Source organism: Halopenitus sp. POP-27, from assembly GCF_029889855.1.
Classification (GTDB): Archaea; Halobacteriota; Halobacteria; order Halobacteriales; family Haloferacaceae; genus Halopenitus; species Halopenitus malekzadehii.
Genome location: NZ_JARANU010000011.1, coordinates 1 through 56807 on the forward strand (window position 1 = coordinate 1; position 56807 = coordinate 56807).

The window sequence follows — 56807 nt, forward strand, 5'->3', positions numbered from 1 at the left end:
AAGGACGGGAGGGCACAGGAGGGGAGGGGATGGGACGGGACACCAACGCTCAGCCGGACCGTCGATGCACCGGTCACGTCCGTTCCCGTCCCGCCATCCAACAACACTTATGCCGATCCTCCGGCTTCGCGGAAGTATGAGCGAGACCGACGCGCAGGCCGACGTCACGGTCGTCCTTCCGGACGGATCATCCCTTACCGTACCGGCCGGGTCGACAGTCGAGGACGTCGCCTACGAGATCGGCCCCGGGCTCGGTCGCGACACCGTCGCCGGGAAGATCGACGGCGACCTCGTGAGCAAACACGACGCCGTCCACGACGGGGCCGAGATCGAGATCGTGACCGAGGACTCCGACGCGTACCTCACGGTCCTCCGTCACTCCGCGGCCCACGTGTTTGCCCAGGCGCTGCAGCGACTCCACCCGGAGGCGAAGCTGACGATCGGCCCGCCGACAGACGACGGGTTCTACTACGACGTCACCGGCGTCGACCTCGACGAGGACGATCTCGCCGAGATCGAGACGGAGATGGAGGCGATCCTCGAGGCCGATTACGACATCGAGCGCGTCGAGCGATCCCGCGAGGAGGCGCTCGACGCCTACGCGGACAACGAGTTCAAACGCGACATCCTCGAGACCGAGGCGGCCGGCGAGGACCCGGTCAGCTTCTACGTCCAGGACGACTGGCAGGACCTCTGTCAGGGGCCACACGTCGACTCGACCGGCGAGATCGGCGCCGTCACGCTGCTCAACATCTCCTCGGCCTACTGGCGCGGCGAGGAGGACAACGAGAGCCTCACTCGCGTGTACGGGACGGCCTTCGGGTCCGAAGACGACCTCGAGGAGTTCCTCGAGATGCGCGAGGAGGCTGCCGAACGCGACCACCGGAAGATCGGCCGCGAGATGGACCTCTTCTCCATCCCGGACCACTCGCCCGGCTGTGCCCACTACCACCCGAACGGGATGCGGATCCGCCGCGAGCTCGAGGAGTACATCCGCGAGAAGAACGACGAACTCGGCTACGAGGAGGTCTGGACGCCCGAGTTGAACAAGGCCGAGCTCTGGAAGCCCACCGGCCACTACGACGCGTTCAAGGAGGCCGGCGAGATGTTCGCCTGGGAGCAGGACGACACCGAGTACGGGCTCAAGCCGATGAACTGCGCGAACCACGCGCACATCTTCGACGACGACCAGCACTCCTACCGGGACCTCCCGCTGCGCTACTCCGAGTTCGGCACCGTCTACCGCAACGAACAGTCCGGCGAGCTGTCCGGGCTCCTGCGCGTCCGCGGGCTGACCCAGGACGACGGTCACGCCTTCGTCCGCCCGGACCAGATCGAGGACGAGATCCGCCGAACGATCGGCGTCATCGAGGACATCTACGACCAGTTCGGTCTGGAGATCATCTACAAGATCGAGACGCAGGGCGACAACTCCGTCGGGAGCGACGACATCTGGGAGACCGCCACCGACGCCCTGCGGAACGCCCTGGAGTCGAAGGGGCTCGAGTACGACGTCGAGGCCGGCGAGGCCGCCTTCTACGGCCCGAAGATCGGCCTGGACGCGCGGGACGCGATCGGCCGCGAGTGGACGATCGGCACCGTGCAGGTCGACTTCAACATCCCCGAGCGGCTCGAGTTGACCTACACCGGCGAGGACAACGACGAGCACCATCCCGTGATGATCCACCGCGCCCTGCTCGGCAGCATCGAGCGGTTCATGGGCGTGACGATCGAGCACTTCAAGGGGAACTTCCCGCTGTGGCTGGCTCCCGAACAGGTCCGCGTCCTGCCTGTCTCCGACGACACGCTGGGCTACGCCCACCGCGTGAAGAACGCGCTCGACGACGCCGGACTCCGGGTCGAGGTGGAGGACCGCGACTGGACTGTCGGCCGCAAGATCCGCCAGGCGCACGACGATCGCCTGCCGTACATGGTGATCGTCGGCGGCGACGAGGAGGAATCGGACACGATCTCGGTCCGGGACCGCTTCGAGAACGAGGCCGACGACGTCGACGTCGAGACGTTCGTCGACCACCTCGTCGCCGAACGCGACGAGAAACGGGCCGAGCCGGACTTCATCGACGTCTAGGGAGCGTCCACCGGCACCGTCGACGTCCGGAGCGAAGACTCCTCGGAGACCCACCATTCGAACCGGAACACCCCGAAGCCGCCAAACCGGAACACCCCGAAGCCGCCGAACTGGGGGTAGCCTGAAGCCGCTGAACCGGAGGTAGCCTGAAGGCGCTGGGGATCGAACCCCGACATATGGGCGATCGACCGTGTGACCGCGTGTTCTGTCCGACCTGTGACGCCCCGGCGACGACGAGCGATGAGACGTGTCCCGATTGCGGGACCCCGCTGTCTGACGCGTCTGCGGGACCGTGAGGCCAACCTGACCATCGCGACACCGACGATGCGACCCGGGGCCAGCATATATATCGGCCGTCCGCCTATGGGATCGTACCCAACCGATGGACGACGCCACTGCCCAGCTGATCCACGAGATTCGCCAGGACGACGCACGCACACGCGTCGTGGAACTCCTCGAAGAGGGGCCCCGAACGCCGGCGGAGTTGCGGTCAGAGACCGGCCTGGGCCGCGAGGAACTGTCCGGGATCCTCGAGACGGCGATCGAACAGGAGCTCCTCGAACGAACGGACGACGACCGGGTGGCACTCACCGACTGGGGCGAACGGGCGGCCGAGTTCGTCCTCGTCGAGGACTGGAACCCCTCCTCGATGACCACCAAGAAGGGCCGGACCTTCGACGTGCTCGCCGACGGCGAGTGGCATTGTTCGGAGTGTGAGCTCTCGGGGTCACAGCCCGCCGCCTACATCCGCGACTTCCGCGACGAGGGGTTCGAGTTCGTGAGCACGACCGACGGCCGCGGCGAGTACGACCGCCGCTACTGCCGGACCTGTGACGACGAGACGACCCACCGGCGGATGAAGTACGCCTTCCCGAGCGCGAAGCCGATCACCCGCCAGGAGATGCCCGAGTCGTTCAAAAAGCGGGTCCGCGAGCTCTACGACGGCCGCGACGCGTTCGATCTCTCGACGCCGGGCGGCACGCCGGAGGTCGACCACCGAAAGCCACGGATCCGGTGGGACGAGCCCGAGGACTTCGACTACGAGTCGATGAGCGACGCGGCGGTCCGCGAACACTTCCAGATCCTCTCGGGAAAGCACAACCTCCTCAAGAGTCGCAAGTGCGAGCGATGCGTCGAGACCGGTGAGCGGCCGCCCTTCCTCGGGATCGAGTTCTACTACGAGGGCGGCCGGGAGTACGAGGACGACGTCGGGTGTGCGGGTTGCGGCTGGTACAATCCCCACCGATGGCGAGAGGCGGTCACCGATCGGCTCGAACGGGCTGCAGCCTGTGACGGTTCCGAGTGACCGAGCCGAGTGACCGCCCCCCGTGTGACCACCTCCCGCGGAGTCGATGACGGTATGTACGAGGCACCCGATCGACGGGTTATGGCCACGGACTTCCCGCTGCCGGACGACCTGCCGGTACCGGAGGATGACGGCGCCGCCGACCACCTCGAGGGAACCTCGCTCCCGGACGTCCCGCTGTCGGCGACGGACGGATCGACGATCGACCTTCGTGAGCGTCCGCCGCGGACGGTCGTCTACGTGTATCCGCTCACTGGACGGCCGGGCGCCGACACCATCCCCGAGGGATGGGAAGAGATCCCCGGCGCTCGTGGTTGTACGCCGGAATCCTGCGGGTTCCGCTACCACTACGCAGAGCTTCGGGACGCGGGCGCTGGAGAGGTGTACGGCCTGTCCACGCAGTCGACCGCTTACCAGCGGGAGGCGCGCGATCGCCTCGATCTCCCGTTCGAACTGCTCAGCGACGCCGACTGGGACCTCGCCGACGCGCTCGACCTCCCGCGGTTCCACATCGAAGGCGACGACTACCTGCACCGGCTCACGATGGTGGTCACGGACGGACGTATCGACGACGTCTTTTACCCGATCTTCCCACCCGACGCACACGCCGGCGAGGTGCTCGAGTGGCTTCGGGAGACCCGGAACGAGGATCGATGAGATGAAACACTTTGGAAACAAAGAGGTGCGGTTTATACGTTATCGATGACACGTTCAACGCTGTTTCGGTTTCCGTGACGTTCGTAGTGGATATCGAGGCCGTGGTGTTGGAGAGCCGTATGAAGTCACTCAGCATCATCGACGAGAAACGGTGCAGCAGCCACATCGTCTTTCTCAGGAGATTCTCGAAGCAGTATTTCAGTTATTGTGGTTATATCCGTCGAAAACGATCGACTATGGTGGCCGTGCTCCGTTTCCGGATTGGCTCCCACGTCGAGCCAGAACTGCTGATCGGTGATTCGAACCGCGCTCTCATCGACGACGACCCGATCTGAACTGGCAGCTCAGTCGGTATCGATCGACGTTCCGTACCCACTAATGAACGACCGCTTGACTGCGTTATATCCAGATATATAAGAAGTATATGTACTATTTTGAAATGATACTTCTGTAACGGAGAACTGCAACTCGAAACCCACCGTTGACGGGAATACCGCCGACGCCGAGAACGTCCAGATCAATCATCAATGGATGGATCCGGGTCGAACGGGGCTCAACGTCCCGAGCGGAGGGATCGATCACCCGCTCGTCCGATTAAACTTACAAATATATAGTTGTGATTCAACGCGAGAGACGTAGCTGCCGGTCGCTCCCTCTCAAGCTTCGGGCACACGCGTCAGTGTCAGTCGCGTTCGGCGGGCGACTCCGGGAAAACATTTTTAATAGAAATCGGAGACAAGACGGTATGGAGACCGTGGTAATCGTCGGCGGTGGCATCATCGGCACCAGCATCGCGTACCAGCTCCGAACGACCGACTTGGACGTCCGCCTGTTCGAGAAGGACATGATCGGAGCCGGAACGACGGCGAAATCTGCGTCGATGTTCACCCACCACCAGGACGAACCCGAACGGGAGACGTACGATCTTCGCGAGCGCGCCTGGCAGTGGTACGACGAGAAGAGCGGCGACGGCGAGATCGAGTTCGAGCGCATCGGGACGCTCCATCTGGCGAAAAGCGACGCCGAGTACGAGACCGTTCGGGAGATGCAAGCGTCGTTCGCCGATTTCGGCCTGGACCTGGACGTCCTCTCGCCCGACGAGATCGCCGCACACGGCCTCGCGAGCGACGACCTCCGCGGTGGCCTGTGGTTTCCCGACGACGGCGTCCTCGACTCGGGTGAGATCGTCGGCTTCTTCGCCGAGGAGGCGCGCGAGACGGGCGTCGACGTCGAAACCGGTGTCGAAGTGACCGACGTCGCCACCGACGACGGCGCGGTGACCGGCGTCGAGACGAGCGACGGCTTCCAGGCGGCCGACGTCGTCATCAACGCGGCCGGTCCCTGGGCACCGCGGGTGAACCAGTTGGTCGACGTCAGCGTTCCACTCCGACACACGCAGGGACCGATCGTCGTGCTGGAGGCCGGCCAGCCCTTCTCGCTCCCGTTCGTCTTTTTCGAGGAGGGCGTGTATCTCCGCGAGGAGGGACTTTCGCAGGCGTTCGCCGGGAGTCTCGCGACCGACTACGAGAACGCGCGGGCCGAGAACCCGACCCACACGCGGGGAATCGACGAGTCGATGTATCTCCACGTGGCCGACGTCGTCGAGACGTACCTGACGGACGTGTCGGGTTTCGACGTCATCAACGAGTGGAACGGGCTTCGCACGGTCACGCCCGACGGGCGGGCCATCGTCGACGAGACCGACGTCGAGGGGTACGTCCTCGCCTGCGGGATGAGCGGATACGGCGTCACCATCGCTCCCGCCATCGGCGAACTCGTCGCCGAGTGGCTCACCACCGACCGCAAACCCGACCTCCTGGAGTCGCTCGCGCTCGACCGGTTCCCGAACCAGTAACACGCACACCACCAAACCACTTATTAGCTCGCGGAAACGGATCGAGGTACGTATGAGTGACATTACCGAGGGTGTGTTCCCACCCATCGTGACGCCGTTCGATGATGACGGCGAGGTCGACTACGAATCGCTTGCGGACAACGTCGACCGTCTGGAGCGAAACGGCGTCTCCGGAATCACCTCCTGTGGGTCGACCGGCGAGCGGTCCACGCTCCGTCCTCAGGAACACCGCGACGTCATCGAGTTCACGGCCGAACACGCCTCGACGCCGGTCATCGCGGGGACCGGGTCGTCCTCGACGTGGGAGGCCATCGAGCTGACACAGCACGCCGCCGACGTCGGTGCGGACGCGGCGATGGTCCACGCGCCCTACTACAGCGCCCCGAGCGACGACGACATCGTCCACCACTACAGGGAGGTCGCCAATGCGGCCGAGATCCCGGTCCTGTTGTACAACTATCCCGCGGCGTTCGGGTTCAACCTGGATCCCGACGTCGTGGTCGAGCTGGCCGCCCATCCCAACGTGGTCGGCATCAAGGACTCGCTGGGGGACCTGCGACAGATTCACGAACTGATTCGCCGCACCGAGGAGACGGACTTCGACGTCATCTCTGGATGGGACTCGTTAGCCTGGCCCGCGATAAACGCCGGGGCGACCGGTCTCATCGGCATCTCCGGGAACGTCTTCCCGGGCGCGCTGGCGGAACTGGTCGCGGCGGCCAGAGACGGCGACCGCGAGGTCGCATCGGCGATCCATCGCGACGTCATCGCGCTTGAGGACGCCCTCGTCGTCAAGAACCCCCAGATAACCGTCAAGGCCGCGCTGGCGTATCTGGGCCACGCGCCCGCGAACGTCCGTGCGCCGCAGTACGAACTCGATGCCGACCAACGGAAGCAGGTCGTGGCCGCCGTCGACGCGTTCCGGAACGGATAGGCTACAGTGGCCTGCCCTGACGTACCAAACATTCATACTGCTACTCCCCGGACACAGAACGATGCACACGGAACTCCTCATCGAGGCTGTGGACACGCACACCGGCGGGGAGCCGACGCGGATCGTGACCGGCGGATTGAACACGGACCGGTTCGCCGGCGGCAGCGTCGAGGAACAGCGTGATCGCTTCCGCGAGGAAGCCGACGACGTGCGGACGCTCCTGATGAAGGAGCCACGCGGCCACGACGATATGTACGGCGCGATACTCGTCCCGCCGGCGGCCGAGAAGGCCGACCTCGGAGTCTTCTTCGTGGACAACGGCGGGTACAAGGACATGTGTGGACATGGGACGATGGGTGTGGTGACCGCACTCATCGAGACCGGCTACCTGGATCCTGACGGCCCGGTCACGCTCGAAACGCCGGCGGGACTGGTGACCGCCGACCCCGAACTGTCGACCGACGGCGGGGTGGAGCACGTGACCGTCGAGAACGTCTCCTCGTACGTCCTCGACTCGATGACGCTCTCGATGGACGTCGACGGCGACCCCGTGGACGTCCCGGTCGACGTCGTCTACGCCGGGAACGTCTTCGCGATGGTGCCGGCCTCGGCGTTCGGTATGGACGTTATCCCCGACAACACGGCGACGTTCGTCGACTACGGCGTCGAGGTTCGTGAGCGCGTGAACGAAGCCGCCGACTTCGAGGACCCGTTCTCGGGCGATCGGCTGGTCGTCGACCACACGGAGTTCTACGAACCGCGCTCGGGGGTCGATCGAAACGTCGTCGTCTTCTCCGCGGGGTCCGTCGACCGGTCGCCGTGTGGCACCGGTACCTGCGGCAAGATGGCGCTGTTGCACTCGACGGGCGAACTGGACGTGGGCGAACCGTACCGCCACGAGAGCGTCATCGGCACGCGTTTCGAGGGTCGACTTCGCGACGCACGACGGCGGGACGGCTACGCCGTGGTCGATCCCGAGATAACCGGGTCGGCCTACGTCGTCGCAAAACACACGTTCCTGCTGGACCCGGACGACCCCGTCCACAGTTTCGACGTCTCAACCTGACCGCGTGGTCCCTCCGTCCCCGACATCGGGAACGGTTGCCAGCAGTTGTCGTCGGTCTCGGGATGTGTGGTGACGATGAACCGTCCGGTGATCGTCTCGCCGGGATCGTACGTCGTCGTGCTCCGGCCCTAGGCGATCGATTCGTGGGGAAGAACGGTCGGCTCCCACCAGCCGCCGTCAGTTCGTTCGAGGAAGGGTCGGCGTCGTTCCCAGGAGCGTTGACGCCGCCGAGACAGCCGGTCAACGGCGAGGGCGAACCCGAAGCCAGCCAGTCCGTTCGTCATTCCGGCGATCTGAATAACGAGCGTCATCAGCGCGACTGTCATCCCGCCGACACCCGAGATCATTTGTCAACGTTCGTGAGTTGTTCGTACAGGACGGGAAGTGTGCCGTAGCTGATGGCGTTTCGAATCAGGATCTCGATCGTCGTGTCTTCGTCAGTTCCGTGCACCGTCTGGGTGCCGAAGCCGAACTCGATGGACGGGACCCCCTCTCCGTCTTTGGTGAGACAGGTCAGATCGTCAGTGAGCCCCGATTCTCGGGAAAAGCGGTTGGGAAACCCGTCCGTCGTTCTGAAGACACTCTTCGACAGCGAGTCTCTCGATCGGCATTGCCTCTCGATTCGGCATCGAACCCGGTCGATGCGGCCGCGATACGATCAACAGAGCCGTCATCAGTGCGAATGGCTGTGACTGTGCTCTCTATCACCCCGAGAAAACTGTCCGGAGAACGCGCGCTGGACGACTTCGGAGAGCGCCGGATGGATGTGGACCGACTCCCGAACGTCTTGTACCGTCCCCGAGCCTGCCTTCATCGCCACGACGACCTCCTGAATGAGGTCGGACGCTTCGGGGCCGATGATGTGACAGCCGAGGATCTCGCCGTCGAGGTCGATGAGGACCTTCACGAACCCGTTTGCCTTCATTGCATCACCGCGTGCGGTGTCTTCGTAGCGATACGTGTTGACTGCGTACTCTCGACCCTCCTCTTGGAGCTCTTCCTCGCGGACGCCGACGCCGGCGACTTCCGGGGAGGCGAAGACGGCGGACGGCATCGCCGTGTAGTCGACGGGCCGTAATTCGTCTCCAAACATGTTGCGTGCGACTGCCTGCGCCTCGTGGTTCGCGCTGTGTTTCAGGAGGTACTCGCCGACGATGTCGCCGAGCGCCCACACGCCGTCGGCAGTGGTTCGGAGGTAGTCGTCCGTTTCGACGAACCCCTGGTCGTCCGTTTCGACTCCCGCCGCATCGAGAGTGAGCAGATCCGTGTTCGGCCTGCGACCTGCGGCAACGAGCAGTTCATCCCCGGTTACGGTCACGGACTCTTCGTCAGTGACGCCGCCGTCGGGGCCGTATTCGTACGGATGCGCCTCGACGGTGACTGTTCCACCGGTCTCCGAAACTGCGGTGGCTGTGTGACCGGTGTGGACGGTGAATCTCTCGGCGTAGCGCTCGGTGAACGCTTTTGCGACCTCCTCATCGGCTTCCGGCAGTAGATTCGGACGCCGTCCGATGATCGTCACGTCGCTCCCGAACGTCCCGAAGAAGTGCCCGAGTTCGGCAGCGATATACCCCCCGCCAACGATGACCAGATGATCAGGGAGCGTCTCGATCTGGAGAGCCTCAGTGCTCGTGAGGTAGTTCACGCCCTCGATCCCGTCGATATTCGGGATCGACGGCCGGGTACCAGCCGCGATGAGGACCGTCTTTGCTCGAAGCTGTACTCCTTCGTCGTCGCCGTCGACGAGTTCGACCGTCCGTTCGTCCACGAACCGCCCTGTGCCCTCGAACAGCGTATGCTGGGAGGACGACCGCAGACCGCGACGAATCGACTCCGCATCTGCGGTCACCTCTTCGGTCACCTCCCTGATGATGTCGTCGAACGCAACGTCGGATACGGTTGCGTCGATGTGGAACTCGTCGGCGCGTTCGATCGTTTCGAGGACGTCGGCGTGATACAGCAGCATCTTTGAGGGAATGCAACCCCGGTTGAGACACGTCCCACCGAGTGGGCCCTGTTCGACGATGGCGACGGACTGCCCCTGACTCGCCGCGACGTTCGCGACATCGAGCCCGGATCCCGACCCGATCACTAAAAAGTCAAACTCGTCCATACGGGTACTATTCGGCCCCGTCTTATGAAATCTCAGTTACTGGGGCATCCGAGAGGTCACGCGATCGACGAGCTCCTGTCGTCCGATTCCGTGATGTGTTCTACCCCCCAATCTCGCATAGCGTAGATGACTGGTTCGAGTGATTCACCGTGATCGGTGAGCGAATACCGGACGCGGACCGGCTTCTCGCTGATGATCTCGCGGTCAACGAGCTGTTTCTCGCCGAGATCGTCCAAACTGTCGGAGAGCACTTTACTCGAGATTCCATCCACGTTCTCTTTGAGTTCGTTGAAGCCGCTTGGACCATGTTCGAGGAGTCGATGAACGATAACGGGATGCCACTTCTTGCCGATGAGTGTTGCGGTAGTCGTAACCGGACACCACTCTTCGCCAGCACACCACACCTCGAGTTCCTCGATCGCGTCGGTTTGCTCGGTGCTGTCGGACATGATCGACTATTGAGTATCTAACACTATAACAGTTACTAAGGGAAACTAGATTATGGATGGTAACCGTATTATGAAACGTGCTGTGATGGAACGTGATACACCGCGGAGATGGGTCCCTGGTGGTGATTCTCCCGTCGTCCTGGGCTGATCCGATCCCCCTACCGCGAACGTGGCCCTCCTCCGCCGTCGCCAGACGCTTCACGACGTCGTCGGTCGGTGAGTACTTCGAAGCCGTTCTCAACGGCGTCGCGGAGCCGGCGGAGCGTGTCGACGACGGCGTTCTCTTCAACGGTCACTCTCACCGTGTCCCACACAACGCTCTCAGGGTTCAGGAAGTCGATCTGTGGGTCGGTGATCAGTCCTCGGCCGGCGCCGCGTCGCCGACGGCGGTCGCCCCGTCGGCCCAGACGCCGGTCGTGAAGTCGATCGCGTCGTTCCACTTGCCAACGACCGTCGCCACCGCCAGGTCGCCCGTGACGTTGTTCATCGTGGCGATGCGACCGAGGATCGGGTCGACGCCGGCCACGAACCCGACCACGGTGAGCGGGAGGCCGACCTGGGTCAACACGACCGTGAGCATCACGATCCCGGCACCCGGAACGCCGGCGGTGCCGATGCTGATGAGCACGGCGACGATCAACACGAGGACCTGCTCGGTCAGCGCGAGCGGCTGGCCGACCACGTTGGCGGCAAAGACGACCGTGATCGACTGGCGGATCGCCGCGCCGTCCATGTTCGCGGTCGCGCCCACCGGCAGCGCGAACGAGTAGACGCGCTCGTCGATCCGGAGGTCCTCCTCGGCGTTCGTCATCGTCACCGGGAGCGTCCCGCTCGAGGACCGGGTTGCGAAGGCGGTCACCATCGCGTCCTTGGCGCCCCGCAGGAAGGCGACCGGCGAGACGTCCGAGACGACCGTCATCAACAGCCCGAGGTAGGTGACCACGATGTGGATGAGGACCGCGAGCCCGACCGCGAGCACGAGTTCGCCCAGCGAGGAGAAGACGCCGACGCCCTCGGTGCCGATCCCGGCCGCCATCAGCGCGAAGACGCCGATGACGCCGTACTCGAGCACGCCGCGAACGACGACGAACATCGCCTCCGCACCGACCTCGAACGCCTCGAACAGCGAATCGACGCTCTCGGCGTACTCGGGTTTGTTCGCGCGAACGTACGTCAACGCGATCCCGAAGACGATGGCGAAGAAGACCGTGCCGAGCAGGTTCCCCTCGGCCATCGCCGTCACGGGGTTGTTCGGTACGATTCCGAGGACGACCTCGGTCAGCGACGGCGGCGCCTGTGACTCGGCCTCGCCGGCGACGAACTCCACCCCGCGACCGGGCTGGAGGACGTTCGCGACCGCGAGCCCGATCACGCCGGCGACCGTCGTCGTGACCGCGTACAGCGCGACCGTCGCGCCGCCGATCCGGCCCAGCCGTGCCGGCGAAAGCTGCCGGATCCCCGTCAGCAGGGTGAAGACGATGATCGGGACCACGAGCATATTGAGCAGTCGGAGGAACAGGTCGCCGAGCGGCTGGACGACGGCCATCCGTTCGCCGAAGGCGATCCCCGCGGCTGACCCGATCACGAACGCGATCGCGATCCGATAGATCAATCCAACCGATCGATACCGCTTCCACAGTGAGGCGAGCGTCCCGGCCATATCCGATCGGTGCGGACTCCGGCTTAAAGGGACACGCATCTCGTCAGATCGTGCGGCTATCGCCGACGCCGACTCCGCTGTGGACCGTGTCTCAGGCGGTTTTCCGCCGGTCAGGGTTCTCCCCGGTCGATCAGGGTGCCACCAGATCGACCACGGTCCCGTCGTCGACGACGAGGTTGTACGCCTCCTCGTCGTCGTTCCAGAGCACGAGCACGTTTTCGACCGCCAGGACGGCGCCGTAGCCGGCCGTAAGCAGCGTGTCGTTCAGCGAGGTCTCGCGCGTACACACCGCGTAGTGGTCGACGGTTTCGGAGCCGTCGCTCACCTTGAACAGGGGGTTGCCGCCGTCGGCGAGGTCGTGGCTCAGCTTGACACACAGCAGGTCGACCCGGTCGGTGACGTGTGTCTCGCTGTCGGCCATCCGGAGGTGTCGCTCGGGATCCGCGCGGACGTCGACGCGGCGCGTGCCGTCGGTACGGAGGATCGCGTCGGCGAACTGAACGTCGACGTTGATGAACTCACCCGGCTCGTCCGTGGGGCCGCGGTCGGCTGCCTCGTCGAGGCGGGCCTGGAACGGCGGAACCGCCAGGTCGGGCCGAACGTCGAAGGACCAGCCGCGGTCGTCCGGCTCGGCGTCCGGCCAGAGGCGGAGCGTCGGGCTGTAGACCGTCACGTCCCGGTTCGGGGACGCGTCGGCGCCGCCCTCATCCCCCGCCGACTCGTCGACGACGGCGCGTTCGATCTCCCGAAGCCCGGTGGCGGTGTTCCGGTCGGCCGGCGCGAGTGCGACGATCGACCCGTCGTCCGCCAGGACGTCGAGAGCGGCCGTCACGACGGCAACCGGGTCCGCAAGCTCCGAGAGGACGTTCCCGAACAGGACGAGGTCATAGGTGTCCCCGTTCGCGTGCTGGTCCGTGTCCGCTCGGTCCGTCTCGTCTCCGTTCCTGTCCTTCGCGTTCTTCTTCTTCCCACTCTCGAGCCCGAGGAATGACTCGGCGGTCTCACGCCGGATCGTCGACCGGAAGCTCGGACGCGTTTCTCCGAGCATCGTCTCCAGCACGTCGGCGGCCGGGCTCGGCTCGATCGCGGTGTACTCCACGACGGCGTCCGCCGGAAGGACGTCGTGGAGCCCCAGCGCCGGGCCGCCCACGCCCGCGCCGACGTCGAGGACGCGCAGACGCCGGTCGAGCAGGCCGTTCTCGATCAGGTCCGCCATGACGTACCCGATCACGGCGTAGTAATCCGGGAGGTGATAGATCGCGTACCCGAGCGCCGCGGTCCGGTCGTACTCGACCGGGTTCTCGTGGTAGTAGTCGCGTTTGAGCCGCCGGATCGCCGCCCGGAGCTCGTCGCCGGAATCCCCGACGTGCCAGTTCGCGCCGTACTCGCCGACCAGCTCGTCCTCGAGGGCACGGGCGTACGGCTCCGGAAACGCCTCGGGACCCCATTCCGGATCCGGAACCGGATCCGAATCGACCGGGACGAACGTCCCGTCCTCGCGCTCGCGGAGCCCGAGGTCGTAGGACGCCTCCCGCAGCGTTTGCCGAACCACTGCCGGATGTGCGCCGCCCGAGACGTAGTCGGCGACCTCCTCGGGGTCGATCGGGCGCACGTTTCGGAGGTACTTCGCACTATCCCTGACGGCCTGCTCGTCGATCATCGGTATCGTGTTCTTCTCATCACTCGTGTCGCTCCCGTTCGGTTCCCTCACCGCGGGCGTGCTCGTACAACTCGGCGAACGCCGACGCGTCAGCCTCGGCGATCTCCCGCGCCGCATCGGCGACGTCGTCGGCGCCGTCGAAGGCGCGCTGGATCTCGGCGTAGACCTCGGGCGCGCCCTCGGTGACGGTGTCGGCGAGGTCCTCGAGGCCGGCCGAGACCGGGGTGTGGAACTCCTCGCGGACATCCGCGCCCGCCAGCCGCCACGCCAGGATGGCGGCGTGGGCGCCCGCCTGTACGGTCTCCATCGCCTCGTCGTGTTCGGCCGCGGTCGTCTCGAAGACGTCGTTCCCGCCGGCCTCGATCGCCTCGAGTACGGCTGCCACGCGCGGTCCGTCCCGATCGACGACGGCCGCCACGTTCCCCGGCACGCGGGGCGGCGCGAACAGCGGGTGGAGGCTGGCGCGCTCGACGTCCGAGTCGAGTTCGTCGCGCATCGCCGCGATCGGTTCCGCCATCGCGCCGGAGACGTCGATCATCGCCCCCTCGGCCACGTCGGCGTAGGCCGCCACGGCGTCCGGGACCGCGGAGATCGGTACGGCCAGACAGACGACCTCGAAGCCGTCCACCGTCGCCGTCACCGTGGACGCCTTGAGGGCTTGCGCGTCACGGCCTGCCGCGGCGTCACGCGCGCGTTCGACGTCGAGGTCGGTGAAGGAGACGGCGGGCTCCGTGATCGCCTCAGCGGACGCCACCGTATCGGCGATCCATCGCCCCATCTCCCCGGCGCCGACGACGAGCAGTTCCATCGGTTACCACCGGTTTCGGCGGCAACGGTTAAAGCAGTTCGCTCGACCGGCGGGTCGGTGGTGCGAGGGCGTCCACATTTCAGGATGGAAACCCACGGCCAAAGCCGTGGGAGGAAGCTGATCGAATGGCTGGAACACCTCCACATTGTGCACAGGATCACTCAATACAGTACAGTGGATATATCGACGGTATGCGCTCGACTTACCCTGCAGCGAAGATCGCGTAGTTGAGAACGAGTGCGAAGGAAACCCACCCGAGATACGGGACCAGCAGTGCGGCCGCAGTACGGCTGACGCGAGAAAACGTGCCGATGGTGGCGACGATTGCGACCCAGAGGGTGACGATCACGAGGAGCCCCAGATCAGCCCGTTGGAGTCCGAAGAACACCGGCGTCCAGGCGAGATTCAGAGCAAACTGGACGGCAAATGTACCGAGAGCGATCCGGACGGCCCGGCGATCCGTTCCTCGCCGCCAGACGACGAACAGCGACAGCCCCATTAACGTGAACAGGAGCGTCCAGGCGATCGGAAAGAGAATTTCCGGCGGATAGAACCACGGCCGATCGATCCAGCCGGTATCCCCACGGATAAACACCGCCGGTAATGCCCCTAGAGCGTTCACTCCCAGTATCGCACCGAGAGCACCGAGGCCATCCCGAATTTTCGGTCCGTGATGTTCAAACACATCTATCGTACTCGATGGACGCAGGTAGTGGTTATGTCTGCGCGATTCGACTGGAAGGGTTCAAAGCCTACCGACTGGCTTAAAATAGCTGCACGATACGCACGCGCCCTCTATTGGCCTATGCGTCGTGACTGTCTGTGAAATCAAGGTCGGGATATCGCTCAATACAGAGCAGCTACTGTGCGTTGAGTTCTTCGTAGAAGGTTCGTGGACCAACGATATCGATCCCACGGAATGACTCCATATCGAGGAGATGGGAGTCTCCAGAAACGAGGGAGTCAACATCACCGGCAACAGCCGCTTCGAGGAACTTGTCGTCGTCAGGGTCCGGTCGGACTGCGGTGATTTCTTCGTCCGGGTCGACGAATTCCGCAAAATATCGGATCGTTTCGACTTCCTGCTGTACCTCGGTTTCGCTCATTCGAAATCGTTCGGGGTACTTAAGCAGCGTTTCGCGGGATTCCGTGAGCGTCTCCACGGAGACGACGATCTAGTACTCGTGATCGAATCCCTTGACGAGGAGTTCGTGCGGAACGCCGGTCGCTATGACGCCCGAGATGAGGACGTTCGTATCCAGAACCGCTCTCATTCCGTCGTGCTCCGTGCCTCGTGGACGAGTCGTGTCACCTCGTCTTCCGACAGGTCGATCGTCTCCGCACGCTCCTCGACGCGCTGCTGGAATTCCGCAACCGATGGCAGATCAACCTTCTTCAACACGAGACCGTATTCCGTTGGGACGACCATCAGTTTCGTTCCCTGTTCGAGACCGAATTGATCTCTGAGTTTGCTTGGAATCGTAATCTGTCCTTTCGAGGTTACCGTCGTTACTTCTGGTTCGTCAGAAGCCATCCTATACGTAAGAATTCCTTACACAACGTCTTGAATCTAGCGGTTAGTACGCAGATACATTCTCACGGCTAATTCGTCGTAACAACGAGAGACCAAGGTTGGGAGATCGCTCAATACAGGGCAAGCAGATATCGGATCACATCGGGGATACGCTATTGTATCTGGACTGTGTTGGTCGGCCGTATGAGCATCGTACGCTGGATCAAATCCGACCTGTTCAAGGAACCGACAGGCGGTCGAAGGCCGTGGTTAACCACGGCATTTGGATTACTGATGATTGGACTCGTAATCGGGGGTACGGTTGTCTCAGGGTCTTGGCTTGAACCAAAGTTCGTATTCCTCGGCTTCGCCTTCGTTGCACTAGGAACAGCTGAGACGTTGCCAGCTGACCGCGTTCGTTTAGCTGGTATACTGCGGATCTCCGCTATCTGTATGTTCTTCTCGTTCGGCGGTATCACCATCGCCTCCACACTTCGAAACAGTGAGGGGCAGGCCCAGCTAATGATGGCCTTCTATTTCGTCGTCAGTATCCTCGTTGTGATCACGTTGTACGTCGCGTGGGAATTCTGGAAAGCAGGACGCGACCAGTGATCGGCTGCCGTCAAGACGGTATAGTCCGTCCACCTCTTACTGCTGTTCACGTTTTTGATAGACACAGAGTCGTTTCGCAGGTCGTTCAAACGGGTGGTCCGGCTAGAAAAGGATGAAATAAACGTCGTGGAGCGTTCCACGTTCACAAATAATATGAATATGATATTATATACCTAAAATTCAGTATATGAATGTCCAGAGTTCACGAGTGCGCCAGATTCAACTCGAACTCGTTGACGACGCTCCGGAGGAGGTCCGGGATCTCGGTTTCGAACCGGTCGCCGCTGATCCGGTGGGTCGGCCCCGCGACCGCGAAGGCGCCGAGGACGTCGCCGTCGGGGTTGCTCACCGGAACCGCGACGGCGCGGAGGCCTTCGGTGCTCTCCTCGCTGTTGAGCGCGACGCCGCGCTCGCGGGTCGCGCGGATCTCCTCGAACAGCTCCTCGCGGTCGGTGATCGTGTGGGGCGTCGCCGCCGGCAGTCCCTGGCGGTCGATCAGCTCCGCGATCCACTGGTCGGACCGGCGCGCGAGGATCGCCTTCCCGGCGGCAGTCTGGTGGGGGTGGAAGCGGCGTCCGACGCGGCCCCGCGAGTAGACGCCGCCGTGGCTCACCTCGCGGTACACCACCACGGCGTGGCCCCGCTCCTCGACCGCGAACTGCGCGCTCTCGCCGGTCTCGTCGGCAAGTTCGCGGAGTTTGTGTTTGATCCGCGCCGACCCGGGTATTCGTGATCGAACGTGTGCGCCGAGATCGAGGTAGCGAAGCCCGAGCGCGTACTCGTCGCCGTCCTTGGTCACGAAGTCGTGTTTGGCCAACGACCGGAGGTGCTTGTGGACCGAGCTCTTCGAAAGCCCGGTCGCATCGGCCAGCTCCGTGACGCCGGCGCCGTCGAGGTCCTGCAGGGCTGTCACGATGGCGAACGACGTGTCGATGCTCCCGATCGTCGATCCATCGCTTTCGGGCCCTATTCCGCCTGGTTTCCACTCGTTCATCGATATCGAGTATGTCGTCCGGGATCAGTAAAGATTTCGGATCGAGAAACGAAATCCAAGTCCGTTTCTCAAGAGGACACACGATCGAGGGCGGCCGGAATGGATTCTCGCCGAACGGGATGGAATCCCGTTCGCGATTTTCGCCCGGTCATCGGGTCCGTTCGTGGGGTTGAGTATTCGATCAGCTCCCGATTTCGGCGGTTTCACGGCCTCGATCGTCGTTTCTCGATCCCTAATCCGATCCGGGTATAAATGCGTCCCCGCAGACGGATCGATCGATGGCTTCGGCAACACCCGATCAGGTCCGGTCGCTCGACGACCTCGGAACGATCGTCGACACGGACTTTCACCTGACTGAACGGCAGGAGGACATCTTCCCGTACCTCGAGAGCCCGTTCGACGAGATGCTCACGTCCGCTAGTGGCGACGATTACGGCTATCTCGGCCGTGTCTATCCGGCCACCGGAATGGTCTATTCGGTGACGATGGGGAAGGCCGACTCCGAGACGGTTCGGACGCGCGAGGACGTCCTCGCCGGCAAGGAGTTCATCGGCTGGGATGCGGCGATCGCGACGCCGACCCAGAACCTCTATCTGGGGGCGGTCCACCACGACGACCTCGCCGCCGGGCTCGCGACCGCCTACAACAACTGGCTGCTCGACGAGATCGTGGACACGGACGAGGGCATCTACGGGGCGGCGATCGTCGCGCCCCAAAAGCCCGTCAAGGCTGCCGAGGAGGTTGATCGCCGCGCCGACGAGGACGGAATCGCCGCCGTGATGATCCCGAGCGGCTCGGTCGATCCCACGCTCGGGAACGAGCGGTATTACCCCCTCTACGAGGCCTGCGAGCGCGCCGGGCTCCCGATCAAGATGCACAACGCCGGTGGGACGATGATGACCCGGTTCCCGTCGACGTGGAAGTCGATGTCACGGGCACTCCCGGTGCACGCGACCTCGCACAATATGATGCACCAGACGAACCTCGCGGACATGTTGACCCAGGGCGTTCCCGTGCGCTTCCCCGATCTCGAGTTCGTGGTGCAGGAGTCCGGACTCGGGTGGTATCCCTACTTCATGCGCCGGATGGACCACGACTATATGGGCGCGAAGTGGGACGCCCCGATGCTCGAGAAGCTCCCCAGCGAGTACCTCGACGACCAGTTCTACCTCACGAGCCAGCCGGTCGAGGGCGCCGACGACCCGCAGTACCTCAACGCGGTGATGCGGCTCTTCGACGGGGACGAGAACCTCATGTTCTCCTCGGATTATCCCCACTTCGACTTCGACGACACCGACGCGCTGTTGCGCATCCTCCGGTCGGAGTTCGACGGGCAGGCGCTCCGGAACGTCTACGGCGAGACCGCCACCGAGGTCTACGATTTTTGAACTGATGACGGACCACACACCCATTTCGACCGGCACGGACGGACCGATCGAGGCGGATGAGCATAGCGACCGCCATCGCGTGGCGGCCGCGGCGGACCTCCCGCCGGGTGACCGCGTCGTCGTCGACGTCGAGGGACGCGAAGTCGCCGTGTTCAACGTCGACGGCGAGTACCACGCCCTCTCGAACTACTGCCCCCACCAGGGCGGCCCCGCCTGTGAGGGGCTGGTGAGCGGAACGCTCGAGGTCGACGGGGACGACGAGCTGGTCTGGGACCGCGCCGGCGAGATCGTCGCGTGTCCCTGGCACGGCTGGGAGTTCGACGTGACTGACGGCCACCACACCGCAAGCGATCGCTACCGGCTCCCGGTCTACGAGGCCTATGCCGAGGACGGCGACGTCTATCTCGAGCTGTGACGGCGGGTGGTCATTCATATTTGATATCCTTCATATAGTATGATGGAGAATCGACATATCGGGGCGTACGATCCGACCGACGAGGACCCGTATGCGGACGTCGACGTCGAGGAGCTGCCGGCCTGGTGGCGACGCGCGATCGCGGATCACGACCCGGATCACGACCCGGTCGACGGCCCGACCTACCTGCCGGCACGCTTCGCCGACGGAACGATCGTACAGCCGGTCATCGATCGTCTCGAGGCGACGTTCGACGTCGACGTCACGCTCGTCGGGGTCGGCGTTCGCCACGGCGATCCGTGGACGGTTCGGGTCGACGGTCGGGACGTCGCGCCGGTGGATCGCGAGCGAACGCGTGCGGGCGAGACGCGCTACGGTATCACGGCCGATCGGTTCGAGGCGATCGTCGCGGACGCGATCGAGACGGGGTAGCTGCGGCGGTCGGCTGGGCGGGACGATCGCGGCGGTCGGCAAGGCGAGACGATCGCGACGTCCGGGTCGGCGACGACGACCGCCGCGATCGATGAGGGGGAACGGCTGTAGCGGTCAGTCCGCTCGACTAGGCGTCGCGTCTGCTGCGACGTCCTCGATCGCGTCGTCGAGCAGGTCGACCGCGATGTCGAGTTCGCGCTCGCGGACGTCGAGCGGCGGCAGGAGTCGGAGGGTCGTGTGGCCACAGCCCAGCGTGAGCAGTCCGCGTTGGAGCGCCGCGTCGATCACGTCCTCGCGTCGCTGCTTGGTGTCGAACTCGATCGCGGTCATCAGTCCAAGCCCGCGCGCGTTGACGACGGCTTCGGGATGTGCCGCCTGAGTTCGGTGAGCTGATCGTGGAATCGATCGCCCATCCGTTCCGCGTGTGAGACCAGGTCGTGCTCGCGGATCACGCCGAGGGTCACCGCACCCTGGATCGAGGCGATGACGTCGCCGGCGTCCCACGCTCGGTTCGGCCGTCTCTCGTTGCAGACGTCGATCTACTCGGTCACGATATTTAAGAGAGGACTCCGTCACCGTCCGACCGTTCCATCCCTGCTATGATCCCTGCCACGGTCCCCACAGCCCCCGTCGAAACGGTTATGCTGCGAGCTTTGAAACCGCTACCCGATGCGGAACCGCCACGACGACCTGCGCGAGACGATCGAGACGCTCGTGTCGTACCCGAGCGTCCCCGGTGAGGAGGAAGGAGTACAGCGGTGGCTGGCCGGCACGCTGGAGTCGCTCGGGTTCGAGACCTACGAGTGGGAGCCCGACCCCGAGGTCCTGGCGGCCCACGAGTCGTTCCCCGCGATCGAGACGCTGGATCTCGCGGACCGTCCGAGCGTCGCCGGCGTCCTCGAGCTCGGCGATCCGGACGCCGGCCCGACGGTCGTCCTGAACGGCCACGCGGACGTGGTCCCGGTCACCGAGTCCGACTGGACGAGCGACCCGTTCACGGTTCGGGCCGACGGGGACACGCTCTACGGCCGCGGGGTGCTCGACATGAAGAGCGGCCTCGCGCTGAACGTCTTCGCGGCGCGGGCGGTCGCGGACCGCGCCGCCGAGTCCGAGGACCTGGACGGCCGGATCGTGGTCGAGAGCGTGGCCGGCGAGGAGGAGGGTGGCATCGGCGCGGCCGTCGCCGCCCGGCGAAACCCCTACCCCTTCGAGCGTGACGCCGCGATCGTCACCGAGCCGAGCAGCTTCGACGCGGTCGTCGCCGCGGAGGGGTCCCTGATGATGCGGCTGCACATCTTCGGCAAGTCCGCACACGCCGCCCAGACCTGGGAGGGCGAGTCGGTGTTGCCCCACTTCGAGCGCATCCGGCGGGCGTTTCTGGACCTCGAGGCCGAGCGCTGTGACCGGGTCACCCATCCCCTGTATGCGGACTACGAGACGCCGTGGCCGGTCAACTTTGGGACGGTGGAAGCCGGCAACTGGGCCTCCAGCGTGCCGGCCGAGCTCACCGCCGAGATCCGGATCGGCGTCGCGCCTCACGAGACGGTGGCGGCGGTCGAAGCCGAGTTCCGCGACCGGCTGCAGGCGGTCGTCGACGACGACGCGTGGCTGTGCGATCACCCGCCCGAGTTCGAGCGGTTCTCGGTGCAGTTCGAGGGGTCGGAGATCGACCCCGAGGAGCCGATCGTCGACGCCGTCCGGTCGGCCGCAGCCGACCACGGGGTCGAGGCACCGGTCGCGGGGTTCACCGGCGGAACGGACGCGCGACACTTCATCGACGCGGGCATCCCGGCGGTCGTCTTCGGTCCCGGCGATCTCGCGACCGCCCATCAGCCCGACGAGCGGATCGCCTGGAGCGACGTGCAAACCGGACGGTCGATCGTCGCCGACGCCGTGGAACGGTTCCTGCGGGAGTACTGAGGAGGACACGATCGGGTCCTCGGTGACGGGACGTCATTCCCGGCGGAACGAACGTCACGTTCGGCATCGGAGCGTCCCGATCGTACATCCAATGAGTGCGCCCTGATCGTACATCCACAGACCCTTACGTGCCGCCGGCCAGATGCACGTATGGCAGCCACCGAGACGTACACCGTGACCGGACCGGATGGCGACGAGGACACCGTCGAGCTCCCCGCGGGGCTCGTCGATCTGATGGCTGAGCAGGGTGAACAGCCGACGCGCGTCGTGACCGACGTGCTGGTGCAGGTGATGGCCCAGCAGGCCCACGCGTTCGCCCATCACGCCGAGGGCGAGGTTCCCGAGGACATCCGCGAGATCAACGAGACCGCCGAGGAACTGTTCGAGGAGCGGTTCGGGCAGTCCCTCGAGGACGCGCTCGGCCACTCGCACTAACTGGCGATCTCGGACCGACCAGATCGATCCCGGTCGATCGATCCCGGATATATCGACTTCCTTTTACTTTCGAAGTAACCGTAAAATACTCCCGTCTAAGACACCAATGACTGCGATAGCGTATTCCTCAACGAATCTGAGGTTCGCACACGGCAATGAATTCGCTACCAGCGCCCGAAACCACTAAGTCATTATCTGGATAATCATTATCCAGAGTATGACCTTCTATGACCGAGACGACGAACTTGATGCGCTCGCATCCGCGTTTGATTCACCCGGGTACGCGTTCTTTGTCATCTACGGACGCCGTCGTGTCGGGAAAACGGAACTGATCAAAGCGTTCTGCTCTGAGCGGCCGCACATCTATTTCTTGGCAGCACAGGAAGCCGAAGAACGGCAACGCGAAAAGTTCGTTGAGCGGGTTGCTAACTACTTCGGAGATCGGGTTCCGCGCATCGATGGGTGGGACGATGCCTTCGCCTATCTCGGAGAGAAAACCGACACTGAAGACATGATCGTCGCTATCGACGAATTCCCCTACCTCGTCGATGAGAACGACTCGCTGCCATCGTACGTCCAAGGATTCGTCGACGAGCACCTCCAAGAGACGAATTCGATGTTGATTCTCTGTGGGTCGAGCGTGAGTACGATGGAATCAACAGTGCTTGGCCACGAGAGTCCACTATACGGCCGTCGAACCGGACAACTCGACGTGACACCCTTCTCGTTTGGGCAGGCACGAGAGGTCATTTCGTACGACATAGCGGATGCAATTCGCTCGTACGCGATCACCGGCGGCACGCCGATGTATCTCACTCTCTTCGACTATGAGAAATCTCTCCGCGAGAACGTCCAGTCACATATCTTGGCTCCGTCTTCGATGCTGTACAATGAACCAGGATTCCTGCTTCGAACGGAACTGCGAAACCCTGCCCGGTACATAAGTATTCTTGAAGCAGTCGCGCTGGGACACACGACGCCGAATGAGATCGCTGGCGCAACCGGTATTGATTCGGGACCGCTGTCGAAATATCTACAGACACTTCGACAGCTTCGGCTTGTTGACCGGGAAGTACCAGTGACCGCGTCCGCCAAGAAGTCGAAACGCTCGCGGTACCGCGTCGCCGACGAGTTTCTTCGCTTCTGGTTTCGGTACGTTGAGCCGAATCGCTCCAGTATCGAAGAGGCTCCGGATATCGTATACCAAGGTACCATTGAACCGAATCTTCCGGATCACGTCGCAACAACGTTCGAAGATATTTGCCAGGAGGCTGTATGGGAACTTGTCCGCCAGGGTGACTTTGCACCGTACTCCGAAGTCGGGCGCTGGTGGTACGGTGAGGACGAGATCGATATCGTCGGCCTTGCTCCGAATGATGATCGAATCCTGTTCGCTGAATGTAAATGGACGTCAGAACCGGTTGGAGAGTCACTCGCCAATGATCTTCGTCAAAAGGCGGACAACGTCCGGTGGGGCTCCGGTGACCGTGAGGAACAGTTCGCGCTGTTCTCCAAAAGCGGCTTCGTAGATGGGTTATCAGGGGGTCTCGATTCCAACTGGTCGCTCATTGACTTGGATACACCCGATCGGCTCTTTTCGTAGAAGATGAGTGAGAATCCTGCTGTCTCTTGGTCGAACTCGGCACAGCCGCCAGTTCGACCGGCACCCACAACCCCTCGACGGCCACTCACAAGGACTCGACGGCCACTCACGAGTGTACCGACTGCTCACAGAGGGCGGTCGGTCCCGCTCGCGTGAGCGTTCGAAGATGGTCGGCTCCCTCCAGTACCCGGATCTCGGCGGTTGCAAGCGCCTGCGAGAACCGGCGAACGTCGGCGATCGACGCGTTCGTGTCGGCGTCGCCGTGTCGGAACCGTACGTCGATATCCGCCTCGACGAGCCGATCGAGGGGGATCCCCCATTCGGCGGCGGTGGTTCGGAACTCGGTCACGACCCCGGATCGGGAGCGAGCGACCGCCTCGAGCAGGTCCGCTTTCACGATCGCCGCGACGTCGTCGGGGACCGGCTCGTCGACGGCGTCGGACGTGTATCGCGATGTCGCGGCGGCCGGCGATCGGCGCTCGATGACCCACGCGTCCGCTCGGAGGACTGAGCCGAGCACCGACGGTGCCCGCCGCGCCAGTCCCGCGAGCAGCCGGGGTGCGCTCGACCGCGAATCGGAGAACCGAGGGGGAGCGATCCCGGCGATCACGTCCACCCGATCGACCCGATCGGGGTGGGTGGCCGCGGTCGCGAGCGCGTGGGCGCTCCCGCCGGAAAACCCGACGAGTCCCGCGGTCTCGATCCCGACCGCGTCGAGCACCGCGATCGCGTTCGCCCCGGCGTCGCGAACCGTCCGGTCGGGCTGCGGGTCGGACCGACCGTACCCGGGTCTGTCGAACGCGATGAGCCGAATCCCGTGTTCCGTGGCTGCCGGCTCGAGGAGCGTGGCGAGCAGGCGTGACCCCGGCGTCCCGTGGAAGAACAGCACCGGCGTTCCGTCCGGATCGCCGTATTCGGCGTGCGCGATCCGCCGGCTGCCGTCCACGAGAACGGTCCCGGCGTCCGCTTTCGTCGCTGTTCCGGTCGATGGCGTCGACGACGCCGCTGGTACCGTCGCCGATCGCGGTGTGGAGGGCTGCGTCGGCATCGATCCGGAGAGTACGGTCAACCGATTGAAATCGGTGCCGGAACGACTCGGATCCTCCTCCATCCGGCAGGGGCGGAAGCACAACCCCTTTGTCGCTCTCCCGTCGAATTCCGCCGGTATGTCCCCGTCGCGACGTCGCCTCCTCCGACACGCGCTCTCCGGCATCGCACTCGGGGTCGGAACCGCGGGTTGTCTCGACGCCTCCGACCCCGGATCGACGCCGGATCGTCCAAATGGCCCGGATCCAAGCTCCGGAACCGAGGCCGATCCGCCCGTTCGAACGCCCCGAAACCCCGGGGGTCAGTCCGTCCTCCGCGAGGCTTCCGCCACTGAAACCGCGTCGACCGGGAGTCGGGACGAAGATGGAACCAGAACCGAAACCGGGAGCTCCTCGCAGCCCGCCGCTGGCGGCCCACCCGCCGGCGCGGTCCCTGGAGCGATCCGACAGGAACTCATCGTCGACGCCGACCGCGTCGCCGAGATCGCGTTCGCGGATGGCGTGCCCGCCGAGGCCGCCGCGTCGGCGCGGTCGTTCCTCGCGGCCACCGACTTCGAGACGCAGTCGGTGTTCTTCAGGACGCTCGGGATCGAGTCCTGCGAGCGGTATCGGATCCACTCGGTCTCCTGGGAGCAGGACCACGTCGAGTTCGAGTACTGTCGCGAGCTCCGGCCGCCCGACCGGTCGTGTACCGCCGACACGTGGGACGCGGTCGGGCTGTTCATCCGACTCCCGGTCACCTTTCGCTCGCCGACGGCGCTGTCCGGTTCCGGCGCCAGCGGCCGGTCCCCGTGTCGTGACGTCGACACGACGTACGATCGCCTCGACGCGAACGCCACCGTCGAGGGATCCCCGGTCGTCGTCGACTCCGACGCCGACTCGACCGACCGCAGTCCTGCTGGCTCCGACCCGACCGACTCCGCGACCGTGACCGTGGGCACGTCCACCACGACGGACACGCCCGACGCGTCCGAGACGACGGCGCCCGCCGCGTCCAACACGTCCGACGCGTCCGGCACGTCCGATGGGGGTGACGGCTCGTGACCGCTCCGGATCGATCGCGCCGCTCCGTGCTCTCCGGGATCGGATCCGCGGCGATCGGGGCGCTCTGTGCCGCCGGATCGACCTCGGTCGCCGGCTGTACCGAGCGATCGAACCGGTCCGTCTGGGACGACCCGCCGGCGTTCGATCCGGCTGGGCTGGGATCGGTTCGGGAGGCGTCGGCCCCCGATCGTCCCGCGCTCGTGCCGGTCCCCTTCGATCCCGACGTCGCCGACCGGTTTCGAGACCGGACGCGATCGCTTCTGGCCCCGATCCCCGACCCACTGTCCGCCGACACGCTGCCGAACGGCGCGGTTAGGGGCCGGATCCGTGAGAAACGGGCCGCGGCTCGCTCGGCGCTGGCCGACCACGAGCGACTGCGCGAGCGGCGCTCGCCGCCGCCGGCGCTCTCGGTCACGGACCGGCTCGTGGCTGCTCGCGGACACGCTGCGGAGGCGGTGGGCACGTGGGCGGCGGTCACCGAGCACGGCGCGCCAGCGGACGTGACGCGGTCCGTGGACGCGACCCTCGGGACGATCGAGTCGTTCGGCGGGACGCTGCCGGGGCCGGCACGAACCGTCCACGAGGGGGTCGCCGTCTATGGGGCGATCGAACGCTGGCTCGACGTGGCGCGGCGATCGACGCTCGTTCCCGGCACCGACACGGTCGCGGGGGCCGCGAACCCGCTCCGAACCGGGTCGATCGTCGGCGACGTCGAGACCGTCCAAGCGCGGATCGACGCCGGTCGTCACCTCCGGGATCGGTACACCGCGCTCCCCGCCGTGGCCGAGGACGGTTCGTCCGACGGCGTGTCTGCGGACGCGGTCGAAACGGCCATCGTGGACGCCCTCGAGACGCTCGCGCCACGGATCGAGGACCGACTTCTCGAACTCCACGGCGCCGACGCGCCCGAGGAGCTCGAGCATCCGATCCGCTATCCGGACGCGGACGTCTACCGGGAGCGGACCTCGTTGCCGCGGGACGCGCCGAGCGTCCGGCTCCTCTCGCGGCGGATGGGCGAGTTCTTCGACGAGGCACGGTTCGACCCGATCGCGTTGCCGGGCTTCTCGACGACCCATCCCGCGACCCGGCTGCGACGGACCCACCGGACCCTCGCCCATCTCGAGGCGTTCGACGTGCTGGGCGAGCATCTGGCGGCCGGCGAACCGTTCCTGCCGGCGGACGGCGCCAAGATACGGTCGGCACGTGAAGGCGCGATCAACGCGATCGAGTCGATCGCGTCGTCCGAGGCGCCGCTGGACCGGTGGCTGGCTCGTCGCCTGGTTGGAAGCCTCGATCGGGCGGATGAGCGCCTGGCCGACGCGACCGAGGCGCGCGTAGACGCCGATCCCTCCACGGACGATCTCCGGCCGATCGCCGACGTCTACGCGGAGTATCGGTGGATCGGGATCCTCGTGGGAACCGTTCCGGGTGCGACCGCGACCGTCGCGGACGCGCTCGCGTGATCGCCATACACGTGCTTCTACGCGGTACACGTGTGCGTCGTCGACGCCGACCTCGCGGCGATCGGCCGGAGACGACCGCGTCAACCGACACGTCCCGGTGTTATTAACTCCAACCTAGAAAATAATAACTCTCTTAAGCGAAGACGCCGTACCGGGAGGTATGAGACACACACGACGGGACCTCCTGACCGGGGCTGCGGGCGTGCTTGCGGCATCCGCCACCGCCGGATGTACCGGTCAACTCCGTCAGATCGCCGGCGATCGAGAGCTCGAGGAGGGGGGATACGCCGCCTTCTTCACGCTGTCCGACTTCGCGAGTCACGTCGGTGGCGAGACGTTCCCCATCGAGAACCCGATCCCGGCGGGAACGATGGGCCACGCCTACGAGGCCGGCCCGGAGCTGGCGACGGAGGTGGCCTCCCACCGGCTGTTCGTCTACCTCGACATCGATGGGTTTCAGCGATGGGCGCTGGACGCGGCAGCCACCATCGAGCGGGACTACCCCGAGGTCGAACTGGTCGACGCCCTCGACGGGATCGACCTGCTCGCGGCCGACGCGGATCACGCCCACGAGGACGACGAGGATCACGATGCCGACGGTGACCACGATGGATCCGGGACCGCCCACGACGAAACCGACGATCACGACCATACCGAAACCGACGATCACGACCACGGCGCCGCCGATCGGGAGGGCGTGGACCCCCACTACTGGACCGACCCCGTCCGCGCGTCACGGAGCGTCGAGAACGTCCGAGCCGGACTCGAGGCCGCGGATCCGGACACCGCCGACGTCTACGCCGAGAACGCCGAGGCGTACCGAAACCGGCTCGAGGACGTTCACACGACCTTCCAGGAGGGACTGGCCGACCGCGCCCACGAGACGGTCGTCCTCGCGGGGCACAACTCCTACCGGTATCTCGCGGACCGGTACGGCTTCACCGTGCATTCCCCGCAGGGAGTCTCCCCGCACGCGGAGCCGAGCCAGGACGAGATTTCGGCGACGGTCGACCTCGTCGACCGGGAGGGGATCGACGTGATCCTTGCCGACCACTTCGGATCGAACGACCTGGCGGACACGATCGTCCGCGAATCGACCGCCTCGGAGGTGCGGGAGGTCTCGCCGGCGGAGGGGACGACCGCCGAATGGAACGACCGCGGCTGGGGCTACATCGAACAGCTGACCGAGATCACCCTGCCGGCCCTGCAAGCCGGGTTGGGAGTCGACGGATGAGCGCGGTCGCCGCCGCCCGGGACGTCACGTTTCGCTACGGCGACACCGTCGCGATCGAGGACGTCTCCCTCGAGGTCGAGGCGGGCGAGTTCCTCGGGCTCATCGGGCCGAACGGCTCCGGAAAGACGACGCTGTTGCATCTGCTTCTTGGGCTCAAGGAGCCCGATTCGGGCTCGATCGAGCTGTTCGGCGAGCCGGTCGCGGACTTCGAGGACGGCGGCCGGATCGGCTACGTCGCCCAGCAGGCGACCCAGCAGGGGTCGACGATGCCGGTCACCGTCGAGGAGGTCGTCGAGATGGGCCGCTATCCGCACCGCGGTGCCAGCCGGCTCACCGACGAGGACCGGGCGATCGTCCGTGACGCGATGGCCCGAGTCGACGTCGGCGACCTCCGGAACCGGCGGATCAACGCGCTCTCGGGGGGCCAGCGGCAGCGTGCCTACATCGCCCGCGCGCTCGCCTCGAAGGCGGACCTGCTCGCCCTTGACGAGCCGACCGTCGGCGTCGACGCCGAGTCGCGGGACCGGTTTTACGGGCTCCTCGACGAGCTCAACGACGACGGGATCGCGATCATCCTGATCGAACACGACATCGGGGTGGTCACCGACCGGGCCGAGCGGATCGCCTGCGTCAACCGGGAGCTGTACCACCACGGCGATACCGAATCGTTCGTCGAAAGCGACGCGCTCGAGCGCGCCTACGGAGCGACCGGAACGGTCGTCCACCACCATCACTGACGATGCCATCACCACTACTGACGATGGCCGGACACAGCACACGGCGTCGGCTGTTGCAGGCAGCGATCGCCGGCGTCGCCGGCACAACCATCCTCCTCCTGGCGTTTATGGTCAGCGATGGGCTGGCGTCTCTCGGCCTCCCCGGCGGCGGCCTCGCGGCGTACCTCGTCCTGGTCGGGCGGGCGCTCGGAGCGATCACGGGCCTCGAGCTGTTCAGCTTTCGGTTCGTCTGGTACTCGCTTGCCACCGGCGCGCTGATCGGGATCGTCGGCCCGGTCGTGGGGATCTTCATCGTCCACCGGGAGATGGCGCTGATCGGCGAGACGCTTGCACACACCGCCTTCGCGGGCGTCGCCGGCGGGTTGCTGATCGGGAGCGCGACCGGCTGGTCGGCGCCGCTGCTCGCCTCGGCGCTCGTCGCCGCCGTGATCGGTGCCCTCGCGGTCGAGTGGCTCGCCGAGCACGCCGCCGCCTACGGCGACGTGCCGATCGCGATCATGTTGACGGGGTCGTTCGCGCTCGGGACCATCATCATCTCCTGGGGCGGCGGGTTCTCCGGGCTCAACATCGAGGCGTTCCTCTTCGGCAACATCTCGTTCGTCCCGGTCGACGGCGCCTGGCTGATGGTCGTCGTCTCCGCGGTCGTCCTCGCGGCGGTCGGATCGCGGTACAAACAGCTGCTGTACGTCACCTTCGACGAGCAGGCCGCCCGGGTCGCGAGGCTGAACGTCTCCGGATACAACCGGCTGCTCATCGTGCTCACGGCGATGGTCGTCGTGGGATCGATGCAGGTGCTCGGCGTCATCCTCGTCGCGGCGATGCTCGTCGTCCCCACCGCGGCGGCCTCCCAAGTCGCCACGAGCTTCCGGGAGGCGATGGCGCTCGCCGTGCTCGTCGGCGAAACCTCGGTGATTGCCGGGCTCCTGATCGGCTACGCCTACGGGATTCCCGCCGGCGGCACCATCGTCCTGATCGCGATCGCCTGGTACGTCCTCGCGGTGGTGCTTGCGGACCACGAGATCTCGCTGTCGGCACGGTCGGCGTCGTAGCGGGAGGTCGATTCCGCCGGCCGCGGTCGCAGCCGCACGCCGAGAACGTTCGTTCTTCACGAGCGAACACAACGCTTTTTGGCGCTGCCCGCGGGGATTCGGCTATGACGGACGGCAACACGGGAACCGTGAAGTCGGTCGAGACGATGTTCGAGGTGATCGAGGTGCTCCGCAAGCGCGACGGCGCACGGGTGACGACGATCGCCGAGGAGCTCGGCCTCTCGAAGAGCGCGGTGCACAAACACCTGAGCACGCTCCGAAACCACCGGTTCGCGGTCCAGGAGGGCGACGAGTATCGGCTCGGGCTGGGGTTTTTCGGGTACGGCTCCTACGTCCGCACGCGGTACGACGTGTTCCGGAAGGCGAAGCCGCTGGTCCGCGAACTGGCCGACGAGACCGGGGAGATGGTCTGGCTCATCACCGAGGAGAACGGCATGGGGATGTACCTCTTCGGCGACGGCGGCTCGCTCGACGTCAACGTCGACTCGCTGGTCGGATCCTGGCGACACCTCCACCTCAACTCGGGCGGGAAGGCGATCCTCTCGCGACTTCCCGAGGACCGCGTCGCCGACATCGTCGATCGACACGGACTTCCACGGCGCACCGAGGCCACGATCACCGATCCCGATGCCCTCTTCGACGAGCTCGAAACCGTCCGGGAACGCGGCTATGCGCTCAATCTCGCCGAGGACATGACCGGCATCCACGCCGTCGGCGTCCCGATCATCCACCGTGACCGCGTTCGCGGCGCGCTGTCGATCGCCGGGGCCGCGAACCGGCTGACCGAGGAGCGACTCCACGAGGAGTACGCCGACCGCCTGCTCACCGCCGTCAACGACCTCGAGTTGAACCTCACCTATCGGTGAATCGATCGTCAGCCATACCGTTCGCCAATAAATAACACTCAAAAATAAAATAGAAAGTATATACTCTCATTAAAAAACGACGATCAACATCATTTTCAAGACTATTCAAATGAATGTTGGAATTTTTCGCTAATATCTGGATAGAGACGTATTCTATATATTTCTCATAAGAGAACAAAATTCACCGACCGAATCGTCCCGCCCGCCATATTTATTACAAATATACTACTGTAATTACAATGGAATAACACGATCGGCGGGACCCGGATGGACGCGTCTCCGGGGTGAGCGGATGATGGACGACGCGTGATATGACACGAACCCATCGGTAGATCTGTTCTCTTTCAGAGAATTTTATAAGTATTTCGAGCGTCTCGCGGGCCATCGATCGTCGATCCGGACGCGTACCGGCCACCACGGCGTCGACAGCACCGCGAGATCTCGTTCCGGCGCTCCCCGTCGAACCACGGGCCGCGTTCGCGTCCACCGTAGGGATTTAGGTACCCGGGGATCGATCGATGGATATGGTCACCGGAGCCAACCTCGAGAACGCCGCCGAATCACGTACAGACCTGCCGGACGCCGACGAGGTGTACGACCGCGAGGAATCGATCCCGCTGTCGGCGCTGTTCGACGACGCGTTCGTCACGGAACACACCGATTTCGAGACGTTCGACGACCTGGTCGCGGCCAGCCCCTCGGAGGCGACGAGCGGCGCCGACCTCGGCGAGGTCTCAAGCGGCACCTGGGACGCGTTCGTCGCGGAACACACGGACTTCGCCGACGAGGAAGCGTTCGTGATGGCCGCCCGGGATAACTGGGTCGCGAAGAAGCTCGATCTCGAGTAGCTGACCGCGACCGATCCGTCCTGGATCGGGTGCCGCGATCAGTAGTTGCCCGTCGAGACGATCGGCGGGGTGCCGTGGGGACCGTAGGGCGCGTCATCGAGCCACTCACCGGCCGACTCGAAGTGGTCCGCCAGCGACGCGGCGGCCTCCTTGCGGAGGACGGTGACCGGATCGTCACCCTGGAGGTACTCGAGCGCCTGCCCGGCCGCGTTCAGGTTGAACTCGGCCGCCTTCTCACGGCGGGCGGCGTAGAGCTCGACCTCGTCGCGGGCGACGGCATCGGTCCGAGCGTCGACGGCGACCGCGATCGCGGAGGCCGCCTCGTCGGCGTCGGCGACTCCGGAGTTCATCCCGCGGGCGCCGAAGGGGGCAAGCAGGTGGGCTGCCTCCCCGGCCAGCAGCACGCGCCGGTGCTCGTCCACGAAGGAGTCCGCCATCACCTGCAGGAACTTGTAGGTCGACACCCAGGTGATGTGGTCGACGTACTCCTCGCCCATCACGTCGCGGACGAACTCGCGCATCCGTCCGTCCTCGGTGAGGACTTCGGGATCGTCGTCCTCGAAACACTGGATGTCGAGCCGCCAGCCGCCCTCGAACGGGACCAGCAGGACGTTTCGGCCGTCGGTCTCGGGGGCGTCGTAGTGGAACAATCGCTCGAGCGGCAGCGGGTCCTCGTCGGGGTCCTCGATGTCGGCGATGATGAAGGAGTTCTCCGACTGGTCGCCCTCGAAGTTCGCGCCGATCTCGTTGCGGACCTGTGAGCCGCCGCCGTCGGCGCCCACCAGGTACTCCCCGTTCCACTCGCGGCCGTCGGTCGTCTCGACGGTGACGCCGTCGCTCGAGGAGTCGACCGTGTCGACCTCGGCCTCCCAGTGGATGTCGATTCCGGCCTCCGCCACCGCCTCGTGCATGTACTCCTCGGTCACGACCTGCGGGAGGCTGGTGAAATGCGGAATGTCGCCGGACCCGCCCGGGGAGTCGTAGGTCCGCCGGAACACCTGCTTGCCGCGCCAGCGCGTGTGGCGGGTCGGCCAGACGAGCCCCTCATCGACGAGGTCGGTTCCGAGACCGGGGTGGACCCGTTCGAGGGTTCGTAGCGTCGATCCGTGCACGTAGATCGCCCGGCTTCCGGACCGATCGCGGTCTTCGGGGTCACGTTCGAGGATCGTCGACTCGACGCCGCGGGCGTGCAGCGCCAGCGCCGTCGTCATCCCGACCGGCCCAGCGCCGGCGATCAACACCGGCGCGTCCGTGGTAGGTTCGCTCATATGGGACGTGTTCGCGTTACGCGACGAGCATCAAAGCGTTTGCGGTCCCGTCGTGAGTGCGGCCGGTCCCGTTCTCCGTGGACGTGGTCGTTCCGTCCCCCACCGCGGACACGATCGACCCCTCAGTACAGCACCCCGAACCACAGCAGTTGAAGCGGGAAGAGGACGACCATCGTCACAAGCGAGCAGGCGGCGGTTGTCCGGATCAGCTCGCCCGTCTCGACGTCGCCCTCCGCGAGCATCGCGATCAACACCGCCGACTGGTACGGGAAGAAGTAGGTGCTGAGCGCGAGCGTCTCCGAGAGCAGGACGGGCGTCAGCGGAAGCCCGGACGCCTCGGCGAACTGGATGAGCACCGGGGTGAGCACGCTCGCCACGGCCAGCCCCTCCATCAACAGCGCCAGGACGGCGGTGCTCAGGTAGACGAGCGTGAGACTCACCGCGAGCGGGACGTCAGCCGGGATCGACCCCAAAAGCGCCGTCGCCGCAGTCTCGGAGACGCCGGTCGACGCGAGGCCGTCGCCGATCGAGAGGACGACCGCGACGAAAAAGAGGATCGTGAAGTCCGCCTCGGCGTCGACGATCTCGAAGGAGACGACGCCGATCCCCGGCAGGAACGCGAGCACGACGACCGCGAGCGCGCCGACGACCGGATCGAGTCCGTGGATGAAGTCGGTCATCCAGATCGTCGTCCCGACGAGCAGGAACGCCAACATCCGGCCGGGTCGGGAGGGTCCACCCGCGTCGTCGGCCCCCTCCGGATCGACGGCCGCACCCGCACCAACGTCCTCCACGTCGACGTCCTCCGAACCAACGTTTTCCACGTCGGCGTCCTCTCCGGCGAACGTGACCGTCGAGTCGGCGTCGGGCCGGAACAGGACGTAGACGACCGCGATCACGGCGATCACGCGCGTGATCCCCATCACGGGATACAGGTGGATCGCCCACTCGCTCCAGGCGATCGTGTGATCGGCCAGCGACGCCGCCAATCCGGAGATGATGATGTTCGGCAGGTCGGCCGTCAGGAACCCCGGCGACCCGTAGAAGGTCGCGAACAGGGGGCCCAGATAGAGCCCGACCCGGGCCGTCCGATCATCGAACCGCGAGCCGATCGCCGAGAGGATCGGCGCGAGCAGCAGCACCCGAACGAGCGCGGAGGGGACGAGCAGCGCGAGCGCGTGCGCGGACAGCCCGAGTCCGATGAGGAGACGTCGATAGATCCGCGTCGGTTCCATCGTCCCGTCGCCGTCCCGGACCGACGCCGGCACACAGCGGGCGATCACGCGGTCGCTGGCGAGCCCCGCCAGCCCGCTCCGCCGGGTCGCGACGCCCATCAACAGGCCGAAGCCGACCAGCCACGTCGCCGACGAGCTGAACCCCGACAGCGCCATCTCCGGCGAGAAGACGGCCGCGAGCAGCCCGATCCCGATCACGCTCGTGTACGCCGGCCGGATCGGTGCGAGCACCCAGAGGCCGATGCAGAACACCGTGATCGAGAGCATCCGCCCCGGATCGCCGCCGACGGCTATGAGGGGGATCGCGCCCGCGATCGCCGCGATCGGGAACGCGACCGCGGGGCGACCGAGACGCTCGCGGAGCCGTCCGGTCACGGCTCCACCTCCGGATCGCGTCGACGGCGATCCCGATCCCGGTCCAGTGTTCGCCCACGTTGGGACATTCGACCACGACGTCGGGGTCGGCCCCGGGGTCGGTGCCCCGGTCCGCTTCGGGACGACGTCTCACCCCGCATTCGCGTCACCCCTCGAGGACGACGAGGGCGTCCAGCGCGACCGCGCCGTCCGGCGAGACGAGCACGGGATTGACGTCGATCTCGTCGATCGCGGGCGTCTCGACGAGGAGGTCGCCGACGGCCCGGATCGTCTCGACGAGCGCGTCGACGTCGCCCGGCGGGCGGCCGCGGTAGCCCGACAGCAGCGGCTCGGCCGTCAGCGACTCGACGGCGGCACGTGCCTCCGGCTCCGAGACCGGCGCGATCCGGTGGGCGGTGTCCTCGTAGACCTCCGCGAAGACGCCCCCGAGCCCAACGAGCGTCACGGGACCGAACGAGGGGGTGTTCATCCCGCCGACGATGGTTTCGGTTCCTCCCTCGAGGTCGGCGGCATCCTCGATCAGCACCTCGGCGTCGATCCCCTCGGCGGCCGCAGCCTCGCGGATCGCGGCGGTCGCGTCAGCGACCGCGTCCGCGTCCGCGAGATCGAGCGCGACGCCGGCGCCGTCCGCCCACTCGCTTTTGTGGGTGACCGCCGCCGAGGAGACCTTCGCGACGACCGGATAGCCGATCGCCTCCGCGGCCGTGATCGCCTCCTCCGGGTCGCCAACGACGGCGCGGTCGGGCGTCTCGATCCCGGCCGCATCGAGCAGCGACTTCGACTCCGCCTCGGTCAGCGTGGTACGGCCCGCGGCGCGAGCGCGCTCGATGATCGACGCGACGGCGTCCCCGTCGATCCGGGTTGCGGTGTCGAGATCGGTCGCTCCGTCGACGGCGCCGCTCCGATCAGACATCGGTGCTCACCCCCGTCGACTCGGCGGGTTCGTCGTTCGTCTCCGTCCTCCTCCCTCCGCCGGATCCTGCGGACCCGGCGGACTCTTCGGACCCGCCCTCGCCCGCGAGCGCGCCGTAGCGCGCGAGCAGGCTCACGACGTCGGCCGCACGCTCGGGCGAGTGGAACACGGGGATCCCGAGATCGCGGAGCGCGGCGACGTCGGCCTCGAAGTCCGCCGGCGGGCCGTCGGTCGCGAAGACGATCGGCTTCTCGACCGTCTCGACGAGCGACTGCATCCGATCGACGGGCAGCCCGAGCGCCTCCTCGTAGAGCTCGTTCACGAGGACGATATCGACCGCGTCGTCCTCCGCGACTGCGGCGACGACGTCGCCGAATTCGGGCATCGGCCGGCCGGTGTCGACCGGGTTCTCGGCGTAGGTGATCCCCGGCAGGATCGCAGCGATCTCCTCGCTCGTCGCGTCGGCGAGTTCGGGGAGCCGTCCGCCGGAGCGCTGGATCCGGTCGGCGATGATGATCCCCGGACCGGCCTGGGCGGTGATGACGCCGACGTTGGGCCCAGCCGGGAGTGGCCCGTCACCCAGTACGGCGGCGCCGTCGAGCAGTTCCTGTGTCGACTCGACGGTCGGGATCCCGTACTGCTCGAAGCCGGCGAGGTAGAGCTCGTGGTCGCCGGTCAACGCGCCGGTGTGTGACTCCGCGAACGCGCCCACGTCCGACTCGCCGACCTTGTAGGCGATCACCGGCGTGTCCGCGGCCCGTGATGCCTCAAGGAGTTCGCGACCCCGGTCGGTGCCCTCGACGTGGAGCACGATCGCGTCGGTGTCCTCGTGGTCGTCGAAGTGGGCGATCGCCTCCGGGAACCCGACCGTCGCGCGGTTGCCGAGTCCGACCATCGCCGAGAGCCCGCGTCCCTCCCGGAGCGTCTGGAACGCCAGCGAGTGGGCGACGCCGCCGCTTTGGGCGATCACGCAGGTACCGCCCGCGGGAACCTCCTCGACACCGCTCGCGAAGGAGCCACACAACCCATCTCCGGGGATCACGAACCCGCTCGTGTTCGGCCCGAGCACCGCCATCTCGTGGGCGGTCGCCGTTTCAACGATCCGGTTCTGGCGGTCCTCGCCCTCCGGACCCGCCTCGGCGAAGCCGCCGGCGTAGATCACCGCGGCGTCGATCCCGGCGTCGGCACACTCCTCGATGACGTCCGGCACGACCGGTGCCGGCACCGCCACGAGCGCGAGGTCGACGTCGTCGTCGATCTCCGTCGTCGATCCCACGAACTCCCAGCCGAAGATCTCCCCCTCTGTGGAGGGGTTGACCGGGTACACCGTGCCGTCGAACGTCCGGAGGTTGACGAGCACCTGATGGCCGATCTTCTCCGGGGACCGGGAGGCCCCCACCACGGCGATCGACGTCGGTTGGAACAGGCTACCAACGTTCATACGCCGTGTACAGAGACCGCCGGCATATCCCTTTCGACACCTCCTCGGCCGGGCCGTGACGGCGCCGCCGCGTCAGGCCTTCCCGGCGAAGTTCACGAACCGGTCGATCGTCTCGCTCGCGTTCTCGAGCACGCTCGACCCGTGGTAGACGAGCCCGACGTCGAACTCGAACGCGAGGAGTTTCTCCAGGCTCTCGTCCGCCGCGTTCAGGTCCGCCGAGTAGTGGGCGGTCGGGAGGACGACGGATCCCTCCGGGAGCCCGCGTGCATCGGCGCCGAAGACGGCGTCCCCGAGGACCGCAATCCCGGCGTCCTCGTCCACCAACGAGTGATGGGTCGGCGTGTGACCCGGCGTCGCGACGGCCTCGAAGGGACCGATCGTGTCGCCGTCGCCGTACCGACGGATCGACGCCGCGTTCCCGTCCGCGCCGGAGCCGTCGTCAGTCCGTCGATCGGAATTCGCCTCGAGGGTGGCATCGATCGCCTCCCCGAGCGCGAGCCCCTCGGGGACCCACACCTCGGGATCGAACGCGTCGATGACGCCCGGGAGCCCGCCCACGTGGTCGCCATCGCCGTGGGTGATCACGACTCGTTCCGGATCGATCCCGAGTTCGTCGGTTGCCGCCGTGACCCGATCGACCGTGTCCGCGAAGCCGACGTCGACGAGCGTCGGGGTCGCGCCGTCGAACAGGAAGACGCGGTAACGGCCGCCGGCATGCTCGCGAACGGTCACGTCGTAGACGTCAGGGGCGATCTCGTCGATCATCGATCCAAACCTCGACCGCCCGTCGATTCAATCTTTCCCCGTGATCGGTTCTCGGCGATATCCTTTTGAGCGGTCCACCCGTGTCGTCGCGTATGGCCGAGTTCGAGAACCCCTACGCCGAGGAGAGCCCGTTCGTGCAGGCACACTTCGACTGTCTCGACTGCGGGGGGAAGCTCTGGGAGTACGCAGTCCAACGGCGGATGGTCTGTGAGGATTGTCGGGCGGTCTTCGCGACCGGCGACGTCTTCGAAGCGCAAACATAGGGAGCGCCTCCGCTCGCCCCGGTGTCAGTCCGACCGGCATCGACCTCCAATACACTTATGTCGATCCTGTGCGAACGGGACACTATGGCACAGACAGAGTCCGATCCCGAGGAGCTCCTGGAACTGAGTTCCGAAACCCGGGCGATCCTCGAGGAGCACAGTCTCCGTCCGCTGTGGGAGGTCGAGGACGAGATGGGAACCGCCCTGGACGACCCCGAGCCGGGCGTCTGGAAGTGGGACGACATCCGGGAGGCGATCGACCACATCGAGGAGGACGTGCCGATCGCCGATCTGCCGCCGGGGTTCCAGCGCCGCGTCGCCGTTCCGATCAACACCGCTCACGCGATCTCGAACAGCATCTACGTCGGGATCCAGACGGTCTCGCCGGGCGAAACCGCTCCGTCACACCGCCACGGAGCGAACGCTCTCCGGTTCTCGATCGACGGCCACGAGGATATGAAGACGGTCGTCGCCGGCGAGGAGTTCCCGATGCAGGACAACGACCTGATCACCACTCCGCAGTGGGAGTGGCACGACCACGTCAACGACTCCGACGAGACCGCCGCCTGGCTCGACGTCCTCGACCTGCCGCTCGTGCTCGACTCGATGAACGCCCGCAACGTCTTCGAGAACCACGAGCTCGAGCGCCAGCCCGTGACGAAGACGCCGGGGTACTGGGACTCCCAGTACGGCAACGGCCGCCCGGAAGGTGGCGCCGGCGACGGCTCGATCCCGGGTCCCTTCGAGGGGATCCGCGAGCCGACGCCGCCGTACCGGTTCGGCTGGGACGAGATGCTCGAGGCGCTCCGCCAGCGCGCCGACAACGACGAGCCCGATCCTCACGACGGCTACAGCCTCTCGTACGTCAACCCGGCGACCGGGAGCCCGCCGCTGTTCCCGACGATGACGTTCCGCGCCCAGCTGCTGAACGAGGGGCCGACCGACCCGCACTTCCACAACGCCACCGAGGTGTACTTCGTCATCGAGGGCGAGGGCGCGACCCACGTCGGCGACGAGGCCCTCGAGTGGAGCCAGTGGGACGTCTTCATCGTCCCGCCCGACGAGATCCATCACCACGAGCCCGATGACGAGGCGATCCTGCTCGGAATGAGCGACCGTCCCGTCCTCGAGGCGTTCAACTTCTACGCCGAGGCCGAGCCCTCCTCGTAGTCCGCGTCGATCGCTCGTCTCGAAAACACGTCTCTTCCGCCCGTCTCGTCCGTTCCGTCCGTTCGTCTGTTCCGTCCGTTCCGTCCGTTCGTCTCGACCGCTCGTCCCGCGGTTGCGGCGGCCGCGCTACTCCTCGAAGAACCTCGTTCGCACGTCGCCGCGTCGGAGCTTCCCGGTCTCGGTCCGCGGGAACGACTCCCGGGTGATCACGTACTCGCGGGGGCGCTTGAAGTCGGCGAGCCCGTCGTGGACCCGACAGTGCTCGTCGAGGTCCGCCTCGGACACGTCCCCGGTGACGGCGACGACGGCGGCGATGCGTTGGCCCCATCGATCGTCCTCGCGACCGACGACCGCGGCGGCATCGACGTTCTCGTGGGCGGTCAGGGCGTTCTCGACCTCCTGGGGATAGACGTTCTCGCCGCCGCTGACGATCATGTTGTCCACCCGGTCGACGATGTAGAGGAGCCCGTCCTCGTCGATCCGGGCGACGTCACCGGTTCGCAGCCAGCCGTCGACGGTCAGTCGCTCGCTCTCGTGTGGCCGGCCGACGTACTCGGTGGCCATCCCGGGGCTGTTCCCGATCACCTCGCCGGTCTCGCCGGGATCGACCGTGGCGGTCGGGTCGGGCTCGACCTCCGGGCCGGTGGACTCGACGACACGCACCTCCCACGTGAACGATTCGGTGCCGATCGTGCCGGGGTTCGCCCGCTGGGTCTCGGGGTCGGCGAACGCCAGGTTCGGCCCGCCCTCGGTGAGCCCGTAGGTGTTGTAGAGCCCCTCGCAGAGGTGCTCGGCGACCGCCTCGGAGAGCTCCTCGGTCACGACCGACCCGCCGGTGCGGATGTACGAGAGCGACGCGAGGTTGTACCCGCCCTCGCGCTGCTCGTCGACGAGCGTATGGAGCTGGGTCGGAACCGCGATCAGCCCGGTCGCCTCGTTCGACTCGATCAGCGAGAGCGTCTCCGACGGGTCGAAGGCGGTCTGGATCACGAGCGTGCCGCCGGCCTGCAGATGCGGCATGATCCACGCGTTCGTGGTGACCATGTGGTACCACGGCGTCGCGATCACGCCGACGTCGCGATGATCCAGCTGCATCTCCATGACGTCCTGGGTGCTCCCGTACCACAGCTGTTCCTGGTCGAACGGGACCGCCTTGGCGACGCCGGTGGTCCCGCTCGTGAACAACATTCCGTGTTCGTTCCCGTGGGACTGCGGCCGGCCGGCGTCGGGGTCGACGTCGGCGACGATCGACTCGTACTCGCGAACGTCCTCGCGGTCAGTCCCGTCACCGTCGATGCTGACCCCGGTTTCGATCGCGGTCCGGTCGAGGACGTCGAGGGCGCGCTCGGCGGTTCGGCCGTCGAAGACGAGTACCGCCGGGTCAGTCGGTTCGAGCATCTCCGCCAGGGCGCCGGCGCTCTCGCGGAAGGGGAGCTGGACGTTGCCGAGCCCGCGCTTGTGGCTCGCGAGGAGGACCTCGACCACCTCGCTGCCGTTGTACGCGAGCGTGGCGACGCGCTCGCCCGGCGCGAGCGTCTCGAGGGCGGTCGCCAGGCGGTCGGTTCGATCGTCCAGGTCGGCGTACGTCAGGGATCGACCGTCGTCGGTCCGGACCGCGTCCCGCTCGGGATGACACCGGACCGACCGGTCGAATGCGTCGAGGTAGTTCATATGGGACGTGAGTACGTATCGAACGGTGACCGGTCCCAATAATTGTTGTCCTCCGCGGTCGGTCCGGGCCCATCCGCGACGTCCTCCCGAATATCCGCCCGCAGTCGATGCCGGGCCCTGTCGCTCACGCGACCGCCACGAGTACCCGCTTCCAGAACCGCTCCTCGCGCTCGGCGATCGTTCGAATCCGACGAGACGCTCGTTCCAGAGACGCCGACAGCTCCGCGGTGGTCTCGGCCTCGCTCGCGCGCCTGAACGCCGTCGCGAGCCGCGACCAGTCGTCCGCGATCGCGCACATTCGGCGCGGCGCCGTCTCGGGAAGCCCCGGGACGACGTCGGTTGCCTGCTCCAGGAACGACGCGTAGGGGCGCCGAAACGCTCCGCCCCCGGTCCCCCGCGCGTCGACGTTCTGGGCCGCCATCCGGGCGGTCCACCGTGGGTCGGTTCGGTCGGCCCAGTCCGGAAGGTCCGCTGCGAGCGCCCGTATTCCCGCGATACCGGTCGTCGCCGGCACCGCACCGCCGTACGGGTCAGCCGTCGTCGACGGGTCGAGCATCGATCGGGCCGTCGTCTCGATCGCCTCCTTCGCGGCCGCTCCGTCCCCCGTCGCCCCTTTCGTGAACGCCGTCCCGCCTCTCTCGGGGCGCGGATCGGTGATGACCGTGGTCCGGTTCCGGATCGGGACCAGGTGGTCGTCGGTCATCGCCTCCCGGAGGGTCGCCAACGGGACCCGTTTGACGTCGTCGAACTCGTTGTCGGCGACCAGCGCGATTCGGCGGGGAGTCGATCCGTCATCGTCGCCCTCGAGCCCGACACAGAGGACGCGGTGTGGCGCGAAGTGGGTCTCGGAGTCGAAGTAGGGGAGGCCGGCGACGTCCGTGGCGAGCAGGACGGGATTTCCGTTCGCGAGCTGCGCTTCGAGACGGTGACGAGCGTGCTCCCAGTCATCGTCCGAGCGACGGTCGTATCCCACGCCGATCCGGTCGAGGACGGTCGTCTCCAGATCCGGTGGGCGGCCGAAGAACGCACGGTCCGGCCCCGATCGGGGAGTGAAGTAGGTGAACCCGACGCCGCCGAGCCCGAAACAGGCGGTCTCCGACAGCCCCCACCCGTACCGGTTCGACAGCCCGCGGAGGGCGGTCGAGCCGCAGTGGAACCCGGACGCGTGGTCGATTCCCTCCGGCGTGGCGCTACCCCGTCGACCGTCGTGGATGGCGGACATCTCGGTATCGGCGTACCGCCAGCAGCGGGGTGAACGATCCGGCGAACATGTCCGGACTCGATCGACCCCGATCCGCGGGATCCGACTTCGTCATGATTATGTATGCGCCCACGAGTCACACGGGTATGCAATTCGTCCAGTACGACGAGGGTCGCCTCGGATTGCTCACCGACGACGGAACCGGCATCATCGATCTCACGGACCGACTCGGGCTCGAGTCCGACGATCCGCTCGCGGAGTACATCGAGGGAGACCACGACGCGAGCGAGTACGCCGACGCCGAGGCGGACGTCGCGGTCGAGGACGCCCACCTCGGCTCGCCGATCCGCCGGCCCGGCAAGGTGATCGCCGCGCCGCTGAACTACGAGAACCACATCGAGGAGGCGATCTCCGACCGCGACATCACCACCGACGAGTGGTTCTCGATCGAGGACAAGGGCTACTTCCTGAAGGCCCCTTCGAGCGTCGTGGGCCCCGACGACGGGATCGAGCTCCCCTTCTCGGACCGGCGGTGTGACCACGAGGTCGAGCTCGCGTTCGTGATGGGTGAGGACGTCAAGGACGTCTCCACCGAGGAGGCCTGGGACAGCATCTTCGGCTACACCATCCTGCTCGACATCTCCGTCCGCGGCGACCAGGACCGATCGAACCGGAAGTCCTACGACACCTTCACCGTGATCGGCCCGGCGGTCGTCACGGCCGACGAGATCGACGACCCCCAGAACCTCGACCTCGAGCTCGAACTCAACGGCGAGGTTCAGCAGTCGGACAACACCTCGGACATGGTCTACACCTGCGGCAACGTCGTCCAGTACGCCTCCATCGGCGCCACCGTCGAGGCCGGCGACGTGATCACCACGGGCACGCCCGAGGGCGTCGGCGCGCTCGCCGACGGCGACACGATCGAGGCCACCATCGAGGAGATCGGCTCGATGACCGTCGACGTCACCGAACGCGACGTGACCTTCGACGACGTCAACGTGAACAAGGACGGATAGGGCGGCGTCGCACGCGGCGGCACGTTGGGGTTTTCTTGCGTTTGTAGTACGATGGACGGTCGTCCGAAGCGTCGGCTATCGTCCGATTTCGCCGGAGATACGTGTGGGACGGGCCGAGTGCTTCGGGACTCGTTCCGAGAGTAATCCACCGATCGACACCGTGGGAGACCTGATCCGTGACCCAGAAGACCGCAGCAAGTGGCCGAAACCATCGCAGTGCGGATGGTACTCATCAGCCCTCTGATGAAAATATTTCATATTCATATACTATATGTATTTTTGAAAGTTTTGTTAAATACCGCCGGAAAAACCGGTTACTGGCTGTCGAGATGAATATCTCGGTGATCGGCGAAATGTTCGTCTACCGTCCGAAGTCAGGTAACGGAACACTGCGACGAAGGAGCCGTGTTATGTTAGTGAGGGCATCGCGTGGATTGATTTATCATTTGTGAAGTGAGATCGAACACCGTGCTGGCGAGCGGAAGCGGAAAATGATATAAAATATAGTATGTGTGAATGAGTAGTAAATAATTAAATCGAAATCTTTGGAATCGATCGTGGTCCCGTCGCTATTCACAACTGGGTTTATAAAACAGAGCTACAGCCGATCCGACGGATCAGCCTGGTGTTGACGGAATGATGATCCGTTTCCACGGATAGCGGTTCTGGCTGTACAGTGCAGTCAATCAATGTACTAATCAACTCTCCACGTGAGCCTCTATTCGATCGTGACGAAATAGATAACGTGATCGGTTCTCACCGAGCGTTACCGGTGCTACTGGCTTACTGACGTCGAATTTCACGTTGCTGACGTAAATGGTCTCGATCCGGTCCTTGGTAAAGACGACTATCGATTTCGAGCGGTTCGCTATGGAAATCGGAATGCCATCGAACGTGTTTACTTAACTATAGAATAGCAAAAATCATAGTGTTCATATATTTAGCACTGCCGCCCTCGAGACAGCTCAAAACTGGCTCGAAGCCTTTCGCTGCCTACCACAATGCACGCCAAACGTAACGCGACCAAGTGCGGTCGGTGTAGATACTCATCAGTCCGACGGGGTCAGAGACGCTCAGACGGTTAGATACTCTTCGAGTATCGCTTCGTTATCGTTCAACTCGGTTGAAGCACCACTATATTTCACTTCTCCCTTTTCGATGATGTACGCCTTATCGGAGACATCGAGCGCTAGTTGACTATTCTGCTCGACCAGGACGATAGTATGTCCATCTTGGTTGAGCTGGTCGATGATCTCGCCGATCTCAGTCACGAGCTTCGGCATCAGTCCCTCGGTCGGCTCGTCGATGAGCAGAACATCTGGCTTCGAGACGATAACGCGCCCGATCGAGAGCATCTGCTGTTCACCACCCGAAAGAGTCCCGGCTTTTTGTCCGATCCGCTCTTCAAGCCGCGGGAAGTACTCGAACGCCGGTGTGAGTGCTTCCTCGGTGTTCCGGTTCGAACCGATCCCAACGAGCAGGTTCTCACGGACGGTCAGATCCGGGAATATACCTCGATCCTCGGGGACGAATCCTATGCCCTTTCGGAAGACGTCCTCGGGAGCGAGTCCGGTAATGTCCTCATCCCGTAGTTCAATCGTTCCTCGCCGCGGCGGCTGGTGACCCATAATCGATCGTAACGTGGTCGTTTTGCCGGCCCCGTTGCGTCCCAGAAGTGCGACCACTTCCGATTCGTCGACGTCAATGGAAATCCCGTTCAACACGTGGGAATCTCCGTAGTAGGTGTGGATCTCGTCCACCGAAAGCATCGCTATTCACCTCCAAGGTACACGTTCTGTACTTGGCTGTTCTCCCTCACGTCCGTCGGATCACCTTCGGCGATCAACTCCCCGTGGTGTAACACGCTGATCGTATCGGCAAGGTCGTGAACCAACTCCATATCGTGCTCGATCAACAGGATCGTCCGGTCATCGCTGACGCTTCGGATCGTATCGACCAGTTCCATCGTTTCGTCAGTTGTGAGTCCGGCTGCCGGTTCATCGAGCAAGAGCAACTCGGGATCGAGGCTGAGTGCGATCCCGATCTCGAGTTTGCGTTTCTGTCCGTGCGAGAGCTCGCTCACCTCGGTGTCAGCGGCGTCCCCCAAGTCGACCTGTCGTGCGACCTCGTAGGCTTGCGATTTCATCTGCTCGTCATTTTCGATGTCGGAAGCAAGAAATGATAGTGAAAAGCCATCCGTTCTCGTCGAAAGGACTCCGAGACGAAGGTTCTCCATCACGGTCATTCCGTCGAAGAGGTTCGAGATCTGGAACGACCTCGCGATCCCGTGATCGGCGATCTGGTGCGGTTGCTTCCCAGTAATGTCCTCCCCGTTGACTTCGATCGTCCCTTCTGTAGGCGAGAACGTCCCTGAAAGGAGGTTGAAGAACGTGGTCTTTCCTGCTCCATTGGGTCCGATGAGTGCCCTGAGCTCGCCTTGCTCAATGGCGAAGTCGACGTTATCGATCGCGAGGAACCCGCTGAAGGACTTTGTGAGACCGTCGGTCGATAGTACTTCACTCATACGTCGGATACCGATAACTCTACTTCGATACATATATATTTATGGGTCGAGACGATCGCTGGTCTGACGGCCTGGCGGGCTTGAGAGTGACGTCTATCGGTCGATAAGCATGGTGAACACTCGCGAGGTAGGTGGCCGTTTGGGGCGACCGACCCATGGGTCAGTCCGGTCGGTACTTGAATCGTTGCTTCTTGCCTGTAGCCGTCCGTTTCACCGACTCGACGAATTCATACTCCCGTGGCCGTTTGTAATCTGCCAGATCGGAGTCGTGCTTGCAGTACGCATCAAGCTCGTCTTCCGTCACCCCGGCCCCCGAGACGTATGCCTTCACTCTCTGACCCCACTCTTCGTCCGGAACGCCAACGACGATCGCGCTAGCGACGGCATCGTATCCTTCGAGGGTTTCCTCGACTTCGACCGGTGAAACGAGTTCACCACCGCTCAGGATCATATCGTCCGCCCGGCCCGTGATCGTCACGTAACCCGCCTCGTCACGAACGGCCAGATCCTTCGTTCGATACCATCCATCCTCGAAGGACCGGTTCGTGGCATCGTGTGCGTTGAAGTAGTAGTCGACGAGCCCTTCGCCTTTGACGAGCAACTCACCCTCCTCGCCGACGTCGGTTTCCTCTTCCGGAGAAACCCCTTCCTTCGGATCGTACTTCGCGATCCGGACCTGTTTGGCAGCGCTGGGTCGTCCCGTTTTCCCGGCGTGTTCCGGGAGGTCCTCGGGACGAAGGATGAGGTCGTACATCGATTCGGTCGAACCGTAGGCGTTGAAGATGTTGGGCGTCAACGATTTGGAAAGGTGAGTCACGAGTTGTTTTGAAAGCGGAGAACCCATACAATGGAGCACCTCGACCGTCGAGAAGTCGAACTCATCGATATCATTTCGATCCGCCATTCGCTTGGCGACGGTCGGAACCGTGACGACGTACGTGACGCCGTGTTCACTCACTGCTTCCGGCGCCATATCGGGCCCCCAATCCTTTGCAAGCAGGAGAGAGCCGCCGGCACACAACACGGGATTTATCATCGTACCCATTCCACCAGCGTGGAAGAACGGGGAGAGTTGGAGGCCGACCGTTTCCTGGGTGATATGTCCCTGCGCGGTGTGTGCTTGCTGGATACGATGGTAAGCGGATGCCTGGCTGACGACGACGCCTTTCGGTCGTCCGGTGGTGCCGCTGGTGTAGAGAATATAGGAAATGCGTCCGTCGTTCGGGCTTACAGGCGAGGGTTCGCTATCGATGCCGCTGTCGAGGACGCTCTTGAAGGTCTCTCCCTGCGGCGGTGCCCCACCGACCTGTATCGATCTGAGGGACGTTCCGGAGTTCTCGATGGCCGTCCGGATCGTCTCACGATCGTCGTGGTCGTAGACGATCGCCTCGGCGTTCAGGTCGTCGATCACGTACTCGAAGTCGGCCGCACTGAACATATAGTTCAGCGGTACCGGGATCGCGCCGATCCTGTAGCAGGCGTACACCGACAGCGGGAATTCCGGCGTGTTGTATAACACGATCGGCACACGGTCGCCCTCACGGAGTCCCCGTTGTTGGAGTCCGCTTGCGACGCGGTTCACTCGTTCGTCGAACTCCGCGTACGTCCACTCCTCACCACCATCAAGCAGTTGCAACGCGACGGAGTCGCCTCGATATCGTACGTTCCGCTGCAAAAGCTGGCTTTGCGTAATCATACCGTGGTGGACCACATCATCAAGCAAAAGGTTTTTCCTTCTATTCTCCTGATCGTGAGGACGTCCGCAAGCCTATTCCGCGACGGGCCAGTATGCACGTGATGTCACACTCGAACACTGAGGCTGCAGATCTTCAGCCGATATGGTCGATGTGTCTCCCTCGCGTCGCAAAGCTGGCTGAGCGCTGGCACCTCACTTCGATGGTCGCTATGCGGGTCGTTTCTCGATGATCCCGCGGGACAGATCCGTCATCACAGGTTCACCGTCCGCGTTTGCTACTGTTCGTTTAAAATCGACGTATCCGCCGTTAGGGTGGCAGTCTTCGTCCGATTTCGACTGAATCTCGACGCCGAGTGTCAGGTCCTGGTCCGGAGTCACGGGTTGGTGCCATCGAAGCTGATCGATTCCAACCCCACCCATAATCGCTACGTTATCCTCCGCTTGCAGATATTCTTCGGTGAAGACACGGGTCGCAACACAGAGAGTGTGCAGTCCACTGGCGATGAGTTGGCCGAACATCGATTCACTGGCGGCTTGCTCGTCCAAATGGAAGGGCTGGGGGTCGAACCGTTCGGCGAATTCGACGATTTCGTGCCTGCGTAGCGTGAACGTACCGACTTCGAACTCCGAACCGGGTTCGAGGTCTTCGTAGTACTGCACCATAATACGATGTGACGAGAGATAACATAAAGAAGTTTGTGTCCAGCACCTGGATTCGTATTCCGGTGCGACGACTTGTTACGGGTGGGTGACCAGCCTACGGGTTCGAAGCATCTACTGGAACTGCTCAGTGAGTGCCGGAACGACGTCGAAGAGGTCGTCGTGGATCGCGTAGTCGGCGATGTCCATAATCGGCGCATCCGGATCGGTGTTGATCGCCACGATGGCATCCGACCCTTTCATACCAGCCACGTGTTGCACCGCTCCGGAGATCCCGATGGCAAGGTACACATCGGGCGTCACGACCTTACCGGACTGTCCGACCTGTCGGTTCTTCGGAAGCCACCCGCTGTCGACGATCGGGCGGGAACAGGAGATCGTCGCATCGAGTACCTCCGCCAGCTCGCGGATGATCGCTAGGTTCTCCTCCTCGTCGATCCCGCGTCCGATCGAGACAAGGACGTCCGCCTCCGAGATGTCCACTCCGCCACCCGTCGTCTCACGGAAGCCCGTAACACGGGAACCGACGCTTCCCTCATCAAGGCTGAAATCGACGGTTTTGACGCTAGCCGTTCCCGGGCCTTCAGCCATCGGCCACTCCGCACCACGAATCGTGACGACTGCGGGCCCATCCAACTCGTTCGTCGTCGCGACCTTTCCCCCGTACATCTCCCGTGTCACGGTGAGCGTCGCATCGTTCGCGTCGAGTCCGATGGCGTCGGTTGCCAGTGGGAGATTGAGCGTGTTTGCGACAGCTGGGACGTAATCGAGACCGTTGACGCTGTTCGGAGCCACCACGTACTCCGCGGCCACCGCCTCGTATACCTGCGTAACCGCCTGAACGTAGATGTCGTGATTGAATTCCATCCCTTCGTCGACGGTGTAGATCACGTCGACGCCCTGTAGATTCAGTTTCTCGGCGAACTCTTCGACCGGTCCACCGATGATCAAGAGATGGAGGTCCCCACCCGTTTGTTCGGTCAGTTTCGTCGCGGCGGTGACCAGTTCGAAGCTCACGTCCCGCAACGACCCTTGCCGATGATCGGCGACGGCGAGGACGTCCGTCATTGGACCACCCCCTTGTTCTCAAGCAGATCAGCCAACTGTCCGGCCGTCTCGTCGGCATCCCCCTCGAAAACGGTCGCGGCGCTCTCGGTTTCGGGTTCGTACATATCGGTGAGTCTGAGTTCGGGCGTGACGGCGTCGCTCGTGACGCCGAGGTCAGCCAACGTCATCGCAGCGAGTTCCTTCTGGCGGGCCTGCCGGATCCCGCGCATACTCGCATAGCGTGGTTCGTTGATCCCCGATTGGATCGTCAGAATCGCGGGGAGTTCGATCTCGGTCTCCTCCTCGATTCCGCCTTCGAGTTCACGGCGGACGGCGGCCACGCCATCCTCAATCTCGTGGTGAAGATGATTGACGACCGCCCCCCACTGGAAGCCTATCTCGCGGGCCAGCGAGACGCCGGTCGCGCCGAACCCGTCGTCTCCCGCCTGAACGCCGGACAGAATCAAATCAGGATTCTCGGATTCGACGACTGCACTGAGGATCTCCGTTTTCGCGTTCACGTCCAGCAGTGGGACGTCCTCGAGCGCCTCGTCCCAGATCCGGATCCCTCTGTCGGCGCCCTTCGCGAGCGCCTGCCTGATAGTATCCTCACAGCTCTCTGGGCCGATCGTAACCGTGACGACTTCTTCGATGATATCCGCTTCCCGGAGTTGGACTGCCTCTTCGAGGGCGAAGCTATCCCATTCGTTAAGCTCCGTTTCGAGATACTTCGGCGGGATCTCCGTCTCATCGATCTCGAATTCCTCTCCGACGGTTGCCACTTCCTTGACCGTGACCAAGGCCTTCATCAACTGGGCACTCGTTACTGCTAGTATAAATATATTTTGATCATTTGGACATATCATCCGCCGCTTCGAGTAGTAACTCGGTGACGCGATTCACTCGGAATACACCGCTGTCGGATCCTTTCGATGCACGTCGATCTATGGCGGTTCATAAGTTGTCTCGTATCCACAACGATGAGCAGACGCGGTCCATACGGTCGCTCCGAGTGGCCCGCTTGAGACCGGTGAGGTCTGAAGCAGCCATCGAAACAAGAGTTCGTTTAACTATATTAGACACATTGCTGATTCGCCGTTCGTCGGGTGAATAAATTACTATAGTATGATTGTAATACGTTTGATGACGACCCTCATATGATCTCGCGGCACTCGGTAAACAGTTCGCCCGGCCTTTCGACACTCCAAACAATTACAAACATAGTTTTGTAATTAACCGCAGCATCTCCTATAGAGAGTCCTACGGAGACGCGATCGGCGATCGTCACTCATCGCGAGCACACTACATTCGTTTAGCTATTTTGAACAGTCATACTGTGACGTGCTCGGTACTCCTCGTTCGATCGTCCGTTACGTCGGTCCAACGGGATCGGTAGTGCTACGAACTGATCCCTGCTTGCTGCTCATCCGCCGCTAGTTGATATTTCGGCGGTGTATCCTTGCCTCTCCTGGCTTGAGCATCTCGAGGGTTTCGGCGAGTTCCGGGCTCCGGAGCCTCCACAGAAGGATGCTCCCTCGGTTTAACATACCCGAACGAGTTAATTGGGTAGCGGTCAATACCGATACGTATGAACGAAAGCACGCCGCCGATGCAGTCCGTCGAACGGGCCTTCGAGGTCGTTGAGACGCTCCGTGACAATGGGCCGGCGGGTCCCTCACGCATCGCCGAGGAACTGGGTATGCCAAAGAGCACTGCCTACGTGTATCTCCGATCACTTCGAGAGACGGGATTCGTCATCGGGGAGGACGGACAGTATCGGCTGAGCTATATGTTTTTGAATACCGGATCGCGAATCAAGCATCGTCAGCGAATCTTTCAGGTCGCTCGTGGGGACATATCACGACTCGCCAATGAGACCGGCGAGTCCGTTACGCTCTCGATCGAGGAAGCTGGACGGACGATCGTTCTTCAGGAGGAATCGAAAGAGGAATCGATCGATCTCGGTCTATACTCCGGAATGTCCGCGCCGCTGCACTCCCAGGCTGCTGGTAAGACGATCCTCGCCGAGTTGCCACCCTCGCGGATCACCGATATTATCGACAGCCACGGGCTCACGGCGGCCACCACCCACACGATCACCGACGAGAAACGATTACGCGACCAACTCGAGACGATTCGAGAGACCGGGTACGCTGTTGACTGGGACCAGCACGTCGTCGGTGTGGGGACGATGGGTGTCCCGATCGTCGTCGAGGGTGAACCGATCGGGGCGATCGGGATCGCCTGTCCAACCGAACGGATGAAAGACGAGGACTACCAAGAAGATCTGTTGAAGCTCGCTCGAGAGTGTACGGAATCGATCACGGTGAGCTACCAGTACAGTCGATAACCGTCGAACGATACCATCCGTCGGTATCGATTCCTGTCATCCTGACGTACGTTCGATCAAGAACCCGCCCCATCACCTCACCAACAGCGATAAGTTTAAGTAGTGGTACTCAATTCTACTTTGTATGCAGTTTGGCCTGACTGATGAGCAACAAGCCGTCAGGGAGACGGTTCGTGAGTTCGCTGAGAACGAAATCGAGCCGGTCGCCCAGGAATACAACCGGAACCACGAATATCCACGCGAGATCGTTGATCAAGCGAACGAGATGGGGCTCACTGGCTCGCTCCTCCCCGTCGAGTACGGCGGAACGGATATGGGATATCTCACGGAGGTCGTGATCACCGAGGAACTCTGTCGAGTTGATCCGGCCATCGGCGTCGCGATCGGGTCGTGGAGTGCGGCCGCGAACCTGATCGTTGACCACGGGACCGAGAAACAGAAAGAGGCCTTCGTCCAACCAACGGCCGAAGGCGAGATGACGGGCGGTGTCGCGATCACGGAACCACAGGGTGGAAGCGACGTCACCGGGATCGAAACGACCGCGAAGCAGGACGGTGACGAGTACGTCATCAACGGGACGAAGCTTTGGATCACCAACGGCGGGATCGCCGATTATACGATCGTCTTTGCCAGGACCGGTCCGCGTAAGGAGGACGACCCTCACGAGGGGATCAGTGCTTTCATCGTCGACACGGATCAGGAGGGCTACTCGACGGAGGATTCCGACCTAATGGGCCTTCACGCCGAGAACAACACGACGGTGTACCTCGACGACGCCCGCGTAGCCGAGTGGCGGATGATCGGGGAGGAGGGGGAAGCCTTCCTCCATCTGATGGACTGGTTCAACAAGAACCGGGCCAAGAGCGTCGGCGCCTTCGGTATCGGTCTCGCACAGGGTGCCTTCGATAAGGCGTTCTCCTACGCCCGCGAGCGCGAGCAGTTCGACGAAACACTCACCGATTTCCAGGGTTTGCAGTGGAAGTTCGCGGATATGAGTATGCGAATCGAATCGGCACGCCAACTCACTTATCGGACCGCTTCGCTTCTCGATGAGGGAGTCGTCTCACCGAAACACTGCGCCCTCGCCAAGATCAAAGCCAGCGAGACGGCTCGAGAGGTTGCCAATGAAGCGCTCCAGTTACACGGTGGGCACGGGTACTCCAAGGACTATCGGATCGAGCAGTACTACCGTGACGCGAAGATCTTCGAGATCTTCGAGGGGACTAACGAGATCTGCCGAAACATCGTTGCGAAGGAACTGATCAAGGACGGCGGACTCGTCGAGTATCGAAACCACTAGCGCTCCGAGACTCTCGTCTCCTTCACGAGGCGAATGTCTCCGTCATCGTTCCGCTACACTATCGTGACTTACTTGCGGAGCTTGACACCGGAGGCTATCTCCACTCGATACTGTATACGGGATTTCTGGGGAGAGACACCTCCTTTCCTCGTTCCAGACTGAGTGTGGGTCACTAACGCTACGCGTTTGCTGGGGCTCCGACAGGCTAGATTCGGTCCAAATCTCGTTTCCGATAGTCGGACCGGTTATAGAAGAACGGGCGTCGACACCGCTCGACGGGGACAAATACCGCGGATACGACCCTCGACCGGTTCAGAATTCACACTGCGTCGGGATGTCCCTGAGTGGATCCAGTGCAGCTGTTTCCATCTGAGTGAAGCTATCGTTCTCGGCGCGCATAATCGCCTGCTCGTAAGTCATCTGGTTGTTGGCCGAACGTATGAACGCCGCGCGTGCATAGTCATCCGCGCTGAACTCCCGTCCCTGAAGGGCGTCGATAAGCGCGTCCGTGTCCCCCCGACCGCCGTAGTCGATGCTCTCAGCGGTCGCGAACACTTGATTCACCATATCGAACGGCCTGATGGACTGCATCATTGGCATTCCGTCCATTCGGTTCTGATACTCCTCGATGAAGTTCTGGATGTACGGCGTATCCCAGAGCTCGACCGCCCGAGGCATAAACGCGGTGATGATCGTCATTCCCTCGATGGCCTGATCGAGATGTCCGCCCAGGAAGTCCGAACCGGGAGCTGCGACCTCCATCTCCTCGAAGATGCCGTAGCTACTGCCCTGTTCGAGGAATGCTGCCGCGTCCGAGCCACCCATAACCGGAACCAGAATGTCCGCACTCGTGTCGATGTTCGAGATGTAACTGCTTTGGTCGGACGTTCCCAGCGGGACGGCGACGGAGTCGATAACCTCCCCGCCCGCGTTCTCGAATTCGGCACTGAAGTTCTCCAAGCCGCTTTGCCCCCACGCGTAGTCGGAGTAGTAGATGCTCATCGTCTGGCCGACGTTCTCGTAGAGCCACGGACAAAAGGGGATGGCTTGGTGTTCGGTCGTCGGTCGGAAGCGGAAGAAGTAGCGGCTACAATCCTCACCGGTTAGTGATGGGGATGCGGACGTCGCGTTCAGCTGGATCACTCCGTTCCGTTTGGCGACGTCGGTGATCGCACGGGTCACCGCGGACGACGTCGCTCCGAGCAGGATGTCGGCGTTCTCAGCTTGTACGAGATCGCGTGCTTCTTCGACAGCCGTGCTCGGATCCAACTGGCTGTCCCTGTTCAGCACCTCAATCGTGTTACCGTTCACTCCACCGTTCTGATTGATCCGATCGGCAACGATCTGAACGCTCGCCTCGATCGATTCGGTGAACACGGCGTAAGGTCCGGTCTGTGGATGGATCGTCCCGACCGTAATCGTCCCATCGGAAGCGCTACTGCTCACGCCAGAGTTTCCACCGGTTCCGGTCCCAGCGGAGTTCCCGTCTCCGGAGCAGCCTGCCAGGAGCCCAGTGCCCGTCAGCGCCGCGCCCGATTTCAAGATTCTTCGCCGTGTTGACAAGGTCTCACGCATACGAGGCTGACTATGAGATATCTAACTAATAAGTGTATGGGAACCTGCTTGACATAGAGTCGGATCGGTCGGTCGAGCGAACCCCCAGAAGTTGCTCCGGGAGTTCGTTCGGCGAAGAAATATAATACTGATGATGAAAATGATTATTTATGTTGACTTGAAATGGGGGGTATGGTCGAGTTGAGTCAGATAGTCATTCCCATACTAAACGGGTTGTCAACCGGACTTTCATTGGCATTAGTTGCCGTCGGGCTCACGCTAGTGTTTGGCGTTATGCACGTCGTGAATTTGGCCCACACAGAATTCTATATGATCGGTGCGTTCCTGATACTGGTATTGTTAGGGGTCGTTGGGAACTATTGGATCGCGTTGGTCCTGGCGGCCGTCGCGGTTGCCATCCTTGCGTTGCCGATCGAACGACTCGTATTCGCTCCGATCAGGGATAGGGAACCGGTACAGTCGATGATCATCTCTTTCGCCCTGCTATTCATCTCACACCGTGCCGCCTTCGAGATATTCGGGGGACGGATTCGGTCGATATCGACACCGGTTAGTGGGGCGACGGATCTGTGGTTCGTCACGTATCCGACCGAGCGATTGCTGATCATCGTCGCGGCCGCCGTCGTTCTGACCCTGGTCTGGATCTTCCTCGAACGAACGCGCTACGGGTTGCTCATCCGGGCGAGCGCACAGGACCTCGAAAACGCACGTTCGCTCGGGATCCGTGTGGATCGAGTGTACGCGATGACCTTCGCGATCAGCGCGTTTCTGGCGACGATCGCGGCAGGATTCCTCGCTCCGATCCAAGGGATCTATCCGACTGTAGGACTCACCGTCTTGCTGGACATCTTCATCATCGCCATCGTTGGCGGAATGGGCAGCATTCCCGGCGCCGTCATTGCGGCCCTCTTGATCGGATTGACCAGATCCATCGCCACGATCTGGATAGCACCCTGGACGACGCAGCTCCTCGTGTTCGTGCTCGTGATCGCCGTCATACTGGTTCGCCCACAGGGAATCTTTTCGAACTGACAATGTTGGAAGAACTTTTCGACAGCTTCGACGATGGACGACTCGCCTCCCGACCGATCCGGACGCTCGCGGTAATCGGCGTTCTCGGGCTACTGATCGCTGTACCTCGGTTAGCCAGCCTCTCCGACGTCCGATTGTTGACTCAAATCCTCGTATTCGGTCTATTTGCACTGGGATACGATATTCTCTACGGCTACAACGGCGTGGTCAGCTTCGGCCACGCGGTGTTTTTTGGCTTGGGCGGGTATCTCTTCGGAGTTCCGTTCGCGCAGTTCGGGGTCGAGAACGTCTGGTTGATGCTGATCCTCGCAGTTCTCGGAACTTCCCTGATCGGCCTTTTGATCGGGATCGTTTCGGTGCGAACCCGGGACGTCTACTTCTCGATCCTCACGCTTATTTGGGCACTCGTCGTGACGACGATCATCGAGAACCTGCAGATCACTGGTGCCCACGACGGGTTCTCCCTGTCCCTTCCTGACCTCGTTTTGATTCCCGGCACAGTTAGCGTCTCCCTCTATGAACAACGTGTCGTCTACTATCTCGCGCTGGTCTGTCTGCTTCTGACGTTCCTCATCGCCCATCGTCTCGTACACTCGCCACTCGGGGAGGTTCTGCAAGGGGGGAAAGCAAACAGTAACCGACTCACGTATCTCGGGTATGATGAACGGAAGTATCGCGTGGTCGCGTTCACGATTTCCTGTGGAATCGCCGGCTTCGCCGGTGCACTTCAGGTGATCTTAACGGGCTACGTGAGTCCGAGTTTGATGAGTTACCTTTTGTCAGGGGAGCTGATCCTGTGGACGATCATCGGTGGTGCCGGGACACTCGTCGGTCCGATTCTCGGAGCCTCCGTCATCACGCTGCTCGAGGAGTCTCTGAGTGGCTTGATCTCTTGGTGGGAGATCCCTGTCGGGATGATTTTTATAGTTATATTGATATATATGCCGGAGGGCATTCTAGGTCAGGTACGGACCCTGTACCACAGCTGGACGGATCGGGACGAATCCGATGAGTAACCGTCCTCGCTAATGTGACGATTTGCCCCGGTGCTTACCGCAGAATTGAAGTAGTCCTGTTGTCTGCACTAACCTATGCTGACGCCACGT

General features: G+C 63.7%; 56 protein-coding genes. 29 read left to right on the top strand and 27 right to left on the bottom strand.

Features of this window, described 5'->3' with window-relative positions:
* The first annotated feature begins 109 nt into the window (after positions 1-109).
* From thrS to OQF70_RS08135, 8 genes are all read left to right on the top strand, one after another.
* Positions 110-2089, top strand: coding sequence for a threonine--tRNA ligase (gene thrS / locus OQF70_RS08100; RefSeq protein WP_280536897.1), 1980 nt, complete (start codon positions 110-112; stop codon positions 2087-2089).
* A gap of 176 nt (positions 2090-2265) precedes the next feature.
* Positions 2266-2385, top strand: coding sequence for a zinc ribbon domain-containing protein (locus OQF70_RS08105; RefSeq protein WP_280536899.1), 120 nt, complete (start codon positions 2266-2268; stop codon positions 2383-2385).
* A gap of 86 nt (positions 2386-2471) precedes the next feature.
* Entirely contained in the window at positions 2472-3395 is a 924-nt protein-coding gene (locus tag OQF70_RS08110; RefSeq protein ID WP_280536900.1) for a hypothetical protein, read from the top strand.
* Positions 3396-3449: 54 nt separating this feature from the next.
* Positions 3450-4052, top strand: coding sequence for a peroxiredoxin (locus OQF70_RS08115; RefSeq protein ID WP_280536901.1), 603 nt, complete (start codon positions 3450-3452; stop codon positions 4050-4052).
* An 86-nt stretch (positions 4053-4138) separates the two neighbouring features.
* Positions 4139-4387, top strand: a complete 249-nt coding sequence (locus OQF70_RS08120; RefSeq protein ID WP_280536902.1) for a hypothetical protein — start codon at positions 4139-4141, stop codon at positions 4385-4387.
* 410 nt (positions 4388-4797) lie between these two features.
* Positions 4798-5907 carry an FAD-dependent oxidoreductase gene (locus OQF70_RS08125; RefSeq protein WP_280536904.1) on the top strand — a complete coding sequence of 370 codons (1110 nt, stop codon included), beginning with the start codon at positions 4798-4800 and terminating at the stop codon, positions 5905-5907.
* Between the two features lie 52 nt (positions 5908-5959).
* Positions 5960-6841: a 4-hydroxy-tetrahydrodipicolinate synthase gene (gene dapA / locus OQF70_RS08130; protein ID WP_280536905.1), complete on the top strand. Its 882-nt coding sequence runs from the start codon at positions 5960-5962 to the stop codon at positions 6839-6841.
* A gap of 61 nt (positions 6842-6902) precedes the next feature.
* Positions 6903-7907, top strand: a complete 1005-nt coding sequence (locus OQF70_RS08135) for a proline racemase family protein (protein WP_280536906.1) — start codon at positions 6903-6905, stop codon at positions 7905-7907.
* Between the two features lie 128 nt (positions 7908-8035).
* Here OQF70_RS08135 and OQF70_RS08140 read toward each other — a convergent pair whose 3' ends face one another.
* From OQF70_RS08140 to OQF70_RS08185, 10 genes are all read right to left on the bottom strand, one after another.
* Positions 8036-8233, bottom strand: coding sequence for a hypothetical protein (locus OQF70_RS08140; protein WP_280536907.1), 198 nt, complete (start codon positions 8231-8233; stop codon positions 8036-8038).
* Between the two features lie 347 nt (positions 8234-8580).
* A complete protein-coding gene (locus OQF70_RS08145) occupies positions 8581-10020 on the bottom strand; it encodes a dihydrolipoyl dehydrogenase (protein ID WP_280536909.1) in 1440 nt (479 codons plus the stop codon).
* Between the two features lie 56 nt (positions 10021-10076).
* A complete protein-coding gene (locus tag OQF70_RS08150; RefSeq protein ID WP_280536911.1) occupies positions 10077-10469 on the bottom strand; it encodes a helix-turn-helix domain-containing protein in 393 nt (130 codons plus the stop codon).
* 158 nt (positions 10470-10627) lie between these two features.
* The gene (locus OQF70_RS08155) at positions 10628-10765 is read right to left on the bottom strand and encodes a hypothetical protein (RefSeq protein ID WP_280536912.1); all 138 of its coding nucleotides are present in this window, start codon (positions 10763-10765) and stop codon (positions 10628-10630) included.
* Positions 10766-10824: 59 nt separating this feature from the next.
* Complete coding sequence (locus OQF70_RS08160) at positions 10825-12129, bottom strand: dicarboxylate/amino acid:cation symporter (RefSeq protein ID WP_280536914.1); 1305 nt, start codon at positions 12127-12129, stop codon at positions 10825-10827.
* A gap of 130 nt (positions 12130-12259) precedes the next feature.
* Positions 12260-13789, bottom strand: a complete 1530-nt coding sequence (locus OQF70_RS08165) for a class I SAM-dependent methyltransferase (protein WP_280536916.1) — start codon at positions 13787-13789, stop codon at positions 12260-12262.
* A gap of 19 nt (positions 13790-13808) precedes the next feature.
* Positions 13809-14597, bottom strand: a complete 789-nt coding sequence (locus tag OQF70_RS08170) for an NAD(P)-binding domain-containing protein (RefSeq protein ID WP_280536918.1) — start codon at positions 14595-14597, stop codon at positions 13809-13811.
* 202 nt (positions 14598-14799) lie between these two features.
* Positions 14800-15282 carry a tryptophan-rich sensory protein gene (locus tag OQF70_RS08175; protein WP_280536919.1) on the bottom strand — a complete coding sequence of 161 codons (483 nt, stop codon included), beginning with the start codon at positions 15280-15282 and terminating at the stop codon, positions 14800-14802.
* A gap of 175 nt (positions 15283-15457) precedes the next feature.
* On the bottom strand, positions 15458-15760 hold the full coding sequence (locus OQF70_RS08180; RefSeq protein ID WP_280536921.1) for a PIN domain-containing protein: 303 nt from the start codon (positions 15758-15760) through the stop codon (positions 15458-15460).
* 107 nt (positions 15761-15867) lie between these two features.
* Entirely contained in the window at positions 15868-16131 is a 264-nt protein-coding gene (locus OQF70_RS08185) for an AbrB/MazE/SpoVT family DNA-binding domain-containing protein (protein WP_280536922.1), read from the bottom strand.
* Between the two features lie 183 nt (positions 16132-16314).
* Between OQF70_RS08185 and OQF70_RS08190 the strand changes: the two genes are divergently transcribed.
* Positions 16315-16722: a hypothetical protein gene (locus OQF70_RS08190; RefSeq protein ID WP_280536923.1), complete on the top strand. Its 408-nt coding sequence runs from the start codon at positions 16315-16317 to the stop codon at positions 16720-16722.
* Between the two features lie 202 nt (positions 16723-16924).
* Here OQF70_RS08190 and OQF70_RS08195 read toward each other — a convergent pair whose 3' ends face one another.
* Positions 16925-17716, bottom strand: a complete 792-nt coding sequence (locus OQF70_RS08195; RefSeq protein WP_280536924.1) for an IclR family transcriptional regulator — start codon at positions 17714-17716, stop codon at positions 16925-16927.
* Positions 17717-17994: 278 nt separating this feature from the next.
* Between OQF70_RS08195 and OQF70_RS08200 the strand changes: the two genes are divergently transcribed.
* The 3 genes from OQF70_RS08200 to OQF70_RS08210 are packed head-to-tail and all read left to right on the top strand — an operon-like array spanning position 17995 to position 19951.
* A complete protein-coding gene (locus OQF70_RS08200; protein WP_280536926.1) occupies positions 17995-19104 on the top strand; it encodes an amidohydrolase family protein in 1110 nt (369 codons plus the stop codon).
* Positions 19105-19108: 4 nt separating this feature from the next.
* On the top strand, positions 19109-19519 hold the full coding sequence (locus OQF70_RS08205) for a Rieske (2Fe-2S) protein (protein WP_280536928.1): 411 nt from the start codon (positions 19109-19111) through the stop codon (positions 19517-19519).
* Positions 19520-19561: 42 nt separating this feature from the next.
* Entirely contained in the window at positions 19562-19951 is a 390-nt protein-coding gene (locus OQF70_RS08210) for a hypothetical protein (RefSeq protein ID WP_280536930.1), read from the top strand.
* Positions 19952-20065: 114 nt separating this feature from the next.
* Here the strand turns inward: OQF70_RS08210 and OQF70_RS08215 are convergent, their stop codons facing one another.
* Positions 20066-20527, bottom strand: coding sequence for an aminotransferase class III-fold pyridoxal phosphate-dependent enzyme (locus tag OQF70_RS08215; RefSeq protein ID WP_321169491.1), 462 nt, complete (start codon positions 20525-20527; stop codon positions 20066-20068).
* A gap of 93 nt (positions 20528-20620) precedes the next feature.
* Between OQF70_RS08215 and OQF70_RS08220 the strand changes: the two genes are divergently transcribed.
* From OQF70_RS08220 to OQF70_RS08230, 3 genes are all read left to right on the top strand, one after another.
* Positions 20621-21871, top strand: a complete 1251-nt coding sequence (locus tag OQF70_RS08220) for an ArgE/DapE family deacylase (RefSeq protein ID WP_280536932.1) — start codon at positions 20621-20623, stop codon at positions 21869-21871.
* Between the two features lie 150 nt (positions 21872-22021).
* Positions 22022-22306, top strand: coding sequence for a hypothetical protein (locus OQF70_RS08225; protein ID WP_280536933.1), 285 nt, complete (start codon positions 22022-22024; stop codon positions 22304-22306).
* Between the two features lie 217 nt (positions 22307-22523).
* Positions 22524-23909, top strand: a complete 1386-nt coding sequence (locus tag OQF70_RS08230; protein WP_280536934.1) for an ATP-binding protein — start codon at positions 22524-22526, stop codon at positions 23907-23909.
* Between the two features lie 106 nt (positions 23910-24015).
* Here OQF70_RS08230 and OQF70_RS08235 read toward each other — a convergent pair whose 3' ends face one another.
* Positions 24016-24957, bottom strand: coding sequence for an alpha/beta hydrolase (locus tag OQF70_RS08235; protein ID WP_280536935.1), 942 nt, complete (start codon positions 24955-24957; stop codon positions 24016-24018).
* A 118-nt stretch (positions 24958-25075) separates the two neighbouring features.
* Here OQF70_RS08235 and OQF70_RS08240 point away from each other — a divergent pair, with 118 nt between their 5' ends.
* From OQF70_RS08240 to OQF70_RS08270, 7 genes are all read left to right on the top strand, one after another.
* Complete coding sequence (locus OQF70_RS08240; protein ID WP_280536937.1) at positions 25076-25999, top strand: hypothetical protein; 924 nt, start codon at positions 25076-25078, stop codon at positions 25997-25999.
* Positions 25996-27462 carry a hypothetical protein gene (locus OQF70_RS08245; RefSeq protein ID WP_280536938.1) on the top strand — a complete coding sequence of 489 codons (1467 nt, stop codon included), beginning with the start codon at positions 25996-25998 and terminating at the stop codon, positions 27460-27462. The genes OQF70_RS08240 and OQF70_RS08245 overlap by 4 nt, the downstream gene beginning before the upstream one ends.
* Positions 27463-27622: 160 nt before the next feature.
* The gene (locus OQF70_RS08250) at positions 27623-28696 is read left to right on the top strand and encodes a zinc ABC transporter substrate-binding protein (protein WP_280536939.1); all 1074 of its coding nucleotides are present in this window, start codon (positions 27623-27625) and stop codon (positions 28694-28696) included.
* Positions 28693-29433 (top strand): metal ABC transporter ATP-binding protein, encoded by a 741-nt coding sequence (locus OQF70_RS08255; protein WP_280536940.1) that lies wholly within the window; start codon positions 28693-28695, stop codon positions 29431-29433. Before OQF70_RS08250 ends, OQF70_RS08255 begins: the two co-directional genes overlap by 4 nt.
* Before the next feature lie 23 nt (positions 29434-29456).
* Positions 29457-30482 carry a metal ABC transporter permease gene (locus tag OQF70_RS08260; RefSeq protein ID WP_280536941.1) on the top strand — a complete coding sequence of 342 codons (1026 nt, stop codon included), beginning with the start codon at positions 29457-29459 and terminating at the stop codon, positions 30480-30482.
* A 104-nt stretch (positions 30483-30586) separates the two neighbouring features.
* Positions 30587-31348 (top strand): IclR family transcriptional regulator, encoded by a 762-nt coding sequence (locus OQF70_RS08265; protein ID WP_092814904.1) that lies wholly within the window; start codon positions 30587-30589, stop codon positions 31346-31348.
* 524 nt (positions 31349-31872) lie between these two features.
* Positions 31873-32196, top strand: a complete 324-nt coding sequence (locus tag OQF70_RS08270) for a hypothetical protein (protein WP_280536942.1) — start codon at positions 31873-31875, stop codon at positions 32194-32196.
* Positions 32197-32234: 38 nt separating this feature from the next.
* Here the strand turns inward: OQF70_RS08270 and OQF70_RS08275 are convergent, their stop codons facing one another.
* From OQF70_RS08275 to OQF70_RS08295, 5 genes are all read right to left on the bottom strand, one after another.
* Positions 32235-33464 (bottom strand): FAD-dependent monooxygenase, encoded by a 1230-nt coding sequence (locus OQF70_RS08275; protein WP_280536944.1) that lies wholly within the window; start codon positions 33462-33464, stop codon positions 32235-32237.
* Between the two features lie 122 nt (positions 33465-33586).
* Complete coding sequence (locus tag OQF70_RS08280) at positions 33587-35074, bottom strand: SLC13 family permease (protein ID WP_280536945.1); 1488 nt, start codon at positions 35072-35074, stop codon at positions 33587-33589.
* A 145-nt stretch (positions 35075-35219) separates the two neighbouring features.
* On the bottom strand, positions 35220-35987 hold the full coding sequence (locus OQF70_RS08285; RefSeq protein ID WP_280536947.1) for an acetate--CoA ligase family protein: 768 nt from the start codon (positions 35985-35987) through the stop codon (positions 35220-35222).
* The gene (locus OQF70_RS08290) at positions 35980-37428 is read right to left on the bottom strand and encodes a CoA-binding protein (RefSeq protein WP_280536948.1); all 1449 of its coding nucleotides are present in this window, start codon (positions 37426-37428) and stop codon (positions 35980-35982) included. The genes OQF70_RS08285 and OQF70_RS08290 overlap by 8 nt, the downstream gene beginning before the upstream one ends.
* Positions 37429-37500: 72 nt before the next feature.
* Positions 37501-38193, bottom strand: coding sequence for an MBL fold metallo-hydrolase (locus OQF70_RS08295; RefSeq protein WP_280536949.1), 693 nt, complete (start codon positions 38191-38193; stop codon positions 37501-37503).
* Positions 38194-38285: 92 nt separating this feature from the next.
* On the opposite strand from OQF70_RS08295, the gene OQF70_RS08300 reads away from it, so the two are divergent.
* The gene (locus tag OQF70_RS08300) at positions 38286-38456 is read left to right on the top strand and encodes a hypothetical protein (protein WP_177167421.1); all 171 of its coding nucleotides are present in this window, start codon (positions 38286-38288) and stop codon (positions 38454-38456) included.
* Between the two features lie 84 nt (positions 38457-38540).
* Positions 38541-39626, top strand: coding sequence for a cupin domain-containing protein (locus OQF70_RS08305; RefSeq protein ID WP_280536950.1), 1086 nt, complete (start codon positions 38541-38543; stop codon positions 39624-39626).
* A gap of 126 nt (positions 39627-39752) precedes the next feature.
* Here the strand turns inward: OQF70_RS08305 and OQF70_RS08310 are convergent, their stop codons facing one another.
* Positions 39753-41297, bottom strand: coding sequence for an AMP-binding protein (locus tag OQF70_RS08310; RefSeq protein ID WP_280536951.1), 1545 nt, complete (start codon positions 41295-41297; stop codon positions 39753-39755).
* A gap of 124 nt (positions 41298-41421) precedes the next feature.
* Complete coding sequence (locus tag OQF70_RS08315; RefSeq protein ID WP_280536953.1) at positions 41422-42519, bottom strand: BtrH N-terminal domain-containing protein; 1098 nt, start codon at positions 42517-42519, stop codon at positions 41422-41424.
* Positions 42520-42644: 125 nt separating this feature from the next.
* Between OQF70_RS08315 and OQF70_RS08320 the strand changes: the two genes are divergently transcribed.
* Positions 42645-43517 carry a fumarylacetoacetate hydrolase family protein gene (locus OQF70_RS08320; RefSeq protein WP_280536954.1) on the top strand — a complete coding sequence of 291 codons (873 nt, stop codon included), beginning with the start codon at positions 42645-42647 and terminating at the stop codon, positions 43515-43517.
* Between the two features lie 1073 nt (positions 43518-44590).
* On the opposite strand, the gene OQF70_RS08325 is transcribed toward OQF70_RS08320, so the two are convergent.
* The 6 genes from OQF70_RS08325 to OQF70_RS08350 all read right to left on the bottom strand — a co-directional run bounded on the left by OQF70_RS08325 (position 44591) and on the right by OQF70_RS08350 (position 50253).
* The gene (locus OQF70_RS08325) at positions 44591-45286 is read right to left on the bottom strand and encodes an ABC transporter ATP-binding protein (protein ID WP_280536956.1); all 696 of its coding nucleotides are present in this window, start codon (positions 45284-45286) and stop codon (positions 44591-44593) included.
* Positions 45287-45288: 2 nt separating this feature from the next.
* Positions 45289-46074, bottom strand: a complete 786-nt coding sequence (locus OQF70_RS08330; RefSeq protein ID WP_280536958.1) for an ABC transporter ATP-binding protein — start codon at positions 46072-46074, stop codon at positions 45289-45291.
* 127 nt (positions 46075-46201) lie between these two features.
* On the bottom strand, positions 46202-47737 hold the full coding sequence (locus OQF70_RS08335) for a class I adenylate-forming enzyme family protein (RefSeq protein WP_280536960.1): 1536 nt from the start codon (positions 47735-47737) through the stop codon (positions 46202-46204).
* 207 nt (positions 47738-47944) lie between these two features.
* Entirely contained in the window at positions 47945-48400 is a 456-nt protein-coding gene (locus tag OQF70_RS08340) for a MaoC/PaaZ C-terminal domain-containing protein (RefSeq protein ID WP_280536962.1), read from the bottom strand.
* 111 nt (positions 48401-48511) lie between these two features.
* The gene (locus OQF70_RS08345; RefSeq protein ID WP_280536964.1) at positions 48512-49465 is read right to left on the bottom strand and encodes an electron transfer flavoprotein subunit alpha/FixB family protein; all 954 of its coding nucleotides are present in this window, start codon (positions 49463-49465) and stop codon (positions 48512-48514) included.
* The gene (locus OQF70_RS08350; protein ID WP_280537024.1) at positions 49462-50253 is read right to left on the bottom strand and encodes an electron transfer flavoprotein subunit beta/FixA family protein; all 792 of its coding nucleotides are present in this window, start codon (positions 50251-50253) and stop codon (positions 49462-49464) included. The genes OQF70_RS08345 and OQF70_RS08350 overlap by 4 nt, the downstream gene beginning before the upstream one ends.
* A gap of 779 nt (positions 50254-51032) precedes the next feature.
* Between OQF70_RS08350 and OQF70_RS08355 the strand changes: the two genes are divergently transcribed.
* Both OQF70_RS08355 and OQF70_RS08360 read left to right on the top strand, forming a co-directional pair.
* The gene (locus OQF70_RS08355) at positions 51033-51794 is read left to right on the top strand and encodes an IclR family transcriptional regulator (RefSeq protein ID WP_280536965.1); all 762 of its coding nucleotides are present in this window, start codon (positions 51033-51035) and stop codon (positions 51792-51794) included.
* Between the two features lie 124 nt (positions 51795-51918).
* Positions 51919-53094: an acyl-CoA dehydrogenase family protein gene (locus OQF70_RS08360; protein WP_280536966.1), complete on the top strand. Its 1176-nt coding sequence runs from the start codon at positions 51919-51921 to the stop codon at positions 53092-53094.
* A 312-nt stretch (positions 53095-53406) separates the two neighbouring features.
* Here the strand turns inward: OQF70_RS08360 and OQF70_RS08365 are convergent, their stop codons facing one another.
* Positions 53407-54540 carry an ABC transporter substrate-binding protein gene (locus OQF70_RS08365; protein ID WP_280536967.1) on the bottom strand — a complete coding sequence of 378 codons (1134 nt, stop codon included), beginning with the start codon at positions 54538-54540 and terminating at the stop codon, positions 53407-53409.
* Between the two features lie 300 nt (positions 54541-54840).
* On the opposite strand from OQF70_RS08365, the gene OQF70_RS08370 reads away from it, so the two are divergent.
* Both OQF70_RS08370 and OQF70_RS08375 read left to right on the top strand, forming a co-directional pair.
* On the top strand, positions 54841-55701 hold the full coding sequence (locus OQF70_RS08370; RefSeq protein WP_280536968.1) for a branched-chain amino acid ABC transporter permease: 861 nt from the start codon (positions 54841-54843) through the stop codon (positions 55699-55701).
* 2 nt (positions 55702-55703) lie between these two features.
* Entirely contained in the window at positions 55704-56717 is a 1014-nt protein-coding gene (locus tag OQF70_RS08375) for a branched-chain amino acid ABC transporter permease (protein WP_280536969.1), read from the top strand.
* Positions 56718-56807: the final 90 nt, after the last annotated feature.

Excerpts from the sequence above, each read along its gene's own strand:
- OQF70_RS08230 (WP_280536934.1), top strand. The coding sequence starts at position 22,524 with ATGACCTTCTATGACCGAGACGACGAACTTGATGCGCTCGCATCCGCG.
- OQF70_RS08200 (WP_280536926.1), top strand. The coding sequence starts at position 17,995 with ATGGCTTCGGCAACACCCGATCAGGTCCGGTCGCTCGACGACCTCGGA.
- OQF70_RS08185 (WP_280536922.1), bottom strand. The coding sequence starts at position 16,131 with ATGGCTTCTGACGAACCAGAAGTAACGACGGTAACCTCGAAAGGACAG.
- OQF70_RS08235 (WP_280536935.1), bottom strand. The coding sequence starts at position 24,957 with ATGCCGACGCAGCCCTCCACACCGCGATCGGCGACGGTACCAGCGGCG.
- OQF70_RS08265 (WP_092814904.1), top strand. The coding sequence starts at position 30,587 with ATGACGGACGGCAACACGGGAACCGTGAAGTCGGTCGAGACGATGTTC.
- OQF70_RS08305 (WP_280536950.1), top strand. The coding sequence starts at position 38,541 with ATGGCACAGACAGAGTCCGATCCCGAGGAGCTCCTGGAACTGAGTTCC.
- OQF70_RS08325 (WP_280536956.1), bottom strand. The coding sequence starts at position 45,286 with ATGCTTTCGGTGGACGAGATCCACACCTACTACGGAGATTCCCACGTG.
- OQF70_RS08370 (WP_280536968.1), top strand. The coding sequence starts at position 54,841 with ATGGTCGAGTTGAGTCAGATAGTCATTCCCATACTAAACGGGTTGTCA.
- OQF70_RS08205 (WP_280536928.1), top strand. The coding sequence starts at position 19,109 with ATGACGGACCACACACCCATTTCGACCGGCACGGACGGACCGATCGAG.
- OQF70_RS08250 (WP_280536939.1), top strand. The coding sequence starts at position 27,623 with ATGAGACACACACGACGGGACCTCCTGACCGGGGCTGCGGGCGTGCTT.
- OQF70_RS08240 (WP_280536937.1), top strand. The coding sequence starts at position 25,076 with ATGTCCCCGTCGCGACGTCGCCTCCTCCGACACGCGCTCTCCGGCATC.
- OQF70_RS08350 (WP_280537024.1), bottom strand. The coding sequence starts at position 50,253 with ATGAAGGCCTTGGTCACGGTCAAGGAAGTGGCAACCGTCGGAGAGGAA.
- OQF70_RS08195 (WP_280536924.1), bottom strand. The coding sequence starts at position 17,716 with ATGAACGAGTGGAAACCAGGCGGAATAGGGCCCGAAAGCGATGGATCG.
- OQF70_RS08330 (WP_280536958.1), bottom strand. The coding sequence starts at position 46,074 with ATGTATCGAAGTAGAGTTATCGGTATCCGACGTATGAGTGAAGTACTA.
- OQF70_RS08355 (WP_280536965.1), top strand. The coding sequence starts at position 51,033 with ATGAACGAAAGCACGCCGCCGATGCAGTCCGTCGAACGGGCCTTCGAG.
- OQF70_RS08135 (WP_280536906.1), top strand. The coding sequence starts at position 6,903 with ATGCACACGGAACTCCTCATCGAGGCTGTGGACACGCACACCGGCGGG.
- OQF70_RS08220 (WP_280536932.1), top strand. The coding sequence starts at position 20,621 with ATGCGGAACCGCCACGACGACCTGCGCGAGACGATCGAGACGCTCGTG.
- thrS (WP_280536897.1), top strand. The coding sequence starts at position 110 with ATGCCGATCCTCCGGCTTCGCGGAAGTATGAGCGAGACCGACGCGCAG.
- OQF70_RS08335 (WP_280536960.1), bottom strand. The coding sequence starts at position 47,737 with ATGATTACGCAAAGCCAGCTTTTGCAGCGGAACGTACGATATCGAGGC.
- OQF70_RS08110 (WP_280536900.1), top strand. The coding sequence starts at position 2,472 with ATGGACGACGCCACTGCCCAGCTGATCCACGAGATTCGCCAGGACGAC.
- OQF70_RS08210 (WP_280536930.1), top strand. The coding sequence starts at position 19,562 with ATGGAGAATCGACATATCGGGGCGTACGATCCGACCGACGAGGACCCG.
- OQF70_RS08105 (WP_280536899.1), top strand. The coding sequence starts at position 2,266 with ATGGGCGATCGACCGTGTGACCGCGTGTTCTGTCCGACCTGTGACGCC.
- dapA (WP_280536905.1), top strand. The coding sequence starts at position 5,960 with ATGAGTGACATTACCGAGGGTGTGTTCCCACCCATCGTGACGCCGTTC.
- OQF70_RS08225 (WP_280536933.1), top strand. The coding sequence starts at position 22,022 with ATGGCAGCCACCGAGACGTACACCGTGACCGGACCGGATGGCGACGAG.
- OQF70_RS08360 (WP_280536966.1), top strand. The coding sequence starts at position 51,919 with ATGCAGTTTGGCCTGACTGATGAGCAACAAGCCGTCAGGGAGACGGTT.
- OQF70_RS08375 (WP_280536969.1), top strand. The coding sequence starts at position 55,704 with ATGTTGGAAGAACTTTTCGACAGCTTCGACGATGGACGACTCGCCTCC.
- OQF70_RS08165 (WP_280536916.1), bottom strand. The coding sequence starts at position 13,789 with ATGATCGACGAGCAGGCCGTCAGGGATAGTGCGAAGTACCTCCGAAAC.
- OQF70_RS08285 (WP_280536947.1), bottom strand. The coding sequence starts at position 35,987 with ATGTCTGATCGGAGCGGCGCCGTCGACGGAGCGACCGATCTCGACACC.
- OQF70_RS08310 (WP_280536951.1), bottom strand. The coding sequence starts at position 41,297 with ATGAACTACCTCGACGCATTCGACCGGTCGGTCCGGTGTCATCCCGAG.
- OQF70_RS08270 (WP_280536942.1), top strand. The coding sequence starts at position 31,873 with ATGGTCACCGGAGCCAACCTCGAGAACGCCGCCGAATCACGTACAGAC.
- OQF70_RS08275 (WP_280536944.1), bottom strand. The coding sequence starts at position 33,464 with ATGAGCGAACCTACCACGGACGCGCCGGTGTTGATCGCCGGCGCTGGG.
- OQF70_RS08170 (WP_280536918.1), bottom strand. The coding sequence starts at position 14,597 with ATGGAACTGCTCGTCGTCGGCGCCGGGGAGATGGGGCGATGGATCGCC.
- OQF70_RS08315 (WP_280536953.1), bottom strand. The coding sequence starts at position 42,519 with ATGTCCGCCATCCACGACGGTCGACGGGGTAGCGCCACGCCGGAGGGA.
- OQF70_RS08260 (WP_280536941.1), top strand. The coding sequence starts at position 29,457 with ATGGCCGGACACAGCACACGGCGTCGGCTGTTGCAGGCAGCGATCGCC.
- OQF70_RS08255 (WP_280536940.1), top strand. The coding sequence starts at position 28,693 with ATGAGCGCGGTCGCCGCCGCCCGGGACGTCACGTTTCGCTACGGCGAC.
- OQF70_RS08140 (WP_280536907.1), bottom strand. The coding sequence starts at position 8,233 with ATGACAGTCGCGCTGATGACGCTCGTTATTCAGATCGCCGGAATGACG.
- OQF70_RS08150 (WP_280536911.1), bottom strand. The coding sequence starts at position 10,469 with ATGTCCGACAGCACCGAGCAAACCGACGCGATCGAGGAACTCGAGGTG.
- OQF70_RS08190 (WP_280536923.1), top strand. The coding sequence starts at position 16,315 with ATGAGCATCGTACGCTGGATCAAATCCGACCTGTTCAAGGAACCGACA.
- OQF70_RS08295 (WP_280536949.1), bottom strand. The coding sequence starts at position 38,193 with ATGATCGACGAGATCGCCCCTGACGTCTACGACGTGACCGTTCGCGAG.
- OQF70_RS08160 (WP_280536914.1), bottom strand. The coding sequence starts at position 12,129 with ATGGCCGGGACGCTCGCCTCACTGTGGAAGCGGTATCGATCGGTTGGA.
- OQF70_RS08320 (WP_280536954.1), top strand. The coding sequence starts at position 42,645 with ATGCAATTCGTCCAGTACGACGAGGGTCGCCTCGGATTGCTCACCGAC.
- OQF70_RS08345 (WP_280536964.1), bottom strand. The coding sequence starts at position 49,465 with ATGACGGACGTCCTCGCCGTCGCCGATCATCGGCAAGGGTCGTTGCGG.
- OQF70_RS08340 (WP_280536962.1), bottom strand. The coding sequence starts at position 48,400 with ATGGTGCAGTACTACGAAGACCTCGAACCCGGTTCGGAGTTCGAAGTC.
- OQF70_RS08125 (WP_280536904.1), top strand. The coding sequence starts at position 4,798 with ATGGAGACCGTGGTAATCGTCGGCGGTGGCATCATCGGCACCAGCATC.
- OQF70_RS08300 (WP_177167421.1), top strand. The coding sequence starts at position 38,286 with ATGGCCGAGTTCGAGAACCCCTACGCCGAGGAGAGCCCGTTCGTGCAG.
- OQF70_RS08115 (WP_280536901.1), top strand. The coding sequence starts at position 3,450 with ATGTACGAGGCACCCGATCGACGGGTTATGGCCACGGACTTCCCGCTG.
- OQF70_RS08290 (WP_280536948.1), bottom strand. The coding sequence starts at position 37,428 with ATGAACGTTGGTAGCCTGTTCCAACCGACGTCGATCGCCGTGGTGGGG.
- OQF70_RS08145 (WP_280536909.1), bottom strand. The coding sequence starts at position 10,020 with ATGGACGAGTTTGACTTTTTAGTGATCGGGTCGGGATCCGGGCTCGAT.